Here is a 57,671-nt window from a genome sequence, read left to right as displayed (position 1 = left end):
TAGATGAACTTAACATTGAAGATATCAATCACATAAGTTTAGATAAGCTAATTAAAACTGTAAGGGAGAGGCTGTCAGATTACAAACCAGACCCAGTTAAAAGAGTTTACATTGAAAAGGATAATGGAAAACTTCGTCCACTAGGCATACCGACAATTTGGGATAGGTTAATACAACAATGTATTAAACAAATTATTGAACCAATATGCGAGAAAAAATTTGCTCATAATTCATATGGATTCAGACCAAAAAGGAATCAAGAGAATGCTTTAGCCGATGTAATGAAAAGCCTGAACTTAAGTAAACATCAATACATCGTAAATGTAGACATTAAAGGTTTCTTTGATAACGTGAACCATAAGATTTTAATTAATCAATTATGGAGCATTGGTATTAAAGATAAGAGTGTCCTACAGATTATTAAAAAGATGCTAAAAGCAAAAATTCTTGAATCAAACGGTAAACTAGTGACGCCTAGTAAAGGTACTCCTCAAGGAGGTATTTTAAGCCCATTACTATCAAATGTGGTTTTAAATGATTTAGACCACTGGGTAAACGACCAATGGACTGAATGTGGTATAGAAACACCATCCATTACAATCCAAATGAATAAAAACGGGTCTCAAGGTGGAGATAAGTATAGGCATCTTAGAAAGTTCTCCACCTTAAAAGAAGGCAGATTAGTACGTTATGCAGATGATTTTGTCATTACATGCAAAACGTATAATGAAGCTGTTAGATGGTCTCATGCGGTAGCAAATTATCTAAAAAGAAGATTGAAATTAGATGTTGAGGACAACAAAAGCAAAATAATAAACCTGCAGAAAAAGTACAGTGAATTCTTAGGCTTTAAATTTAAGCTAAAGAAGAAACGAAATAAATGGGTAGCAGAAAGTAGAATATCGGATAAGAAGAAAAAGAAAATTTTAGCTAGTTATCGCCAACAGATTAGAAACACTTGGTCTGGAGCAGATATATACAAACTGAATACCAAAACTTTTGGGTTATGGGAGTATTTTAAACATGCAACAGTAGTAAGTGTAGATATGAGCGAAATAGCTTGGCGACTAAACAAAATAATCTATAATCATTTCCAAATGAATGGTGAATTTAGATATCTAACAGAATCTGAATTAAAAAGCACAGGTGTTGGAATCAAAATGACCAAGCTCAAGAATCACTGTAAAGTTTGGGTCCAGCACGGTGTACCAGTAATGCCAATATCGATGGGTAAAACTCAATATCCACTTTGTAAAAGAAGACAGGAAAAACCTTATGATTTCACAAAAGAGAAGAAAGATTGGCAATCATACATCATTCTTGTAGAGAGTAACATCACTTCTTCCACCCAATTCCATATAAATAAGGTTTCGAGATATGCTCAACAAAAAGGTAAATGTGCGATATTGAAACAATTCACGGGGTTAGATTTTCATTGTCATCACATCTTGCCAAGATATCTTGGTGGTGATGACAGTTATGAAAATTTAATTGTGTTAGATAGAAGAGTTCACAATTTAATTCATACAAAGTATGATTGGAAAATCAAAGAAATGATTAAAGAGTTAAACCTGAATAAACAGCAGATAGCTAAAATAAACAAGCTCAGAAACCAATGTAAACTTAATGAAATTGAAATAGAGTAGCATTGTTGGAACGCCGTATGCGCTGAAAGGTGCACGTACGGTGTGGGGTGGGGGAAAACATGGAGATAACATCAAATTGTTACCTATCACCATTAATCATGATCACCATTCAATTGTTCCAGCGCGTTCCGGAAGTGTTGGAGTTTTATCAACGGAAATTCCAATACATTCACGTGGATGAGTATCAAGATAGTGCGACACGTTGCTAATTGAAAAGATTAGCCACTAGCCGATGGTTAGGAGAACTGATGATTTGAAGAGTCGAATGAAAGAGGTAACGCTCCGAAAGGCTCTCCCTAATCCTCCGAATAGCGTCAAGATAAGTAAGTGTCTTGGGGTTATAAGCTCGGTGAAGTCGGCTGAATGTTGCCGTAACAAGTCAAGTTGACGCAAGCTTTCCAGAGGTGGAAGGCGCAACAAATAAGCCGGGGGTCTATAAATCGCTTATGGTGAGAATGTTGGTGCGAAAAAGCCAACTGACGAAAATCCGAATGTACGGCTCTAGAGGTATAGATACTAGAAATGGTATTACCACGATGCGTGGTGCTAGTGAGGTGGAGTAAGAGTTGTCTTTATGAAACACCTTGTCGTGTTATAGGCACGTCTAAGCTAGCAGGGCTAGAGGATTCACCTAAAAGTGTATGTACAGATAAAATCATTGGAACGTGGGAAGCTGACAACGTGGAGGTCTTACCTGCCGTTGAAACGGTGATAAGGAAAGGCAAAAAGCGATAACTTATCTTTATGTCAGTGATAGTAGTGGCACAGTACCATTGAAGTGATGGAAACATCATGGAGGGATAGCCACTAGTCAATTTGTTAAAGCAACTACATTTATCGTCTATCAGGTTCGAGTATGACTAAGAGAAGCGAAAGCTAACCATTAATTGGGTGGTGATTAGTTGACTGATAACAACCAATAAAAGCCTTAGACAAAATCAACAAACTTCGCAAGTTGGTTGGAAACGATAAAATAGTAGCTTGATGATAACAAGTTGATGGAACGCCGTATGCGGGGAAACTCGCACGTACGGTGTGAATGGGGGGAAAAGCTGGAGATGACATCAAAGGCTTACCTATCCATATCGAACCGAGCCCAATATATGTTAGTGAAACTATTAGCGAGTCGCTTCCATAATTTATGCGTGGTTGGGGACTCAGATCAATCCATTTATCGCTGGCGTGGCGCAGATATTGCGAATATCTTGTCATTTGAAAAGGATTATCCGCAGTCGAGATCAATTTTTCTTGAGCAAAATTATCGCTCGACGCAATTGATTTTACAAGCGGCGAATGAAGTGATCAAAAACAATTCGAATCGTAAGCCGAAGAAGTTATGGACGGAGAATCAAGAGGGGCGTAAACTGTCTTATTATCGCGGAGATAATCAGCAAACAGAAGCGCAGTTTGTAGCTGGGGAAATTAAAGAAATGACTGATAGCGGCAAGCGAAAACGGTCAGATGTGGCGATTTTATATCGTACCAATGCCCAGTCTCGTGTGATCGAGGAAGTATTGATGAAGTCGAATATTGAGTATACAATTGTCGGCGGAATCAAGTTCTATGATCGTAAAGAGATTAAAGACTTGTTAGCTTATTTACGTTTAATTGCTAATCCGGATGATGATATTAGTTTGCAGCGGATTATTAATGTGCCAAAGCGTGGCCTTGGTTCCACGTCTCTCGATAAGATTTCTCGTTACGCCCAAGAAAACGATATAACGATGTATCAAGCATTGGCAGAAGCGGATTTTATCGGCTTGAGTGGGAAAGCGGCGAAAACAGCGATTGAGTTTCGTCGGTTAATTGAAACGTATACGCAGCAGCAAGAATATTTGTCTGTGTCTGAACTAGTAGAAGAAGTATTAGAGCGCACAGGTTATCGCGATATGTTAAAAGCGGAAAAAACGATTGAATCGCAAAGTAGACTTGAAAATATTGAAGAGTTTTTATCCGTAACGAACAGCTTTGAAGAGGCGAATGATGATAAAAGCTTAATCGCCTTTTTAACCGATTTGGCGCTTGTAGCGGATATCGATCAGCTCGGCAAAGAAGAGGAAGAACAAGATGCAGTCGTATTAATGACTTTGCACTCTGCTAAAGGCCTTGAGTTCCCAGTCGTCTTTTTAATGGGTATGGAAGAAGGGGTGTTCCCGCATAGTCGCTCATTAATGGAAGAGGAAGAAATGGAAGAAGAGAGACGTTTAGCTTATGGTATGAAACGTTTGCCAGAAATCGCTTAAGGCGAAGGGATTGGCAGGGTTAGCATAAATTTTGCTAACAACAACTGATATTACGACACCACGGCGGAGAACCCAAATAATCTCCGTGACTAGATGGAAGCTAATACTCCCACATGCAATTCTGGTAACAGGTTGTGTGAAGTTGGGTAAAGTCGCACTAAGTAGCCCTAACAGGACAAGCTGAGGAAAGGTTAAACACTACTGTGAATATGGTGCGGGCTGGGCAGCTGTATATGGTTAGAATTTAGATAACTAATGACGAACCACTGAATGTACGTCTCGTAGAGCGGGCAATAGAAATGTTGTCTAATTAACTATATTCCAAAGGATTTATCGTATGGGATTCTGATGGATAGAACTAATGGGTTGTTCTACTGAAAAGGTATAGTCGGGATAAAGGTGGAACCTAAGTACAGTTATATACCTAGTAATATCGGAACGTTTGAGACCCCTAACGTTTAGTAATCGCTTGGGGATTGCGAATCGCATGAAAGAGCATGAATAGGGGAGTCAGTAGGGGCATAGTACTGTTGAAGCTTTGTAATGGAAGTGGAGGGAAGGCCCCAAGTCTAACATCAATAGTAATCGCTATCCCATGTGGAAAGAAGGCGATACGGTTGAAGGTCAAAGAAAAAGATATTTGGCGATATGGTATTAACGATATCGAGCAAATATTATTTGATAAAGCATTAACCAAAACACGATTTAACCACTTATGGCAATACGTCATAGACGAAGTAAATATTATTTGTTCAATTAAAATTATAGGTAGCAATAAAGGTAAGAAAACAGCAGGTCCAGACGGTCTAACATTTAACAACATTATGAAGCTCGATATTGATGTCGTTATAAAGGAAGTTAAAAATCGGTTATTTGGTTCAAAACAAGGTAAAGCAAGACGTGTGATGATACCAAAAAGCAACGGGAAGATGCGACCATTGGGCATTACAAACTTATTCGATAGAATTGCACAGCAATGTGTGAGGAATATCTTAGAACCAATTCTTGAAGCACATTTCAATCCTGAAAGTTTTGGTTTTAGAAAGAATCGAAACGCTCAAGAATGTATGTCCTATATCGCAACTACTTTACAATACAATAACGAAGGTCATATCTATGATTGCGACTTAAAAGAATACTTTGATACCGTACAAATCGACAAAGTGTTAGATAAGTTAAAATCAAACCATAATATACATGATTTAGCATTTCTAAAATGTATAAAACGGTTAATGTGGATTGATTTGATACAACCAAAAGAAAAATATAACGGGATTGGATTAAGGCAGGGTACGATTTTAGGTCCAATACTCGCCAATGTGATGTTCCATGATTTTGAACTTCGACTTCATGAAATAAATGACTTTAAGCGAGACAATGGACGCCAAATTATCCAAAACCCTAATATTCATAAAAACCATGGTAAGAATTATAAACGTGGTCGGGAATTTTACTTCAATTGGTTGCAAGAACGTAGAGTAGTGAAAATTATTCGATACGCAGATGACTTTGTATTAATTAGCAAAGGTAAATATGATATATACGATGCAATAATGATGCTAGAAGATTGGTGTAAAGAAAACGGATTAGAAATAAATCGTGACAAAACAAAACTTATCCCAATCCATGGCGACACACAATTGGAGTTCTTAGGTTTTAAATACCGAAAAACAAACAGTACCAAACAGAACTCGTTTATCATTTCGGTTAAAGACCAAAAGAAACTTTGGAAAGAAACGAAACGAAAACTTGAATGGTGTCTATGGAAAGGCAATTTAGATTACTTCATCGTATATATAAGAGGAATATTTAATTACTACAATATCTGCACGAATTTAACGTGGCTTATAAGTAGAATACAGTTATTGCTTATTAAAAAGATGGTTAGACGCAGAGAGGTTAAAATTGATATAGTCAGAAATCCACATGTAAGCTTTATGGTAAACGGTCAACTATTAGACCTTTGGGAGATGAGGAAACATAGTGTAAAAAGTACAACTAATTATATGTATGAAGTACACAAATTGTGGGAACCAAATCAAACAGAATATAAAGCATTAGAGTGGCTGAACTATTTCTTTGAAAACCGAACGAAAACTGGGAAAAATAGTAGCAATATTATTTACATCCCAAGTCTACTGAACCAACACAAAAAAGAACCGATTTTAGATAAAGAATATTTAACAATGGACCCACAAGAAATTCATATACATCATAAAATCCCGAAAAATTTGGGTGGTACGGATAGTTACAATAATCTTGTAATGTTAAGTAATACATCACATAAATTCGTACATGATGTGAATTTAAAATTGAAGGATTTACCTGCCTATATAAACTTAAAACAATTGAACAAATATAGAAAACTCTGTGGTTATAATTCATTAAAATAATGCGAAACTGACTATTGATGATTAGATGGAACGCCGTGTGCGGGGAAACTTGCACGCACGGTGTGGGGTGGGGGAAAAGCTGGAGATAACTTCAAAGGTTTACCTATCACCATTTGGAATCACTAGAGCGGAAGAAGAGTTATATTTAACAAATGCTCAAATGCGCACCTTATATGGTCGAACAAATATGAATCCAGTGTCGCGCTTTATTGGTGAAATTCCAGCAGATTTGATTGATAATATGGCAGCTGCTGAAAGAGTCAACACACCATTTGGAGTGAAAACTCAATCGCAAGCACCACGCCGTCCGGTGGCACGTCCGCGAATCAATACAGCTAGTAGCGGTACTGACTGGAAAGTAGGCGATAAAGCGAGCCATAAGAAATGGGGAACGGGTACGGTCGTTAGCGTGAAAGGCAGTGGAGATGGCGTCGAATTAGATATTGCTTTTCCAAGTCCGACTGGCATTAAGCGACTGTTGGCTAAATTTGCACCGATTCAAAAAGCTTAAAGAGAAAGGGTGTCTTGATGGACAAAACTAAAGCAACAGAACGAGTACAGGAGCTTCATAATATATTGAACCAATACAATTATGAGTACTATGTACTGGATCAACCGTCTGTACCTGACGCTGAATATGATCGTTTAATGCAAGAATTAATCAAGATAGAAAATGAATTTCCAGATTTACAAACACCGGATTCCCCTACTCAGCGTGTAGGGGGCGAGGTGCTTGAAATGTTTAATAAAGTCCGTCATGATACAGCGATGTTAAGCCTAGGCAACGCTTTTAATGAAGGAGATTTACGCGATTTTGACCGTAAAGTGAAGCAGGCGATCGGTGAGGAAAGCTATTCTTACGTCTGTGAGTTGAAAATTGATGGACTGGCCGTTTCATTAAAATATGAACAAGGATTATTTGTTCAAGGAGCGACCCGTGGAGATGGAACGACGGGTGAAGATATTACCGCTAACTTAAAAACAATTCGCTCGATTCCATTACGGACTAATCAGCCTTTTACGTTAGAAGTGCGGGGCGAGGCATTTATGCCAAAACAGTCATTTATTGCATTAAATGCGATTAAAGATGAAAAGGGTGAGGAGCCCTTTGCCAATCCACGTAATGCAGCAGCAGGCTCCTTGCGTCAGCTGGACCCCCGGATTGCGGCTTCTCGTAATCTCGATATTTTCTTATATGGGGTAGCTAACCCAGGTGAAACAGGGGTAACTTCTCATAGCGCTGGTCTCGATCTGCTTGATGATTTAGGCTTTAAAACGAACAAACAACGAAAAGTATGCGATAATATCGATGAAGTGATTGACTATGTGGCAAGTTGGGTAGACAAGCGCCCTAGCTTACCTTACGAAATTGATGGAATTGTCATCAAAGTCGATTCACTTGAACAGCAACAGGAGCTTGGAGCAACAGCGAAAAGTCCACGATGGGCGATTGCATACAAATTTCCGGCTGAAGAAGTGGTGACGACGCTAATTGACATTACGTTAAGTGTCGGACGGACAGGCGTGGTGACCCCGACCGCGATTTTACAACCGGTACGTGTAGCGGGAACAACGGTACAACGCGCTTCTTTACACAATGAGGATTTAATTAGAGAAAAGGACATTAAGCTTGGGGACTATGTTGTCATCAAAAAAGCGGGAGATATCATCCCGGAAGTTGTCAATGTGATTGCAGAACGCCGAACAGGTGAGGAGGAAGAATTTCATATGCCGACGCACTGCCCAGAATGTGATGGGGAGCTCGTTCGGTTAGAAGGAGAAGTGGCTCTTCGTTGTATGAATCCGAAATGCCCTGCACAAATTCGGGAAGGGATGATTCACTTCGTTTCCCGTAATGCGATGAACATTGATGGTTGCGGTGAAAAAGTGGTGGCTCAGCTGTACCGCGAACAGCTGATTCAAGATGTATCCGATCTCTACAAGTTAACGAAAGAACAGTTGATCAACTTAGAACGCATGGGCGAAAAGTCAGCAGACAATTTACTTCAAGCAATTGAAGCATCAAAGGAAAATTCGCTAGAAAAATTATTGTTTGGCTTGGGTATTCGTCATGTTGGAGCGAAAGCAGCGAAAACATTGGCGCAACACTTTGAAACGATGGATGCATTGGCTGAAGCGGATTTTGAACAATTAACGGCCATTCATGAAATTGGTGATAAGATGGCTGAAGCAATTGTTGCTTATTTTCACCTGCCAGAAGTGGCAGAACTCATCGAACATCTCAAAGCGGCTGGTGTCAACATGGTGTATAAAGGTCCGAAGCTTGCGACAGTAGAACAGTCCGATTCTTTCTTCGCTGGGAAAACGGTCGTTTTAACAGGAAAACTACATCAGTTGACGCGCAATGAAGCGAAAGAGCGCATAGAAGCACTTGGTGGAAAAGTATCAGGCAGTGTGAGCAAAAAGACTGATCTCGTCATTGCTGGGGAAGAAGCAGGTTCTAAATTAGCAAAAGCGACGGAATTAGGCATTGACGTATGGGATGAACAAAAGCTATTGGACGAACTTAATTAATAAGAGGTGGCTCGCTTGAAGCAGAAAATATTTTTGGCAGCATTAACGGCTTCTTTACTAATTAGTGGTTGTGCGCCGAAATTAGAAAAGACCGAAGAAATCATTAAAGGTGATGGCAAAGGAGAGAAAGCGATCATTCCGAATTACCAAATCTCTGAAGATTTTTATCGAACGCTAACACCGTTTAAACCGGGAAAAGCAAGAGGAATGGTCGTTGCTAATTTAAATACTCGCTATGATATCGTTGAATTTGAAACAGGGTTAATGCGAATCGCCCAAGAGAACTTTTCTCCAGACAGATATTTGTTCCAAGAAGGGCAAATGCTTGATAAAGATACGGTCCGAGCTTGGTTAAATAGAAAATATACCGATGCGCAGCTAAAAGAGAAAGAGATGAAGCCGGAGGAGAACCTAGGATTAAACCCGGTCGATAACGGCAAAGGCTCGGTACAAGAGCGAAATGAGAAAAGCCCGATCTATTTAGCTCATATTATGGAGCATAATTATTTAACGAAAACGAAAGAGAATTCATTAGAATTGAGTGGAGCGGTCATTGGATTAGCATTAAACTCTGTTCACTATTATACAAAAGAAAAATATGGTGCTCAGTATGAACACAAGATTCCGGATGAAGTAATAGAACGAGAAGGAAAGAAAATTGCTGAAGAAGTAGCGAAGCGAGTGCGAACGACAAAAGGCTTAAAGGATGTGCCTGTGACAATCGCTTTATTTAAACAGCAAGCTCAAAACTCGGTCGTTCCGGGAAATTTCATCGCCTATACGCATCTAGATGAAGATGAGGACACGATTGGAAAATGGCAGCAAGTCAATGAGAAATATTATTTATTCCCGTCACCAGAAGCAGAAAAAGAGCGGAGAGATGATCTAGGCTATTTTTTAAACTTTAAGCAAGATGTGGAAAAATATTTTAAAAATTATAATGGTGTGGTTGGAAAGGCATTATATCATGGGGATGAGCTAGTGAGCTTAACCATTGAAATCCCGATTCAATTTTATGGAAAAGCGGAAGCGATTGGATTTACCCAATTTGTTACCGGATTAACGATGGATCATTTTCCTGCTTATATACCAGTCGAAGTAACGATCACATCAACGAGTGGACCAGAAGCATTAATTGTTAAAAAACCGAATGCAGATAAACCATCTGTTCATATTTATGAATAGAAGAGCGGTGAGCCCGCTCTTTTTTTTGTGGGAATTTGTCGAAGGAAAATTTAAAATTATTTGAAAAATCTGTTCACTTCTAATATTTTCTGTTATATAATACGAGTAACAGAATAAACAACTGTAATATAACAAAGAGGGGATGAAGTTCATGGCCACTCAAACAGCTGGCATTAATGTAACAGGGGCAATGCGACCGGGTTATGAAGAAATTCTAACACCTGATGCACTGCAGTTTATTGAACAGCTCGAACGGCGCTTTGGAGAGCGTAGACTCGAACTTCTGGAAAAGCGTCAAGAAAGACAAAAAGAGTTTGACCAAGGTAAACAACCAGACTTCCTAGAAGAAACAGCACATATCCGCAACAGCGAATGGTCCATTGCGCCACTACCAAAAGACCTCCAAGATCGCCGAGTAGAAATTACCGGCCCAGTAGACCGGAAAATGGTCATCAATGCACTGAACTCGGGCGCCAAATGTTATATGGCTTGCTTTGAGGATGCAACTTCACCAACATGGGACAACATCATCGAAGGACAAATCAATATGCGAGATGCGGTGAACCGCACAATTAGCTTTGAAAACCCTAACGGAAAGAAATATGAACTAAAAGAGGAAACAGCTGTGCTTATCGTTCGCCCACGAGGCTGGCATTTAGAAGAAAAGAACGTACAGCTCGATGGGAAACCAATCTCTGGAAGCCTTTTTGATTTCGGTTTATTCTTCTTCCACAATGCCTTGAAGCAAGTTGAAAATGGCACAGGGCCATACTTTTACTTGCCGAAGCTTGAAAGCCATTTAGAAGCGAGACTTTGGAATGATGTCTTCCTTTTTGCTCAAAAGTATATCGGCATTCCGAGAAGTACCATTAAAGCGACGGTACTAATTGAAACGATTGTGGCAGCATTTGAAATGGATGAAATTTTATACGAGTTACGTGATCATTCCGCTGGTTTGAACTGTGGACGCTGGGATTACATTTTCAGCTACATTAAAAAGTTCAGAAATCAAGAGAATGTGATTTTACCAGACCGGGCTCAAGTAACAATGACGGTTCCATTTATGAGTGCTTATTCACAACTGACGATTAAAACATGCCACCGCCGAAAAGCTCCGGCAATTGGAGGAATGGCGGCTCAAATTCCGGTTAAGGACGATGAGAAGAAAAACGAAGAAGCCTATGCAAAAGTACGGGCAGATAAAGAACGTGAAGCCGAAAATGGACATGACGGCACTTGGGTTGCCCATCCTGGCCTTGTTCCTGTTGCACTTGAGGCGTTCAACGCAGAAATGAAAAAGTCCAATCAGATTGAATCGAAAAAACGGGAGGACGTTCAAGTCTCTGCTGAAGAACTTCTTGCCGTACCAGATGGTGACATTACTGAACAAGGAGTCCGCGTCAATATTAGTGTAGGCATTCAATACATCGCCTCCTGGTTAAGCGGACGTGGAGCAGCACCGCTACATAATTTAATGGAAGATGCGGCGACTGCGGAAATCTCACGTGCTCAATTATGGCAGTGGATTAGACATTCAAAAGGTGTATTAACTGACGGCCGCGAAGTGACAATGGAATTATATAAACAATTGAAAGAAGAAGAAGTAGAAAAACTGAAGCAAGAAGTAGGAGAAGAAGTATTTGCCTCTAACCGATTTGAAGAAGCGGCTCAGCTATTTGATCAATTAATTATTCAAGATGAGTTTGAGGAGTTTTTAACTTTACCAGGTTATAAAATTCTTTAATATAAAAAAACATTGGGGAGGAATTATCATGACAAACGAACGCGTACAACAATTACAAGAAAGCTGGGAAAACGATGCAAGATGGCAAGGGGTCACTCGTCCATATTCTGCCGAGGAAGTCATCAAGCTTCGTGGATCAATTGACATTGAACATACACTCGCTCGTCGTGGTTCTGAAAAGCTATGGAACTATATGAAAACAGAAAACTTCATTAATGCACTTGGCGCACTAACGGGTAATCAAGCGGTTCAACAAGTGAAAGCTGGTTTAAAAGCGATCTACTTGAGCGGCTGGCAAGTAGCAGCGGATGCGAACCTTTCTGGACATATGTATCCCGACCAAAGCTTATATCCTGCCAACAGTGTACCAAGCGTTGTGAAGCGTATTAACCAAGCGCTTCAACGTGCTGACCAAATTGCTCATATGGAAGGCGACGACTCGATCGACTACTTCGCGCCAATCGTTGCCGATGCAGAAGCTGGTTTCGGTGGACAACTGAACGTATTCGAATTAATGAAAGGCATGATCGAATCAGGTGCGTCTGGTGTTCACTTTGAAGATCAACTTTCTTCAGAGAAGAAATGCGGTCACTTAGGCGGGAAAGTACTTCTTCCAACACAAACAGCAGTTCGTAACTTAATTTCAGCTCGTCTAGCAGCGGATGTTATGGGTACGCCAACTGTATTGATTGCACGTACGGATGCGAACGCAGCGGATTTAATTACAAGTGATGTCGATTCTTATGATGCACCATTCATCACAGGTGAGCGTACATCTGAAGGTTTCTATCGAGTAAAAGCTGGTTTGGATCAAGCGATTTCTCGCGGTCTTGCTTACGCTCCATATGCTGACTTAATCTGGTGTGAAACATCTGAACCGAACCTTGAGGAAGCGCGTCGTTTTGCTGAAGCGATTCATGAGAAATTCCCTGGTAAATTACTTGCTTACAACTGCTCTCCTTCATTTAACTGGAAAGCAAAACTTGATGACGAAACGATCGAGAAGTTCCAAGTTGAGCTTGGGAAAATGGGTTACAAATTCCAATTTGTTACATTAGCTGGGTTCCATGCGCTTAACCACAGCATGTTCCAATTGGCTCTTGGCTACAAAGATCGCGGCATGGGTGCTTACTCTGAACTTCAACAAGCAGAATTCGATGCTGAAAAAGATGGCTACACAGCAACACGCCACCAACGTGAAGTAGGAACAGGCTACTTCGACCAAGTATCAATGGTTGTTACTGGTGGAGAATCCTCTACAACAGCTCTTAAAGGTTCAACAGAAGAAGAGCAATTCCAAAAGCAGTAATCAAAGTGAGAAATAACCTCCGAGTGAATAAGCTCGGAGGTTATTTCTTTTAATAAGAAGCTACTAGAAAGAGTACGAGCGTGGTAAAATAAACTTTGTGCGAATTGCTATAAGCTCGGGAAATTTGATAAGATGAATAGTATTGTGACACGCTTTAATTTTTATGGAGGTGAAGGAAATTGACACGTATTACAGAAGAACAAGTGAGACATGTGGCGAATTTAGCGCGCCTTGCGGTGACTGATGAAGAGGTAGAGAAATTTACATCTCACCTTGATGCCATTATCTCTTTTGCTGAGCAATTAAATGAGTTAGATACAACGGATGTATTACCAACATCCCATGTTTTAGATATGAAAAACATTATGCGTAAAGATGAGGCGAAACCAGGCCTTCCGCAAGAGGAAGTATTGAAAAATGCCCCGGATCATCAAAATGGGCAAATTCGCGTGCCATCTATTATGGAGTAAGGAGGGAACAGGATGACATTATTTAATCATAAGCTGACTGAGCTTCACGATCTTTTACATAAAAAAGAAGTGTCCATCCCTGATTTAGTGGATGAATCTTATAAAAGAATTCAAGAAGTAGAGGACAAGGTTCAAGCTTTTATCACATTAAACGAAGAAAATGCTCGCAAACAAGCAGAAGCATTACAAGCAAAAATCGGAACAGATGAGGCAAAAGGCCTTTTATTTGGGATGCCGATTGGAATTAAAGATAATATCGTTACAAAAGGGTTGCGCACAACGAGCGGAAGCCAAATTTTAAATAACTTCGACCCGATCTACGATGCAACGGTAATGAACAAGCTTCATGAAGCAGAAACGATCACGATCGGTAAATTAAACATGGATGAATTTGCGATGGGGTCTTCAACAGAAAACTCTAGCTATCAAAAAACGCGTAATCCATGGGACTTAGATCGTGTACCAGGTGGATCTTCAGGTGGTTCAGCCGCAGCAGTAGCCGCAGGAGAAGTACCATTTTCTCTAGGTTCGGATACAGGTGGTTCGATTCGTCAACCAGCCGCTTTCTGTGGTGTCGTAGGATTGAAACCTACATACGGACGTGTATCTCGTTTCGGTTTGATCGCTTTCGCTTCTTCATTAGATCAAATTGGTCCAATTACACGTAATGTTGAGGACAATGCATACTTACTAGAAGCGATTTCTGGTGTCGATCCGCATGATTCTACATCGGCGAATATCCCAGTTGATTCTTATACACAAGCCTTAACTGGTGATGTGAAAGGTCTTCGTATTGCTGTGCCGAAAGAATACCTTGGTGAAGGTGTGTCAGAAGACGTACGCCAATCCGTTCTTGATGCATTGAAAGTGTTAGAAGGCATGGGCGCAACTTGGGACGAAGTATCGCTTCCACATTCTAAATATGGAGTGGCGACTTACTACTTATTAGCGTCATCAGAAGCTTCTTCTAACTTAGCTCGTTTTGACGGTATTCGCTACGGCTACCGCGCAGAAAATGCTGAAAACTTAATCGATCTTTACAAGAAAACGCGTGCGGAAGGCTTTGGCGATGAAGTAAAACGCCGCATTATGCTTGGAACATTTGCATTAAGCTCTGGTTACTATGATGCGTATTACAAAAAAGCGCAACAAGTACGTACATTAATTAAAAAAGACTTTGAAGATGTATTTGAAAACTATGATGTCATCATCGGTCCAACAACGCCAACACCAGCGTTTAAAATTGGTGAAATCATTAATGATCCATTAACGATGTATGCGAACGATCTTTTAACGATTCCTGTTAACTTAGCGGGCGTACCAGGTATTTCTGTTCCATGTGGCTTCTCAAATGGTATGCCACTTGGTCTACAAATCATTGGTAAGCATTTTGATGAGAAAACAGTATATCGTGTTGCTCACGCGTTTGAACAAGCAACAGACTTTCATAAACAAAAACCAACATTGTAAGGGGTGAACAAAATGAACTTTGAAACGGTCATTGGATTAGAAGTCCATGTAGAGTTAAAAACGAATTCAAAAATCTTTTCATCGGCGCCTGCTCACTTCGGGGCAGAGCCAAATACAAATACAACGGTCGTTGACTTAGGCTACCCAGGTGTACTTCCAGTTATCAACGAACGCGTCGTCGAATTTGCGATGAAAGCAGCAATGGCACTGAATTGTGAAGTGGCATCTGTTACTAAGTTTGACCGCAAAAACTATTTTTACCCGGATAATCCGAAAGCTTACCAAATTTCCCAATTCGATCAACCAATCGGTGAAAACGGCTGGATCGAAATCGAAGTAGACGGCAAAAAGAAAAAAATCGGGATCACTCGCATTCATATGGAAGAGGATGCTGGTAAATTAACTCACGCAGGTAACGTTTCTTTATGCGATTACAACCGCCAAGGAACGCCGCTTGTGGAGATCGTATCTGAGCCAGATATTCGCACACCAGAAGAAGCATATGCTTATTTAGAAAAATTAAAATCAATCATCGAATATACAGAAGTGTCTGACTGTAAAATGGAAGAGGGTTCTCTTCGTTGTGACGCTAACATTTCATTACGTCCATACGGTCAAGAAGAGTTTGGTACAAAAACCGAGTTGAAAAACTTAAACTCTTTTAACTTTGTTCGTAAAGGATTAGAATACGAAGAAAAACGCCAAGCAGATGTGTTATTATCTGGCGGTGTGATCGATCAAGAGACTCGTCGTTTTGACGAATCGACTGGTCGAACATTATTAATGCGTGTGAAAGAAGGCTCCGACGATTACCGTTACTTCCCTGAGCCAGATCTAGTTGACATCCACATCGATGACGAGTGGAAAGAGCGTGTACGTGCAACGATTCCTGAGCTTCCGGATCAGCGAAAAGAACGTTACATGAACGAGCTTGGCCTACCTTCACATGATGCTAACGTATTAACGATTACGAAGGAAATGGCTGACTTTTTCGAAGCAACGGTGGCAGCGGATGCTGATGCGAAACTTGCTTCTAACTGGTTAATGGGCGAAGTATCCGCTTATTTAAACGCAGAAGGCAAAGAGCTAGCTGAATGTGAATTGACACCAGAAGGTTTAGCTGGCATGATTCGTTTAATTGAAAAAGGCACAATTTCTTCAAAAATCGCCAAGAAAGTATTCAAAGAATTAATCGAAAACGGTGGCGATGCAGAGACGATCGTGAAAGAAAAAGGCCTTGTTCAAATTTCTGATGAAGGTGTGTTATTGAAATTCATCAATGATGCATTAGATGCGAATCCGCAATCCATCGAAGACTTCAAAAACGGAAAAAGCAAAGCAACAGGCTTCCTAGTAGGTCAAATCATGAAAGCTTCTAAAGGACAAGCAAACCCAGCTGTACTGAACAAATTATTATTAGAAGAAATCAAAAAACGATAATGAGTGGACCTCCCGAGCAGATGCTTGGGAGGTTTTTTTGTGTGGTGGGGAGTTCAGTAAAAAAGACAAACAAATCAGCAAATCTCCTAAGTTAAATCTGTTAAAACCTAATTTTTCTAAAAAAATTTTAATTGATCTTTATTTTAAACCAATAGCATGGTAATATTATGTAATATATTAGACAGACAGTCGGTCTATAAGAAGGAGCTGTAAAAATGAGAGTTATAAAGAAAGCTGAGGAGCGTAGGAACGAAATACTTGATGTAGCAGATGAACTTTTCGGTCAGAAAGGTTTTGATGGAACGAGTACAAACGATATTCTTGAAAAGGTTGGGATTGCACGAGGAACATTGTATCATCACTTCAAGTCAAAAGAGGATATTATGGATGCGCTGATTGAGCGCTATAGTATCCGTCTTTTAGAGACGGCGGAGGCAATTGCCATGGACAAGGACATACCTGTAGTCGACCGCATTATCCGCGTTGTCATGTCACTGAACATCAGTGGAGGAGGCAGTCAGGAAATAATGGAACACATTCACAGGCCGCAAAACGCGCTTATGCATCAGAAAATACAAAAGGTCATAATCAACGGCGTTCCACCAATACTGACGAAAATAATCTGTGAGGGCATTGAACAAGATCTATTCAATACGCCGTATCCATATGAATGTATGGAAATGATTGTGGTGTATGCGAATACAATTTTTGATGATGATATGGTGAATATGACGAATGAAGAGCAGGTTTCACGTATACAGGCGTTTGTTTTCAACGTAGAAAGGCTACTCGGTGTCGAAAGCGGAAGTCTTACGTACATGATGAAGATGTTTGACGGTGGAGATAGAAACAGCAATGAATAATTCAGGAAATGTCTTCTCGGGTAGTAGTAGAAGAATGGCTTACTTATTGAGTTTTTTATGTGTTACTTCAGCCATTTATACAATTTGAAAACAGAGGTGACTTATGTATTACAAAATAATCCGTAATGATATTTTAAAAAGCAAGTTGATAACGCTGACAACAACGATATTTGTCGCTGTTGCAGCTATGCTTGTTGCTCTCTCGGCAATACTTGTTGTAAATCTTTCGGGTGCGATAGATACACTCATGAAGCAAGCGAAAACTTCGCATTTTATGCAGATGCATTCAGGAGATATTGATATTGGACGGCTTGCGGATTTCGCAGAGCAGAATAGCAATGTCGATGAATTTCAAGTGGTTGAATTTCTCAATGTTGATGGTTCGCAAATTATAATTGATGGAAACTCGCTTGCAGATACTGTTCAAGATAACGGCTTCAGTACACAGAATGAAAAATTTGATTATCTCCTTGATCTTGACGGAAATATTATAAGTGTATCTGATGGAGAGGTTTATGTTCCAGTAGGTTATATGAAGGATGGCATTGCAAAAGTCGGTGACAAAGTTGTGATAGATCGAAAGAAATTTACTGTTGCAGGATTTTTTCGAGATTCACAGATGAATTCGTTACTTGCCTCGTCAAAGAGGTTTCTTGTGAGCGAAAATGATTATGCGGCAATAAAGGATTTCGGGAGCACGGAATATCTGATTGAGTTTAGGTTAAAGAACTTGTCTGAAATTGGCGCATTCGAAACGGCTTACACCTCCGCAGGACTTGAAGCAAACGGACCGACAATTACATATCCGCTCTTCAAAATGCTTAATGCCATTTCCGATGGGCTGATGATTGCGGTCATACTTCTTATAAGTGTGCTTGTCGTTGCTATTACATTTATGTGCATACGCTTTACGCTTCTTGCGAAAATCGAAGACGATTACCGTGAAATAGGTGTTATGAAAGCAATAGGGCTACGTGTTTCTGACATAAAAAAGATTTATTTTGCGAAATACGCGGTCATTGCAGCAACTGGTTGTACTCTCGGGTTTGGACTTTCCTTTGTGTTCAGAGGCATGCTTCTTGAAAATATACGGCTTTATATGGGCGAAAGTGAAAAGTCTTCTCTTGCTTTAATTGTTGGAATAATCGGGATATTGATTGTATTCCTTGCAATTATTTCTTATGTAAGCAAAGTGTTGAAACGTTTTCAAAAAATATCTGCGGTGGAAGCTATAAGATTTGGCACTTCACAGGAAAAATCTGCAGGAGCGAAACGTTTTTGTCTAAGTGGAAACAGGTTACTTAACACCAATGTTTTTCTGGGAGTAAAAGATATTTTTATGAGAAAAAGTATTTACATGACAATGCTTGTCGTGCTTGTGATTTCTACATTTATCATTATCGTTCCACAGAACCTGTACAACACTATTTCCTCAAAAAACTTCATCACATATATGGGGATAGGAAATAGTGATATGCGTATTGACATTCAGCAGACTGACAATATTTCTAAAAAAGCAGCGGAAATTGCAAAGACGCTAGAACGTGACAGATCTATCTCTAAATATGCTGTCCTTACGACGAAAACATTCAAAGTAAAAACGGATGATGGATCAGAGGAAGGAATAAAAATTGAGCTTGGCGACCATTCGATATTCCCAGTAGAATATTCGGAAGGCAGAGCTCCTGTCAAAGAAGACGAAATTGCACTTTCAGCTATTAACGCTGATGAGCTAGGTAAAAAAGTCGGTGATGTTATTACACTGATAATTGAGGGGAAGGAGAAAAATCTCACGGTATGCGGAATTTATTCCGACATTACTAATGGTGGTAAAACCGCAAAGGCTGTTTTCTCTGACGATTCGGCAGAAATGATGTGGTGCGTGATTTACACGGAGTTTTCGGATCAATCTCTCGTTGAAGGAAAGACTTCGGAATATGCAGATAGGTTCACATTTGCAAAGATTTCGAGTATTGATGAATATATTACACAGACATTCGGCTCGACAATACACTCCGTCGGAAAGGCATCCTATGCTGCAATTGCCGTTGCGCTGATTATAGCGGTATTAGTTACACTGTTGTTTATGAAAATGCTTATTGCAAAGGACAGATACTCTATTGCGGTCATGAAATCGTTAGGTTTTACAAACTCGGATATTACAATTCAGTATGTTTCGCGTTCGGTATTTGTTCTGATCGTAGGAACTGTTCTTGGGACGCTTCTAGCAAACACTTTTGGAGAGCTACTTGCGAGCACGGTGATCTCATCGTTCGGAGCGTCGTCGTTTGAGTTTGTTGTTAATCCACTTTCTGCGTATCTATTATGCCCATTGATGATGATATGCTCAGTACTTATTGCAACAATTATCGGTACATCGAGAGCGGGAAAAATAAAAATATCTGAAAATATGAAGGAGTAAATTATGAAGAAGATTATTATCGGTGAAAATATAGTAAAGTCTTTCGGAGTAGGTAATGAAAAACATAATGTTCTCGATGGAGTGTCCGTGGAAATAAATGATGGAGAATTCGTTTCGGTTATGGGGCCTTCGGGATCAGGAAAATCGACGCTGATGTATGCGATGAGTGGAATGGGGAGTATTGACGGCGGAAAGGTTTCTTTTGATGGCAGGGATCTATCAGCACTTAGTGAAAAGGAGCTTGCTGACATACGCAGAACAAAGATGGGTTTTGTTTTTCAGCAACCGACTTTACTTAGAAACCTGAACATTCTCGATAATATTATTCTTCCTTCCATGCGGGATAACAGAAAAAGCGCTGCGAAGATTATTGAAAAAGCAAGATTGCTTATGAAAAAGGTTGGTATTGCGGAACTGGAACAGCGTGATATTACCCAAGTTTCAGGAGGACAGCTTCAGCGTGCGGGAATATGCCGCGCACTTATTAGTAATCCTAAAATTATCTTCGGTGATGAGCCGACTGGCGCACTTAATTCAAAATCCGCACAGAAAATTATGGATACAATTTCTGAAATAAACACAGAAGGTACTGCAGTTATGCTTGTCACTCACGACGCAAAGGTTGCGGCTAGGACGGAGCGTATTCTGTTTATGTGTGACGGGAAAATCGTGAGCGAAATGCGGTTTGATAAATTCAATGGCATAGATATTGATGACAGGGTGGAGAAAGTTATGGGTGAAATGAGGGGACTAGGAATATAATTAGGTTCAATGAAACTATTAAGTTCGAGTCACACGAAAGGGACTGTTTGGCATATAAAAATTTAATTCACAGTTGACAAGTGGGATATAAAAACTTAAAATAAACCTATAAAAATAATCGGAATTAAAACAGGAGGGAACGAGTATGCAAGAACAGTATAAAGTCATACCAGGTGCAGAGGCATTTTATTTTGAAGGAAATGACATCGGGATTTTGCTTTCTCACGGTTTTATTGGAACGCCGCAAAGTGTCCGTTTTTTAGGAGAAAGCTTGGCAACCAAAGGGTTTACTGTTCTTGCTCCTCGCCTTAAAGGACATGGGACGCACTACTTGGATATGGAGAAATGTACGTATGAAGATTGGTATGAAAGCTTTAAGGAAGGTTATCACGCATTAAAAGCTCGCGGAAAACGTATATTTGTGATGGGGCAATCAATGGGTGGTACATTAACGCTTAAATTAGCATCGGAATATAAGGATATCGAAGGAATTATCACGATTAATGCCGCTCTCACCATTCCAGAGCTTGAATATTTGAAAAAAGCCCCAGCTCCGCGTTTTATCGAGGAGGGAGCCCCAGATATAAAGGCAAAAAATGTGGAAGAAATTACGTACGACAAAGCACCTGTCCGAGCGATTCGTGAATTGCAGAGTTTAATGGTAGAGATTCCAAGTAAACTATCAAACATCAAGGTGCCAGCGCTTTGCATTAAATCTTTCATCGATCATGTCGTTCCACCAGAAAATACGACGTTTATTTATAAATATATTTCATCAAAAAACAAACAGCTCCTTACTTTGCCAAACTCTTATCACGTAGCGTCTATGGATCATGATAAGGAAATGATTGTCGAGCAGGCTACGCGTTTTATTTGGAAGCATTCGAGAACACACTCGTATGTGTCTGCGAAGTAATAGGAAAAGGGTGTCGGAGATTGACACCCTTTTTCTGTTATTTTATTACATCTACTATGATTTCAACTGCTTTCTCCATCTCTTCTTCCGTCACCGTAAGCGGTGGAAGAAGGCGAAGAACGTTAGTGCCAGCTGTTAAAATAAGCAAGCCTTTTTCTCGGGCAGCGGTGACGAATGGAGCAGCTTCACGATCGAGTTCAATGCCAACCATTAAGCCTTTACCCTTGATTTTTTTCACTTGTGGAGCAGTAGAGAGAGAGGACTCTAGTATGCTTGCAAACTTTTCTCCTTTTTTAGCGACTTCAGCTAAAAAGCTTTCGTTAAAAATCGTTTGCAATGTCGCTTTAGCAGCTGCTAGTGCCACAGGGTTTCCCCCGAACGTTGACCCATGTGAGCCAGCTGAGAAGGCAGTCGCCAGCTCTTTTTTTCCGATGATCGCACCAAGTGGCAAACCGCTCGCGATTCCTTTCGCTGTGGATACAATATCGGGGTCAAGGCCGAGATGTTGAAAGGCGAACGCTTTTCCTGTCCGACCAATTCCTGTCTGCACTTCATCAATAATGACGAGCGCCCCTTTTTGATGAGCGAGCTCAACGGCTTTTTGTAAAAACTCTGCTTCTCCGGAATTGATCCCGCCTTCTCCTTGAATCACTTCAAACATAATCGCAGCCGTGTCTTCATCTAGCGCTTGTTCAAGTGCTTTCCAATCGTTCAAAGAAACATATTCAAACGTCGGTAGCATCGGGCCGAAGCCTGTTTTGATTTTCTCCTGTCCAGTAGCCGCCATTGTGGCAAAAGTGCGGCCGTGAAAGGAATCGAAAAACGTGATGACCTTGCTACGACCGGTCGCTTTACGGGCAAGCTTAATCGCTGCTTCATTCGCTTCGGCTCCGCTGTTAGCAAAAAAGACGAGGTCGAGCCCAGATGCTGCTGTTAATTGTTCGGCGACTTCTTCTTGTAGTTCAATTTGAAATAAATTCGATGTATGCCAAAATTTATTTAACTGTTCCTCGATGGCGTTTTTCACTTGATCGGGAACATGGCCGAGGTTGCAGACGCTGATTCCAGAAGTGAAATCTAAATAGACTTTTCCGCTTTTATCTGTTAGCCAAGCCCCTTTTGCAGCAACGGGTGTGACATCCCAGCGAGCGTAAGTAGGAAATAAGTGGCTCATAAAATCACCTTTTCTTTTACAAATTTTGTCCCGTGCCATTCACCATTTTGGTAAAAGGCTTTCTTTCCAGATACGATATGAACTTGTTTCACATGATCAGAAAACGTTTGGAGCGCTGATTGTACTTTCGGAATCATGCCGCCGCTAATAACTCCACTTTCAATGAGCTCATTCGTCTGTGCTTCGGATAGTTCAGAAAGCAACTCTCCATCTTTCATCACGCCATCAACATCCGTCACCATGAGAAAATGTTCGGCTTTTAAGGCGTTAGCGACCGCAGCTGCGGCAAGGTCAGCATTAATATTTAACACGCTACCATCTGGACCAGCGGCAATCGGTGTTAATACCGGAAGTAACTGCTGCTCACATAATAATTGAAGGAATGGACTATTCACTTTTGTTACTTCTCCAACAAAACCGAGCTGTTCTTGATCAATAAATTTTGCTTGAAGCAGACCGTTGTCGCTTGAGTTCAATCCAATGGCGGCTAAACCATGCTTTTCTAGCAGGCGAACGAGCTTGCGGTTAAGACTTCCAGAAAGAGCAAGTTCAGCTGTTTTTAACACTTGTTCACTCGTTACGCGCAAGCCATTTTTAAATTCACTTTTCACTTGTAACGTCTCAAGCATGTCATTGATTTCTGGTCCTCCACCGTGTACAAATACAATGGAATAGCCTTGTTCTGTCAGTTCTTTCATACTAATAAAAAATGCTTCGGATAATTCACTTAACACACTTCCGCCGCATTTAACAACAATTGTTTTCATGGGATACCTCCTTGAGAAAAAATAGGAAGGAGCCTGATGGGTGGGCTCCTTTGTTTTTAATAAGAGAATGTTAACCGGCGTCTTGCGCTTTTCTTGATTGTCTAGCTCCAAGCGCTAGCGGCTAGTGAACTTCCGCCTTCCTCCTTGCGATAAGTCAACATCGATTCACTGTCGTTCATCGTGTTGTCTAGCGCCGCCAACTAGCCGCTCGAGGTCAAAAGTCAATCCGCCCAAAAGGTTAAAGAGCAACCTTTCAGTCGGCTCGTCTTTTGCTTGTCACGGCTGAACGAGTTGGCTTTGCATTTCGTTTTCCTTTATCTCGTGCGGATGGCTCCAGTTCATACGCCGCTGACCAGCGCTTTCCGCTTTTCTTCATTGTCCAGCTCCAGACGCCAGCGACTAGTGGACTTCCACGATCCTCCTTGCGATAAGTCAACATCGATTCACTTCCGTTCATCGTGTTTCCTTTATCTCGTGCGGATCATTCCAGTCCATACGTCGCTAAGCGGCGTCTTGCGCTTTTCTTCAAGTCCGATAGCTTGCGTTGATTTTGATGTAGTCGTAGGAGAGGTCGCAGCCCCAGGCCATTCCGTGTCCTTCTCCTAAGTGGAGGTGGATGGAGATTTTGACGGTTTCTCCTTTAAAGTATTCGATGATTTGGTCCTCTGAATAAGCGACGACTTCGCTTTGTTCAAGGATTGTTTGGTCGCCGATTGCGATATCGATTGTTTCTGGGTTAACGGTGATGTCGGCGTATCCAACAGCGCTAATGATTCGTCCCCAGTTGGCGTCTGCACCAAATACGGCTGTTTTGACGAGGTTTGAGCCAACGACTTCTTTCGCTGCGATTTGTGCCTCTTTGTCATTTAGTGCACCAAATACTTCAACTTCTACAAGCTTTGTTGCTCCTTCGCCGTCTCTCGCAATCTTCTTGGCTAAAATTTCGCTTACTTCCTTTAGCATCGCCATAAATGTATCCCACTGTGGATGATCAGGGGAGAGCGGCTCATTGCCAGCTAATCCATTGGCCATCACGATAACGGTATCATTCGTTGAAGTATCGCCATCAACGGTGATTTGGTTAAATGTTTGGTCGGTGACTTGGCGAAGCACCGTTTGTAAGTGCTCGGCGGCAATCACCACATCTGTTGTAATAAAAGCAAGCATCGTCGCCATATTTGGATGGATCATGCCAGAGCCTTTTGCTGCGCCGCCCACTGTGACCGTTTGACCATCAATGACAGCTTCAAAGGCGCATTTTTTCGTCATTAAATCTGTTGTTAAAATCGCCGTTTCGAATTGCTCGGCACTTGCTTCATTAGAAGCTGGCTGTAGCTTTTGAATACCGCTTTCGATTTTATCCATTTGTAAATGTTCGCCGATGACACCTGTGGAAGCGACGGCTACGTAATGCTCGGGTAGTTGGAATTTCTCAGCAAGTGATTTTCGTGATTGGTACGCATCCTGCAATCCTTGTTTTCCTGTACAAGCATTGGCGCAGCCACTGTTGACGAGAATCGCTTGTAATTTCTGTTCAACGGAAAGGCTATCTTGCGTCACTTTAATCGGTGCTGCTTGGAAATGGCTCGTCGTATACACAGCGGCACTTTCTGCTGGGACTTCTGAGTAAATCATCCCTAAATCGTTTCTCGTTTCACGGACACCTGAATTCACGCCAACAGCGGCAAATCCTTTCGGGGAGATGAGCGAGCCTTGTTGTATTTCATGAATAGCTGACATGCTTATTTTCCTCCTATGGGTACATCGGGAAGCCCTTTAAACCGGCTGTTTCTTCCAATCCGAACATTAAATTGGCGTTTTGAATGGCTTGCCCTGCTGCCCCTTTCATTAAATTATCGATCACGGCCACAATAGTGACGCGATTTGTTCGTTCATCTATATCAATACCGATATCGCAGAAGTTAGATCCTGCTACTTCTTTCACGCCAGGAAATTCCCCAAGAGGGCGGACGCGGACAAAATGGTCATGTTGATACGTTTCTTCATATATTTGATGCAGCTGTTGTGCGGACATTGGTGTTTTTAACGGTGCATAAATAGTTGACATGATCCCACGTGAGACTGGCAACAAGTGAGTGGAGAACGTAATCGGTCCAGTGGTTTCATCCCATAGATTCAACTGTTGCTGAATTTCAGGAATGTGTTGATGCTCGTTCACTTTATAAATCTTAAAATTATCATTCATTTCAGCGAAGTGGACCATTTGTGACAAGCCACGACCAGCTCCTGATACGCCAGATTTGGCATCGATAATGATCCATGAAGGGTCGATCGCTTTTGCTTGCAGAGCTGGTGCTAGTGCTAATAAAGTCGCTGTTGGGTAGCAACCAGGATTAGAAAGCAAGGTTGCTTGTTGAATATTTTCGCGATTCCACTCCGTTAAGCCGTAGACTGCTTGTTCTAGCATATGGACAGTAGCGGGCTCTTTTTTGTACCACTTTTTATAATTTTCTGGATTTTTCAGACGCAAGTCTCCTGATAAATCAACGACTTTCGTATCGTTGGCTAGCAGTTGCGGGGCGAGTGTCGCGGCGGCTCCAGATGGGACAGCTAGAAAAACGACATCCGCTTCTTGGGTAATTTTTTCCGTATCAATTTTCATTAAAGGTAAGGGACAAATGTTGAGCAAATGAGGGTACTCCTCTGTTGCAGGTACCTTGTCTTTGCTTGAAGAATAAATGGCATCAAGGTGAAAATCCGGATGATTGGATAAAAGACGTATAAGTTCAATTCCACCATATCCGGTTGCACCAATAACAGCAGCTTTCATGGCAACCTCCCGATGTATTTTTATTTATATTATTACATAAATATTAATATTTTTTATAATTATAAGATTGTTATAAAATTAAATCAACCGTTTTTGCAAAAATATGTGATCATTGCAGGGTTTATTCAAAAAATATAGAATATAAAACAAGTGGTTCAATTTTTAGGAATGATATGGAGGCACACATCATGACTTTGAAGGATTGGTTTGAAAAAGGATTGAAGCCGGAGCAGTATATGGATCAAATGGAACAAAATAAAGAAAATGTTCAGCAGATCCAATCCGCATTCCAACTCGCGAAAATGGAAGCATCCTTTTTGTCTCGGTTGCAGGAAGAGAATTTAAAGGCCATTGTGATCACAGAGGATTGGTGCGGAGATGCGATGATGAATGTTCCGATCTTTCTTGAGCTTGCTCAGCATGCCCACATCGATGTCCGTATTCTATATAGAGATCAAAATTTAGAATTAATGGATCAATATTTAACGAATGGGACGTCGCGTGCGATTCCGATCATCATCTTTTTCAATGAAGAAGATGAGGAGAAAGTGGTATGGGGACCTCGTGCACAGGCGGTTCAAGAGTTAGTTTCGAGCAAGCGCTCTAGTTTGCCACCTCTTGATCATGAATTGTTTGAACAAAAGCAAAGAGAGATGTATCAAGAGCTAAATCATGCTTTTCTCACGGAAAAAGGCTTATGGCAAGAAGTGTATCGGAGCATGAAAACGGCTTTAACTGAGAAATTAATTTAATGATGGACAGGCTGCTGGAAATGTTCCTAGCCTGTTTTTTTATACAAATTATTGAGGGGGGAGAAGAATGGATGTCGTATCAGGTTATTTAAACCGACTGAAAATTAGTAGAGAGAAGCCAAGCTTAAATTATTTGCAGCGGCTGATACAGCATCATTTATCATTGATTCCGTATGAAACGTTTAGCAAGTTTTATTATTATAATCAAGGTAGTCAGCATGTTCCAGACTTTGAATTGTTCGTTCAACATTTAGAGGATAGGGGATGGGGTGGAACTTGCTACTCGTTGAATATTAATTTTGCTCGGCTGTTAGAAAAGCTCGGCTATACTTGTGCGTTCGTGCGAGTTCTTCCTGGTCATGTAGCGATTATGGTCACGATTGAAAATAGCCGATACTATGTAGATGTCGGTTATGGCTCGCCGATGACCCGACCGATTGAATTAGAAAGTCGCTATCGTCATGTGCTGCATGGCTTTGGAGAAGAAATTATTTTTACAAACATAGGAGAGAACAAATTTTTGCTTGAGCGGAGAGCGAATGGGAAGACGTTTGTGACGAAAGAAATTCATTGGGTGCCGCTAAAGGAAGAGGAAATTATCGAGGAAGCGGCTTCGTCTTTTCAAGATTGTGATAGCAATATAACGATGCGCAGAATATCGGCTGTTCGCTTTCAAGGAAATAACTGTTATTTTTTGCGGGATGAAACGTTAAAGGTGATGAATTATCGCGATATTCGTGCCCATCATTTTAAAGAGAAGGACATGTGGATGAAAGCAGTAGTAGAGGCGTTTCAAGTCGATGAACAAGGACTGGAAGAATCGATTGCTTTTTTGGAGAAAAGAGGAATTGAACTGTTCGAAAAATAGCTTTTTTAGTTGAAAAGTAGTAAGATATTAACACAAGAAGTATATTGGGAAAAATAAACATAATTTTACATGAAGACTAGGATGGAGACAAATGAAAAGAGCAAGAATTATTTATAATCCTACTTCAGGGCGAGAGCTTTTCAAAAAGAGTTTGCCAGAAGTGTTACAAAAGCTAGAGCAGGCGGGCTATGAAGCTTCTACCCACGCAACGGTTGGAGAAGGAGATGCGACACGTGCTGCTCGAATTGCGGTTGAGCGCAAGTATGATGTCGTCATTGCCGCTGGTGGAGATGGGACGTTAAATGAAGTAGTGAACGGCTTAGCTGAGCAGGAATATCGTCCGAAGTTTGGAGTTATTCCGATGGGGACGACGAATGACTTTGCCCGTGCTTTGCATATTCCACGAGATAATATTCAAGGAGCGGTGGACGTCATCGTCAATGGGGACACAATTCCGGTTGATATTGGTCGCATGAATGACCGCTATTTTATTAATATCGCTGGTGGCGGCCGTTTAACAGAGCTGACGTATGAAGTGCCGAGTAAATTAAAGACGATGCTTGGTCAAATGGCGTATTATTTAAAAGGAATGGAAATGTTACCATCGATTAAAGCATCGGAAGTGAAGATCGAATATGATGGCAAGCTCTTTGAAGGAGAAGTGATGCTGTTCTTGATCGCCTTAACGAATTCCGTTGGTGGCTTCGAGAAACTTGCGCCAGATTCTTCTGTCAACGATGGCTTGTTTTCCTTACTCATTTTGAAAAAGACAAACTTAGCTGAGTTTATCCGCATTGCAAGCCTTGCTTTACGAGGAGAGCACCTTCAAGATGACCATGTCATTTATACGAAGGCGAATCGAATTAAAGTCCATTCACCAGAAAAGGTATTAATTAATCTGGATGGGGAGTTAGGTGGAGCTTCACCAGCTGATTTTGAAAACTTGTATCGACATTTAGAAGTATTTGTTCCCGTCGACCAGTTGCGTCCACAGGATCGAATCTATTAATGAAGAAGCCTGACTCTTTATGAGTCGGCTTTTTTTATTGTGAATTATTTCGTACATCGAAAAATATGCTACAATTTAGAGGTGTATAATAGTTACCTAGGTAAATAAAAAGGAGTGGCTTTATGAATTCGCATTTTTTGTTTCATTCGCTTCATCAGCTTTCAAGACAATTGACGAAGCGGGTGAATACGGTATTGCAGCCGTATGGACTGTATAGTGCGCAGTGGTCGGTGTTATATGTATTGAAGGAAAAAGGAAACTTGACGCAAACAGAGCTATGCGATTATTTGGCAGTTGAGGCACCGCCAATGACACGAACGATTCAGCGGCTTGTCAAACAAGGATATGTGAAGCAAGTGCCAGGTCATGATAAGCGCGTCAAAATTATTACATTGACAGAACAAGCAGAGAAGGAGTATCCAATCTGGGAAAAAGAGATTTTAGCTGCTAATCAAGAGCTGTTAGCCAATTTTCCAGAAGAGCAACAGAAACACTTGTATCTACTTACTTCGGACTTGTTGCTCATCTTAACAAATCAACAGAGAGAAGGGGACGGGAATGAGTAAGCCGGCTTTATGGACGAAGGATTTTATTAGTGTGTCTGTCAGTAATTTTTTTCTATTTATCGTTTTTTATATGCTGTTAGTGACGATGCCGGTGTATGCGCTTCAGGAGATGGGAAGTTCGCCAAGTGAGGCGGGTTTAGTAACAACGCTGTTTTTATTATCAGCGATTATTGTGCGACCGTTCACGGGACAGTGGATTGAACAGTTTGGCAAAAAGAAGGTATTGCTTGCTTCGCAGTTGATCTTTCTTTTAGCGTCTTTGCTTTACTTTGTTCCAGATTCACTGTCGATGATGCTAGCGCTACGTTTTTTTCATGGGATTGGTTTTGGAATGGCGACAACTGCAACCGGGGCAATGGTGGCTGATATTATTCCGGATTCTCGGCGTGGAGAAGGGATGGGATATTATGTGATGTCCACCAATTTAGCGATGGTCGTTGGACCGTTTCTTGGGTTGACCGCGATGCAACAATGGGGCGGTTTTACGATGATTGTTCTCTGCGTGGTAATTGCTGGTTTTGCTCTAGTTGCCGGTGGGCTGATTCATAGTCGTGACGAGCTGTCTACTGAACGTGCGATGTCCATTTTTCACGTACAATTACGCGCTCGTGATTTATTTGAATTCTCAGCGTTACCGATCGCAATCGTTGGCATGTTTTTCTCAGCGGTGTACGCTTCGATTTTATCATTCGTATCAGTCTATGCAGAAGAGCTTCAATTAGTAGAGGTAGCTAGTTATTTCTTTGTTGTTTACGCAGTGGTGCTACTATTATCGCGCCCGTTCACAGGAAAATGGTTTGATCAATACGGAGCGCATGTGATCGTGTATCCGGCGATCTTATTGTTTGCAGTCGGAATGCTTTTGTTAAGCCAAGTGTCCACAGCATGGACGTTTCTTACGGCAGCTGGATTGATTGGACTAGGGTGGGGGACATTATTTCCGAGCTTTCAAACGATTGCCATTCAAAAAGCCCCACCAGCGAAAAAAGCGCTCGCCACGGCGACATTTTTATCGCTGTTTGATCTCGGAATTGGAGTTGGTTCGTTTTTTATTGGTTTAATCGTGACAAAGATGAGCTTTAGCCAACTTTACGTGTATTGTAGCTTCTATATTTTACTAGGCGTGGTCATCTATTTCGTGTTAGTTCAACGTCATCAAACGAGCCGCCTAAAGTTTGAAAAAAGTGAACAAGTGGACTATACTGGGAAAAAATATAATTGAGAATTTTTTTCAAATAGAAGGGTGGAGCTGCCTTGCGATCAGTATTTTCTTATTTAAAGCCTTATAAATATTTAATGGGGCTGGCGTGGCTACTGATGTTAGTGGAATTGGCTGTCGAACTCACACATCCTTTGTTTATGGCGAAAATTATTGATGAGGGGATTGTGAAAGGAGATCTTACCGCTGTGTATAAATGGGGAGCGGTTATGATCGCAACGACGCTTCTTGCCTTTATTTCAGGTATTATTAATTCCTTTGTCGCCGCTCATGTCGGGCAGAATTTCGGTTTCGATTTAAGGGGAAAGATGATTGAGAAAGTGCAATCCTTCTCGTTCGCTAGCTACAATCGTTTCGCTTCCTCCTCGTTGATTACTCGCATGACAACCGATGTGACTCTTTTGCAAAACTCGGTATTTATGAGCTTGCGGATTATGCTACGTGCTCCGCTGATGATCCTTTTCGGTACGGTGCTGGCATTGCTCGTTCATGTGAAGCTCACACTTATCTTGCTCGTGACCGTTCCGGTGATGGTCGCTTTTTTATTAAGAAGGATGAAACAAAGCTCGACTTTATTTCGTTCCGTTCAACAACGACTTGATCAAGTGAATAACGTGATGCAAGAAAACTTAGCAGGCATTCGGTTAATTAAAGCGTTTCTTCGTTGGAGACATGAAAGCATGCGCTTTAAAGAAGCGAGTGAACAACTGATGGAACAAACGATTCGCGTTGTACGAATGGTGGAAACGACGATGCCCGTTTTGTTATTTGTGATGAATGGTAGCTTGCTCTTTATATTATGGTTTGGCTTTGCTGAATTTCAGGCAGGAACGGCAACTGCTGGAGAAATTGTTGCGGTCATTAATTACGCAACAAGAATTATTGCTTCCTTATCTATTTTTACGTTTATCATTATGATTTTCTCTAGAGGAAAAGCTTCAGCCGAGCGAATTGGTGAGCTGCTTGAGGAGCCGGAAGAGCAAGCGGACCAACGTTTGAAAGGGACACCTTTTCAAGCAACAGGTGGAAAAATTGAATTCGATCATGTATCGTTTTCTTTCCCAGGGAGCGAGGAGCCGGTGTTAAAGGATCTTTCTTTTACTGTTCAGCCTGGAAAAACGACCGCTATTTTAGGAGCGACAGGATCAGGAAAATCGACGTTGTTTTATTTAATTCCAAAGTTGTATGAGTCTGATCACGGAACGATTCGAATCGATGATCAAGATATTCAAGAGGTGCAGTCGGCGTCCTTGCGAGAGCAAATCGGCTTTGTCCCGCAGGAAGCCCATCTATTCACCGGAACGATTCGTGAAAATATTGCTTGGGGGAAAGAAGATGCTACCATCGATGAAATGATCGATGCGGCGAAAAAAGCACAAATTTATGAAACGATTGCCGACTTACCAAATGGATTTGACACCGTTATCGGCCAAAAAGGCGTGAATTTATCTGGCGGTCAAAAGCAAAGATTATCGGTCGCACGGGCACTTATTCGCAAGCCGCTCATTTTATTGCTTGATGATAGTACGAGTGCGCTCGATCTAAAGACAGAAGCGAACATGCTGGCGGCGTTAAAGCAAGAAACGTGTACGACGCTCATCATTACGCAAAAGATCAGCACCGCACAACAAGCGAATCAAATTATTTTGCTAGAAGATGGTCGCGTATTAGCAATTGGGACACATGAAGAGTTAATGAAGATGAACGGTTTGTATCAACAGCTAATAGCTTCCCAATCTGGAGAGGAGGAGCGCGCTTATGTCAAGGCACCACAACGTTAGGGTCGGACCAAAACCACAAATTAAAGACGCCACACAAACGCTCAAAAGATTGGCAAACTATTTGGCGAAGCGCAAAGGCTTACTCTTTCTTGTTATCATCATGGTCGCCGCAAGCTCAGGACTAGGCTTGCTCGGACCTTATCTTGTCGGGATGGCGATTGATGAATTTATCGTCACTGGTGATAAAAAAGGGCTGCTTTCCTTACTCTTTCAGCTAGGAGTTGTGTACTTTTTCTATTCTTTGACGATCTTTTTGCAAAATTATTGGATGGCTGGAGTGGCTCAAAAAACAGTATTTGAAATGAGAACAGGGCTGTTTGATCATCTCCATCAACTGCCTTTATCCTTTTTTGATCAACGTCAGCACGGCGAGCTTATGAGCCGCGTGACAAATGACATTGAAAATGTGAGTAGTACGCTCAATAGCTCAGTTATTCAAATCGTTTCAAGTGTATTGACGTTAACAGGAGCAGTCATCGTCATGATTTGGCTTAGTCCACTGCTGACGGCTGTGACGCTGTTAATTGTTCCGCTGATGTATCTTGGAATGAAGTGGATTACGAGCCGAACACGTAAGCAATTTAAAGAGCAGCAACGTCATTTAGGTGAACTGAATGGCTATATTGAAGAAGCGGTATCCAGTAAGCATATTGTCAAAATGTTTTCGCAAGAGGAGAAGATTGCGGCAGAGTTTGCTCGGAGGAATGGGGAATTAAAGCAGGCAGGCTATTGGGCACAAACATACTCGGGCTTTATTCCGAAGCTGATGAATGTGCTTAACAATTTAAGCTTTGCGTTAATTGCTGGAGTGGGCGGTTGGCTCGCATTAAAAGGATTTGTATCTGTCGGTGTGATTGTCATTTTTGTGGAGTATTCGCGCCAGTTTACTCGTCCACTCAATGATTTAGCCAATCAATTCAACACGCTATTGTCCGCAATTGCTGGAGCGGAGCGGGTATTTGATATTCTCGATACGGAGCGGGAAGAACAGGACGCGGATAAATTAGAAAAAGTGGAGACGATCCGCGGCGAAATTGAATTTCGTGATGTATCATTCGCTTATGTGAAGGGACAGGAGACGATTCAAGGGATTAACTTTTCTGTGCGCCCCGGGGAGATGTTAGCATTAATTGGGCCGACGGGTTCAGGAAAAACAACGATTATTAACTTGCTGGCTCGCTTTTACGACCCGGATGCTGGACAAATTTTAATTGATGGTAAAGAGAGTAAGAAAATTTCGCGCCAAAATTTACGAAAGCATATGGGGTTTGTGCTTCAAGACACGTTTTTATTTGAAGGGACGATCCGCGAAAATATTCGCTACGGCAGGCTAGAGGCTACGGACGAAGAGGTAGAAGAAGCGGCGCAGGAAGCCAATGCGCATTCGTTTATAATGAAGCTACCTGATGGATACGACACGAAGTTGAAGCATGAAGGGAGCGGCATTAGCCAAGGACAAAAACAGTTGCTTGCGATTGCTCGAGCGATTTTAGCGAACCCAACGATTTTAATTTTGGACGAAGCAACGAGCAGTATCGACACGATTACCGAAATTCACATTCAACAAGCACTAGAACGTCTTATGCAAGGACGAACGACTATCACGATTGCTCATCGTCTTAATACGATCGCAAGGGCTGATCATATTCTTAATTTAGGAGTAGTTTCTCGGCCTGCTAGTGTTCAGTAGGATGACAAGAAAAGTAATGATATAGGAGACCCACATAGATATTCTGAATCTGTGTGGGTTTTTTGTAGTGATATGTAAAATGGAAACATTACTAAATACCCATATTAGAAACTTGCTTATAAAAGAGGTTAAAAATGTAATATTTAACAATAAGTAGTCTTTTAGTTTTGGAACCGCCAATATAGTATGATTATTTTTTATGTCATTTTAACTAGTTTTAAACTTTGTCTGCTAAATTAGGAATAGATATTATACTCTGACTGCAGTCGCACAACGGCGCTGTTTTTTCATGCATAATTTATAACATTACAAGGACACAAGCTTATTAGAATATAACAAGGGGTGGATTCAATATGGTCCTTAGCCAAGCGTATATTTTAGTAAAGAGTGAAAAAATTATTGAATTTTCAAACGTAGGTAATTTATCATAGGTATATATTCTTTTATTTTTTTTTGTAAATGTTAAGAATTTGTAGAGTTAGGTATTTTATCATAGTGTCGTACATGATTAACAAAGAAAAGAGGGAGATTGAACATGGAAAAAGTGATTGAAACCCGTCGAGAACGTCGAGAAAAGTTAAAGAAAGTGAAAAGACATAAGCGGAATTCTAAATTAATTGGGACGACTTTAGCGATCTCACTTTCAACGGTCTCTATGTTAGGTCAGCCAGAAAAAACGAAGGCTTGTGATTGTGCCGCTCCTTATAAGGTACAAGCAGGAGATACTTTATATTCTTTAGCTAAAAAATACAAAGTATCAGTAGAACAATTAAAAAGTAAAAATGGCCTCGCTTCTGACCAGTTACGTGTAGGACAGGAGATTACCGTTCCCTATATAGCAGAGGAAGGAGAACCGCTCCATTTAGAACTAGAGGATAAAGAAGAACAGCCTACACAAGCTACAGAAGGCGCTTCAATAGAGAAAACTGAGCAAGAAAACAATGTAGCATCCGATGAGTTCGTACCACAGCCAAAGTTAACGATCACCACAGGAACGAACGGTTCTCTTTCAGCATCCTCCGCCCAAAAGCCAACAGACAAGTATAAAAATCCCATTTCTAACACGCAAAAAACTATTTACACAGTTAAATCAGGAGATAGCCTATGGACGATCGCTAAAAAACACGGCATGACAGTTGATCAGCTTCGCAAGGACAATCAATTAACCTCTGACAGGTTATCGATTGGGCAAAAATTAATGATTACATCGGGAAAGAACACATCGGTTCCCTCTACTCCTGATCAAAAACCTGTAGAAAAGCCTGTAGAAAAGCCTGTAGAAAAGCCAACGACGAAGCCAATTGCCTATATTGTGAAATCAGGAGATAGCCTATGGACGATCGCTAAAAAACACGGCATGACAGTCAATCAGCTTCGCAAGGACAATCAATTAACCTCTGACAGGTTATCGATTGGGCAAAAATTAATGATTACATCAGGAAAGGGCACATCAGTTCCCGCTATTCCTGATCAAAAGCCTGTAGAAAAGCCAACGACGAAGCCAATTGCCTATATTGTGAAATCAGGAGATAGCCTATGGACGATCGCTAAAAAACACGGCATGACAGTCAATCAGCTTCGCAAGGACAATCAATTAACCTCTGACAGGTTATCGATTGGGCAAAAATTAATGATTACATCAGGAAAGGGCACATCAGTTCCCGCTATTCCTGATCAAAAGCCTGTAGAAAAGCCAACGACGAAGCCAATTGCCTATATTGTGAAATCAGGAGATAGCCTATGGACGATTGCTAAAAAACATAGCGTGACGGTCGATCAGCTTCGCAAGGACAATCAATTAACCTCTGACAGGTTATCGATCGGTCAAAAGCTCATCATTTATTCGAAGGGCAATAATGGGAAGGGGGATACGGGGACGGCTCTCGTAAAGTCACCCCATGTATATCAAGTACAAGCAGGAGACACTCTTTTTTCGCTAGCACAACGATTTAATATAAAAGTAGAGACACTGATGAGCTTGAACGAGCTGAAATATCCAGTAGCGATCATTGGAGAGAAACTACAAATCCCTTCCGAGCATGTAAAGCGTAGTTTAGGCACCATCGTTGGAGCGATTGACAATACTTCTATTGAAGTACTGATCGATGGAACGTCTCAAGCATTAGAGGTTTCTTATGGGTCTTTGCAAAACTATCAATATAAACAGAATGCGCAAGTGTTTCTGACCTATACGAAAGGTAGCGCTGATCAACGTCCAGCGTTAATCAGTGTAACGGAAATATAATAAAGAAGCGGCAGACATGAGTCCTGCCGCTTCTTTATTATCGTTCGGATTTACTGCATGGATGAAATTAATCGCTTTTGCCTAAATCTTCATCAATCTAGGCTCTGGTTGAAATTTACTTAATCACCCTTTATACCTACTGAAATACTTTATATATCTTGTTTTATATTGATTTTATTGCGTAACGGATGTGTTCATTCATTAGAAACATAGACTCATTATGAACCACTATTGTAGGATTTTAGATATATGTTTTACGCTCATATGGCTATTTTCACGAATTTGTCGTTTTTTCTATTTAGATGTAATATTTCCTTTTGTGGGGGAATATTGAGATGAAGTTCAATTTTTCAATGTTCTCTTTTTGAAAAATAACAAATGGAGAGAAGAGCATGGAAAACAATCGAATGGAAACTCGCCAAGAAAGAATTGCTAAATTAAAGAAAATGAAAGCTTATCAGCGAAATTCTAAATGGATGGGTGCGACTTTAGCTGTTTCACTCACCGCTGTCTCGATGTTTGGGCAGCCGGAACAAGCCAATGCTTGCGACTGTGCGACCTCCTACACGGTGAAAAAAGGGGATACCATTTACTCCTTAGCGAAAAAATATCAAGTCTCCGTTGAACAGCTAAAAAGCAAAAATGGTTTCACCTCGGACACGTTGCACATTGGACAGCAAATCACAGTTCCAACCCTCGACGAAAAGGGGCAGCCGCTTCATTTGAAAGCGATGGAAGAAGACAATGCCAACGGTGACAACAATATGGCGAACGTGAAGGCTAATCAAACAGTTGAACAATCAGTCAAATTGGCAGAAAATGAAGCGCATTCTGTCTCGTCGAAAGTAACAATAGCGAACTCGCCAGTAGCTGCTACAGAGAAAAATGGTTCAGTCATTCATATCGTAAAATCGGGAGATAGCCTGTGGAAGATCGCCAACAAGTACGGAACGACGATCGTACAAATAAAGAAGGACAACAAGTTAACATCTGATGCGTTAACGATTGGTCAAAAACTAATCATTAACCAAAAAAGCACGCCATCTAAGCCGAGTCCTGGTCAAAAGCCAGTGGAGAAGCCGAAGCCGCCAACAACGGGTTCTGGTGTGACATATATCGTGAAATCGGGAGATAGCCTGTGGAAGATTGCCAACAAGTACGGTACGACGATCGCGCAAATAAAGAAAGATAACAAGTTAACAACTGATGCGTTAACAATCGGTCAAAAACTAATCATTAACCAAAAAGGAACACCGTCTAAACCAGGCCCTGGTCAAAAGCCAGTAGAGAAGCCGAAGCCGCCGACAACTGGTTCGAGCGTGACATATATCGTGAAATCGGGAGATAGTCTGTGGAAGATTGCCAACAAGTACGGAACGACGATCACGCAAATAAAGAAAGATAACAAATTAACAACTGATGCGTTAACGATCGGTCAAAAACTAATCATTAACCAAAAAGGAACACCGTCTAAACCAGGCCCTGGTCAAAAGCCAGTGGAAAAGCCAAAGCCGCCGACAACTGGTTCGAGCGTGACATATATCGTGAAACCGGGAGATAGTCTGTGGAAGATTGCCAACAAGTACGGAACAACGATTGAACAAATCAAAAAAGATAACAAGTTAACAACTGATGCGTTAACGATCGGTCAAAAACTAATCATTAACCAAAAAGGAACACCGTCTAAACCAGGCCCTGGTCAAAAGCCAGTAGAGAAGCCGAAGCCGCCGACAACTGGTTCGAGCGTGACATATATCGTGAAACCGGGAGATAGTCTGTGGAAGATTGCCAACAAGTACGGAACAACGATTGAACAAATCAAAAAAGATAACAAGTTAACAACTGATGCGTTAACGATTGGTCAAAAATTAATCATCTATACAAATAAAAAAGAGCCAGGCAAAATACCCGGCCAAAAGGTAAACAAAAAGCCAAAAAAGGCTTCCTCTAATACTATTATCGGCAAAAATGGAGAATCTTTATCACTTTTAGCCAAAAAATCTAATATTTTAGTAGAAAAAGTGTCTTCAGCTCAATCATCCACTGTGATGTATCAAATAAAAGCGGGAGATACACTGTATTCTCTTGCGGAACGATTCGATACAGAAGTAAGTGAGTTAATGACGTTAAATCAGTTGGAATATCCAATAGCTATCATTGGAGCAAACTTGCAGATCCCTTCAGATCATATAAAGAGAAGCCAAGGGATCATCGTTGGGGCGATTGATAATACGTCCATCGAAGTGCTGATCGATGGTACCCATCAAGCGTTAGAAGTTTCTTACGGGTCGTCTCACAGCTATCAGTACGAAGATGGGCAACAGGTCGTTCTTACTTATACAACAGGCAGCGACAATCACCGTCCCGCGTTAATTAGTGTAGCGCAAATTTAAATAAAAGCGGCGAGAATAGCTCTCGCCGCTTGTTAACTATTATTCTGGTTTTACTAAAATTTTCACTTGATTCTTTTCTTTCATGAGGGCATCGAAGCCTTCTGTCACGATGTCATCTAATTGAATGCGCTTTGTAACAAGTTGCTCTGCTTGGAAGTAGCCTTGTTTCATAAGCTCCATTACAGCAGGGAAGATGTCACGGTAAGCGATGATCCCTTTCACTGTTTTTTCTTTTAGGACAATATTATTTGGTTGGATCTCTGCGCCACTTTCCCAGATGCTGACGATAATTGTTTCACCTTCGAAGTTTGTGCAATCAATCGCTTGTTGAAGAACAACTGGTACACCAGTGACTTCAAATGCTACGTCAACGCCACCGTCAGATAGCTCTTTCAATTTCGCCACTGCATCCACTTCCGCAGGATTCACAACGATTGCTCCAAGCTCTTCTGCTTTAGCGATACGCTCTGGAGAAAGCTCAACCGCATAAATTTCAGAAGCACCGGCTGCTTTTAACGCTTCAATCACTAATAAACCGATTGGGCCTGTACCGAATACAACAGCTGTATCTCCCGCTTTTAACTTGCTCAAACGAACGGAATGAAGTGCCACTGCTGCTGGTTCTACAAGAGCACCTTGTTCAAAAGATAATCCTTCTGGCATTTTATGCACCATGTGCTCATCGACCATTGTATATTCAGCGAAACCGCCGCCTCCGCCTGATAAACCGTGGAAGCCTAAGCCATCACAAAGATTGTATTTCCCTTTTTTACAAGGACCACATTCTCCACATGAAAGAATTGGTTCTACAACGACTGGATCGCCAACGTTTACTTTCGTTACACCGTCACCAACTTCAACGACTGTACCAGAAAATTCATGCCCCATAATAATCGGTGCGATATCTTTACTGATAGGATGAGGAGCGTCTACTGGAATGAAAATCGGACCAGCCGCATATTCGTGTAAATCGCTTCCACAAATACCTGCCCACTCTACTTTAATTTTTACTTTTCCTGTTGTAATTTGAGGTTCTTCCACGTTCTCCACACGAATATCTTTTGCTTTATACCAACGTGCACTTTTCATAAAAAACCCTCCAGCTATGTAATTTGTCCTACTTCTTTATCTTACCATCATTTGGTTTGTGAAAAGGGGAGATTTTGTTACAGTTCTGTAAAAATTTTGTGTATTTATTTGTGTGGGAAAATAGCTGATTTTGTCGAGGGGATAGTCGTGTTATAATGGTGAGATGTGAACATTCGAATGGGGGGCTAAGCGTGTGGAAAGAAACTATTAAGCTAGAAAATGTGTACGATTTCGACCAAGCTCTTGATCGTCTCGCTATCGATCCGCTTCATTTGATTAATGTAGAAAAACGCTCTGTTCGCTTGCCTATTTATGAAACGAATGAAGTAGTAGTGGTTAAAGGGATCGGTACAAGTAACGAGCCTGCGTTTGAAGTCAGCGGCAGTCAGGAAGAAACAAAAGAGATTGTTCTAGCCGAAGTTGCACGGATTTTTCAATGGCATGCCCCACTTACTGCTATTCACGAACATTTTCAAGCAACCGACTTAAGAGAGATTTTTAACGAGCGAAAAGGCACACCTAGAGTATTAGATTTTTCCCCGTATGCCTGCCTCGTTAAATGCATTGTTCATCAACAACTTAATTTGAAATTTGCTCATACATTAACCGAGCGCTTTGTGCATGCATATGGTTATGAACATGATGGCGTTTGGTTTTATCCAAGCCCCGAAACAGTAGCCCAAATTTCTATTGAAGAATTGCGCTCTCTCCAGTTCAGCCAGCGAAAAGCAGAGTATTTAGTCGGTCTTTCACAATTGATCGTAGAAAACGAATTGAAGCTGCATGAATTAGAAACATTGAGCGATGAAGAGGTCGTTCGTACGCTTGTGAAAATTAGAGGCGTCGGACCATGGACAGCACAAAACTTCTTAATGTTCGCACTCGGTCGAGATAATCTGTTTCCAAAAGCAGATATCGGCCTACAAAAAGCGGTCCAAAAGCTTTATCAACTAGACAAAAAACCAACTTTAGACGAAATGGATAAATACAGTCAAAATTGGGAACCATACTTAAGCTATGCTTCATTATATTTATGGAGAAGCATTGAATAAATAAAAGGGAGATTTAGAATCGTGGCAAAAATTCAAGCCCCTGTGCAAAAAAACGAAATCATTGATGTTGTATTCGAAGACTTAACCCATGACGGGCAAGCCGTCGCAAAAATTGAAGGTTATCCATTATTTGTGGCAGGTGCACTGCCTGGCGAAAAAGGAAGCATTCAAGCAACGAAATTAAACAAAGGCTACGGCTTTGGCCGCTTAATCGAATTAAAAGAAACAAGCCCATTTAGACAAGAACCGGACTGCCCGATCTATTCGCAATGCGGCGGCTGTCAGTTGCAACATTTATCTTACGAAGGTCAGCTACAGGCAAAGGAAAAACAAGTGCGTGACGTAATAGAGCGAATCGGCAAACTAGAAGATGTAACGATTCACCCCGTACTCGGCGCAAATGACCCATGGCGCTACCGCAACAAAGCCCAAGTGCCAGTCGGTGAAGAAAACGGCGGCTTAGTCGCGGGATTTTACCAAAAACGAAGCCATTCCATCATCAACATGGAACAATGCCTCATCCAGCATGAAAAAAGTGATGAAGTCATCCAAAAAGTAAAAGCTATTTGTGACCGCTACGGCATCAAAGCCTATGACGAAACGAAGCATAAAGGCACGCTCCGTCACATCATGGCCCGCTACGGCAAAATCACCGGAGAAGTCATGGTTGTGTTAGTCACACGTACAGAAGACTTCCCAAATAAAAGTGCGATCATCGAAGAAATCACCGAACAAATCGACGGTGTCACCTCGATCATCCAAAGCATCAACTCGAAAAAAACAAACGTCATCCTTGGCGACACAACAAAAGTTCTGTGGGGCAACGAAGTCATTTACGACTACATCGGTGACATTAAATTCGCCATCTCAGCAAGATCTTTTTACCAAGTCAACCCAGAACAAACGAAAGTACTTTACGACAAAGCGCTAGAATACGCCAACTTAACTGGAGAAGAACAAGTCATCGACGCCTACTGCGGCATCGGAACAATTTCCTTATTCCTAGCCCAAAAAGCAAAAAAAGTATACGGCGTAGAAATCGTCCCTGAAGCCATCGAAGACGCCAACCGTAACGCCGAACTAAACGGCATCACCAACGTCGAATTCGCCGTCGGAGAAGCCGAAACCGTCATCCCCGATTGGTACAAACAAGGTATTACCGCCGATGTCCTCGTTGTTGATCCGCCGAGAAAAGGCTGTGATGAAGCCCTACTACAAACCATCATCGATATGAAACCGAAGAAAGTCGTTTACGTTTCATGTAATCCTGCGACATTGGCACGGGATTTAAGGATTTTAGAAGATGGTGGGTATAAGACGGTGGAAGTGCAGCCAGTGGATATGTTTCCGATGACTACTCATGTGGAGTCGGTGGCGAAATTAGAATTGAATTAATTTTAGGCAGATACTTTTATTGGGTATCTGCTTTTTTATTTTGGAATAAAACTATTAGTTCCTGTGTGGAAAATATAGTAATATTAAAAATGTAATGGTAAAAAAGTTTCATTAATGGAAGAGGAGGATCATATGCAAGTAAGGAAAGTGGATTTTCAATATGGGGCCTTATTATCTGTTCTAGTCAATTCAGGTAATCCACCTATTCTGGTTGGAGAAAGTGAAAAGAGAAATATTTATCAGATCGATACAAATCGTGGAAGTTATTACATTTACGCCAAGTATCGATTAAAGAACGTGAACAATTTAGATCGCATTAATTGGAATTTTACTTTTACAGAGGCTGAAATTCAAGAAATAAGAAGTTTATTGGAAGAAGGAAAGGATGTACGCTTTGCTTTCATCTGTTCAGCGATGAAAGGAACAACGGATCGCTATGAAGTAGTACTAGCTGATGCTGACCAAGTTGGAAAGTGCATTAATATTCAAGTTGATTCTAATGGGGCAAAAAGATTGAATGTACTGTACATCAAAAACCATAAATACTTGCAGCTTTACGGAAGTGATCGAGCCGATAAAATTGAGGATATTTCTAATACCATTCGTGTTGATCGTGATTGGATGAGTAGATTATAAAGTTTCGATTGGAAACTTTATTAGAAAGAGCTCGTAATACTACTACATGAAGATTTTGCCGACTTATGGTTAGTTAAATTAAGTGGTAATGTGCTTGAATCGATGATTTTTAACGGCATAATAAGCTTTGTATCGTATGTTTTGGCATAGATTTGTGAGACTAAATCAAGAAATAGCCTTTGAAATAGATCTGGGTTCATCCCATTTAAGCGCCGTGACAGCTGTGAAATATTAATTGAATCAAGGTCGATTGCTTGTTGGAGTTGGTCATCAAAAAGACAACAATCTGCACAAAATAACTTTATATAACATTTTTAATATTTTTAATAGTTTAATTAATCAAACACTAGTGTTAAGAATCTCTTAAAAAAATTTGGATATGAAATAGATTAATTGTATTAGGGGGAAGAACTATGTCATTTCAAACACCACTCACCATAGGTGAAGTAATAAACGATATCCATTCAAAAAAGTATTTGTTACCATCAATCCAGCGGGAGTTTGTCTGGAGTTCCGAACAGATTACGATGCTTTTTGATAGCTTAATGAGGGATTACCCAATTAGTTCGTTTCTTTTTTGGAAAATCCCTAAAGAAAAAGCTTCCGAATTTAAATTTTATGAATTTCTTCGAGATTATCATCAAAGAGACAATCGTCATAATCCGAAGGCAGATATAAATGGTAGCGATGATGTGATGGCTGTTCTTGATGGACAGCAGCGATTGACATCTTTGTACATAGCGCTTAAAGGTACGTATGCTAATAAACTAGCTTATAAAAAGTGGGATAATCCGCTAGCATATCCAAAGAAAAAATTATATCTCAACTTATTAGGTGCACCAGAGGATATTTCATATGAATATGAATTTGAATTTTTGACAGATGCAGAAGCCACAAAAAATGATGCAGATCATCATTGGTTTCCGGTTGGTAAAATGTTGGACTTAAAGGAACAATATGATGTTATGAATTATATGATTGAAGCTGGGCTATCTTCCAATCCTGATAAAGAAAAGGCGAAATATGCAAACAAAGTACTTTATAAGCTACACTCAGTCATTCATGTAAATAAGATTATTAGTTACTATCTTGAACAAAGTACAGAACTTGATAAAGTCTTAAATATTTTTATTCGCGTAAACAGTGGTGGGACGACACTTAGCTACTCCGATTTACTTCTTTCATTTGCAACAGCTCAGTGGGAAACGAGAGATGCACGTGAAGAAATCAATGAATTTGTCGATGAAATTAACCAAATCGGGCGAGGTTTTAAAATTAGTAAGGACATTGTGTTGAAAGCGTGTTTAGTCCTTTGTGATATGTCGGATATTTCATTTAAGGTAGATAATTTCAATCGAACGAATATGCTGTTGATTGAAAAAGAGTGGGATACCATTAAAAAAGCAATTCGTGACGCACTTGTCTTAATAAGCAGTTTTGGGTTTAGTAGAGAAAATATGACTTCTAATAACTTGATGATCCCAGTAGCTTACTATTTGAAGACGATTGGATTGCCTAATAACTTTGAAACGTCCACGTCAAAAATTGAAGATAGAAAGAATATTAAATTATGGTTTATCTCGGCACTATTAAAAAGAGTGTTCAGTTTTGCGCCAGATGGAGCGTTGAAACCAATGAGGGAAGTTATTAAAAGGCAATCATCAAATGGTTTCCCGATCGATGCAATTTTTGCACAGTTCAAAGGGACAAATCGTGCTCTACAGTTTACAGATGATGACATCGAAAATCTACTTTACTCCAAGTATAATCATGGAGAAACATTGGTCATTCTTTCGATTTTATATCCTTGGGCAGATTTAAAACATAACTTCCATGTGGATCATATGTTTCCGAAAAGTAAATTTACGGACAAAAGATTAAAGTCTTACGGTGTTCCAGATGAAAAGATTAGTGATTTTAAAGCGAATTGCAATTATCTCGGCAACTTACAATTGCTTGAGGAAATACCTAATATTGAGAAAAAAGCGATGGATTTCAGTAAATGGTTAAATGAAAAAATTCCTGCTGGAGAATTAGTGGATTATAAGCAAAAACATTATGTGCCCAATGTGAGCTTTGATTTTAAAAACTTTGATGTATTCCTGGAGGAACGTGAAAAATTATTGATTCAGAAATTGAAATCAGAACTTAGAAAGTAGATGCTACGTCTGATAAATTCTATAATTGTATTGATATAATAAATACATCACTAATGAATCGGAGGCGCATGTGAATGAAATGGTCTGAAGTACGCCAGCATTTCCCGGAACGTTGTGTCTTAGTGGAAGCAATAAAATCAGAAACAAGAGGAAGAGAAAGAATCATTGAGGAAATGTCAGTGATTGATGACTTTGAGAATGGTAATTTAGCATGGAAAGTGTATAAGAAACTACATGCAGAAAATCAACATCGCGAACTATATATCTTTCATACAAATAATGAAGAAATAAAGGTAATTGAGCAACCGTATATAGGGGTACGAAGAAACTTATGAGATTTTCAATGGATGAACACTTGCCTCTTGTTTCAGTTGAGATTCAATACAATGGAATGCAAAAGGCATTTAATAGCGTACTGCTTGATACAGGCTGCTCTTCAACTATTTTAGATACAGATTTGTGTGAAGATATCGGGCTGATGCTCGATTTAGAGAATGCCATTACACGAAAAATGTATGGAATTGGAGGGACCGAAATCTGTATTGAACAAAAAGTTAGCGGCATAATGATCGGTAAAGTTCAACTAAATGATTTTACTATACAGCTTGGCGATGTTAGAGAAATGCATGGATTTGACGGGATCATCGGCAGTGATTTTTTTCTTGCAAATAAATTAATCATCGACTTTGAAAGTATGGAAGTGCGAAAAAACTAGGTTAAGGTAAACACTACTACATCTTTTCAGTATGTCTGCCATCACCCCCCAGCTATGTGGAGACTATTGTGTTGATACAACGAGCTGATACGTAGAAACCCTTTGTTTTAGGCATTTTTTTAAACATATTGTCTTCACTGGAGAAGGGGATAAAATCAGAGATAAGGTAATTAAAAACTATATTAATGTTTCTGTGGTGGTTGATATAGAGTGTGAGGATACAAGAAAATAAAGAGTGAGAATCAAAGGGGTGCTGTGAAAATGGTACTCCTTTTTTCTTATCATAGCGTATTATTTATAGATAGATTCGGCTGTCCGTATATAATTATAATGAAATGCAATAGCAAGGACAGTGAATATATGGAATGCATTTCAGCCCCAAAAGCCGCAAGAAAGTGGGGTATTTCAGAACGACGCGTACAAAAACTTTGCGAAGAAAACCGCATACTAGCCGTATGTGGCTAATTCCAAAAGAGGCGGAAAAATCTAAAGATGGACGATATAAAGATAATTAGTCAAGGGAGGAAACCGCAAATGAAACGAATATTGATTATTGAAGATGATTTGTCCTTAGCGAACGGTATTGTGCTCGCCTTAAAAGACAGTGAATTTACCTTTGTACAGGCGCAGGATCTGCATTCTGCATGGCAAGAGACCGAAAAATCGGTCTTTGACCTTATCATTTTGGATATCAATCTACCAGATGGGAATGGACTGGATTTCTTGAAAGAGTTACGCAGGCACTCGGCTGTTCCGGTGATCATTCTTACCGCCAATGATTTGGAAACAGATGTGGTCACTGGTCTTGAACTAGGAGCGGATGATTATATCACGAAGCCATTCAGTTTGATGATTTTGCGGGCCAGGGTGGCCGCCAGACTCCGAAGCGCTGCGCCTATCCCTGTCGATCCAATATTGATTGATGACTTTTCGTTCTCCTTCGCAAAAATGGAGTTTTGTAAAAATAACATTCCCATTGAATTGAGCAAAACTGAGCAAAAGCTGCTTCGTATTTTGATTGAAAACAGAGGACATTCCTTGACGAGATCGCAGTTGGTGGATGCCATCTGGACAGATGGTGCCGAGTATGTAGATGAAAACGCCCTCTCGGTTACTGTGAAGCGTTTGCGCGATAAGCTGGAGGACACACCTTCCTCACCTGTATATATTAAAACCATATACGGTATTGGCTACACTTGGTCGGTGAGATAATGGATAAGTGGATTTTAATAATCGGAATTGTTGCGGTCACTGTGGTGGTTATCGTCATTCCGATCATTTTATTGTACCGTAGAAAAATGAAGCAAATCATGAATTCCCTGATTCATATGCTGGACAGCGCCATAGATGGTAGTTTCACTGCTAATACTTTTGACGAATCTGCTCTGTCGGCGGTGGAAGCAAAAATGTCTCGTTTTTTATCATCCTGTGCGGTGTCCTCCAAAAATCTGACTATGGAAAAAGAAAATATTAAGTGCTTGATTTCTGACATCTCCCATCAAACGAAGACACCTGTTGCCAATATGCTACTTTATTCACAGATTCTTATGGAACATGACTTACCCGAGGACAGTGCTGTATGTGCAAAAGCGCTGGCTACCCAGGCCGAAAAACTTGATTTTCTAATGCTATCTTTAGTGAAGGTCTCTCGTCTGGAAAGCGGGATTATTACCGTCAATCCTCAAAAGGGCACCATGCAGGCGCTGCTTAATGCCGTTATTGCCCAAATTCGGCCCAAAGCAGAAGAAAAAGAGATGACCATTGAAATTGAATTGATAAATGGCACGGTCTATTATGACTCCAAATGGACCGTTGAAGCAATTTGTAATGTCCTCGACAACGCAGTAAAATATTCTCCTCGTCAAAGTACTGTCACAATCCGTTCCATACCATATAATTTGTTTTTTCGGATCGATGTCATCGATCAGGGCATCGGAATTGCAGAGAATGAGCAGGAGAAAATATTCTCTCGCTTTTATCGTTCATCTAATGTCAGTGGTCAGGAAGGTGTGGGACTTGGCTTATTTCTGACGCGAGAGATTCTCTCGGACGGCGGTGGGTATATCAAAGTCTCTGGAGCACTAGAACGAGGTTCTATCTTTTCCATTTTCCTTCCGACTGAGAAAAGGTGAATCTTTCAAAACTGTTAGAATCCTGAAAGAATGTAGAAAGATTGTTTTGTTATTCTGTCTGTATCACGTAAAAATGTGATACAGATTTTTCTTATGGAGGAAGCTATCATGACTATATTAGAAGCAAAGCAATTAAAAAAAATTTATGGAAGTGGTCCAACGGCCGTTCATGCGCTCGACAACGTGAGCCTGACAGTGGATAGAGGAGAATTTGTTGCTGTAGTCGGTACATCGGGCAGTGGGAAATCTACTCTTCTTCACATGCTTGGCGGTCTTGACCGTCCAACTAGTGGCAGCGTGACGATAGATGACAAGGAACTTTTTGCACTGAAAGAAGAAGAATTGACCATTTTCCGCCGTCGTAAAATCGGTTTTATATTCCAAGGTTTGAACCTTATGCCTATGCTGAATGTCTATGAAAACATTGTTCTGCCCATCCAGTTAGATGGTAATAAACCGGATAAAAACTATATAGAGCAGATCATCCAGACGCTTGGACTTGAAAGCAAGCTGACAAACCTGCCAAACCAGCTTTCTGGCGGACAGCAACAACGAGTTGCCATTGCGAGAGCATTAGCCACAAAGCCCGCTATTGTACTGGCTGATGAGCCGACAGGTAGTCTAGATAGCAAGACTAGTCAAGATGTGATCGGACTTCTAAAGGTGACTGGGGAAAGGTTCAATCAGACTATTGTCATGATTACTCATAATGAAGAACTCGCCCAGCTTGCAGACAGTATTATCCGCATTGAGGATGGGAAAATTTTAGGTGGTGATGCGATATGATTCGAGTAGGAAATAGAAAAATAATCCGAAAATTGGCGGTCAAAAGCTTTCATGCTGCCAGAACGCGTAACATCATCGCTATAATTGCAATTGCCCTAACTGCGTTTTTATTCACCAGCCTGTTGACCATGGGGTCCGGTATGGTGAATAGTATGCAGCGTGCCGATATGATTCTGTCCGGCGGTGAAGGACACGCACGTATTAATTATATGACCGAATCAGAATATCGCACGATAAGCAGTCATCCTTTGATAACTGAAATCGCTTATTCTCGTAAACTTGCCGACAGCGTGGATAATGACTCCCTTATCAAGCGGCATACAGAATTTTGGTATTACGATGATCTTGGGTTGAAATATGCGTTTGTTGAGCCGACGAGTGGGCATAAGCCGCAAGCAGAAAACGAGATAATCACGGATACGACGACATTAGAGATGCTTGGTGTTCCACAAAAACTGGGCGCTCATATCAAATTAGACTTCACTGTTCACAATAAAAAAGTTACACGTGATTTCGTGCTTGCCGGTTGGTGGAAGAGTTATCCTGGTGTGCAGACTGGTACGATTCTTGCCTCCCAGGCTTATGTGAAAGCTCATTTGGATGAATTGAAAAGCACCTACCGTCAGGACCGGGCAGAAACCGGAACCATCTCTGGAATTATAAAGTTTGCAGGCACGCAAAACATTGAAAAAGACTTGGAGAAGGTAGTGGTAGACAGCGGATTTTCGATGGATACGAACGAACCCAACTATATAAATGCAGGAATTAACCCTCTGTATTTGTCGAAGCAGACAACAACAGGAGCTGGAACGATCGTCGCACTTTCTTGTGCCTTGCTGTTATTTATATTCACAGGCTATCTGATTATCTATAATATTTTTCAGATTTCCGTTTTGCGCGATATGCACTTTTATGGACTGCTGAAAACGATCGGCACTACGGGACGGCAACTTTACGCGATCATTTGCCGACAGGCGTGGATACTTTCGTTGATTGGTATTCCATTAGGGCTTTGTGGCGGCTTTTTTGTGGGGAAGGCACTGCTACCGACGCTGCTGGCGCAATCCAGTTTCGAAGGGAACGCGGTAATTGTATCACCTAACCCTCTTATTTTTGTAGTGGCTGCCGCATTCACACTAATTACTGTGTTTATTAGCACCCGAAAGCCAGCAAAAATGGCGGCAAAAGTATCCCCAATCGAAGCTGTTCGTTATACGGATGCCGATTTAAGCAGTGGTAAGAAAAAGAAGAAAAAGACAAAGGATGGAACCCCTCAAAAAAGGATGGCATGGGCCAATCTTTGGAGAAATAAAAAACGTACTGTTCTAGTGATTCTAAGTCTTTCGCTTAGCATTGTACTAACCAATACGGTTTTCAATTTCTCGCAGAGCGTGGATGCAGAGAATGCTCTTAAAAATGCCAGTGTTTCTGATTTTAGTATCGGTCAGGCCAATTTATTTTTCCAATACCAAATCAATGCAGAAAGTGCGCTTAGCGAAAGTTTTATCAGCGCTGTAGAAAAACAGGATGGATTTAAAACAGGTGATCGCCAATACGGCAGTAAAGCGACATACATAAGCGAAACTACGAAGCAGACAATCAATCAACAGCAGGACGGTTCATTTTCCACACATATATATGGTATGGATGAATTTCCGTTTTCGCGTCTCAAATTAGTGGATGGTGAAATAGATAAAGAGAAACTTGCAACAGGGAAGTACATTCTAGAAGGTGTCTGGGTAGATTCCCGCGGTCATATGGATATGGGCAGTATGAATCATAGTATTGGGGATAAAGTCGAATTGAATTATAACGGTAATATTCATGAAGTAACTGTACTTGGCCATGTCATCGCAAACGAGGCAAATACTTATGACTGGGTCGATTCCTGCTTCTTTCTTCCGGGTGATGTTTATAAAGAATTGACCGGCAATACTTATGCCATGAGCTATGTATTTGATGTTACGCAAGATAAAGAAACTGATATGGAGCAGTTTCTAAAACAGTATACGAACAGTGTTGAGCCAGCAATGAGTTATAAATCCAAACTCACTACTTTAGCCGGTGTTACGGATATTAAGAATACCATTGTATTGGTTGGCGGCACGATTGCATTCATTATTGGAATCATCGGTATTTTGAATTTTATCAATACCATGTTAACCAGTATCTTGATTCGTCGCAGAGAACTGGCCATACTGCAAAGCATCGGCATGACTAGAAAGCAGCTTGTCGCAATGCTATGCCTAGAGGGATGCTATTATGCCACATTTACTGCGGTAATTTCCGTCTTGTTAAGCGTTGGAAGTTCACTATTGATCGTGCGTCCATTATGTGATCAGATTTGGTTTTTAAACTTCAAATTTACTTTCTGGCCACTGGTAATCATCTTCCCGCTATTATTTATGCTAGGTTCTTTAGTTCCATATGCTGCCTATCGCTTTACAGGTAGACAAAGTGTTGTAGAACGTCTAAGGACTGATTGGTTATAAAATTTTATGAGTGTAGTATGATGGGCAAGCCTTTGATACTTGAAACCTTGGTCTTGGCAAGTAAGGAGAGTGAAACTATGAAAAACTTAGAAAGTTCTCTCAGTATAAAAAAGATTACTATATGGATGCTTATCGCTTCTCTATTGATGGGCAGCTATTTGGGGGTAAAAGGATTTTTTCCGGCATTTCATCAGGTGGCTGGATTAGAGAATGGGTGGAACTTAATATTGGTAAATCGAGATATTTACATCCCTGATGATTACAATATAGAATTAACTGTTTTATCAAATGGTGAGCGCGTTGATTCCCGAATATATCCCGATCTACAAGATATGTTTGATAATGCCAGAAAAGATGGCGTATATCCAGTAGTAGGAGCTGGATTCAGGACACATGAGAAGCAGCAAACACTTTTTGCTCAAAAGATAGAAGCATATCGAGCGGAGGGATATTCAAAAGCAGAATCCCGTAAGTTGGCGAAAGAAGCAGTTGCGTTACCGGATACAAGCGAGCATCAATTAGGACTTGCTGTGGATATAAACGCTGATCAATCTAAATCAACGAACGACGAAGTTTATGATTGGCTTGCCCAAAACGCATACCACTATGGTTTTATTTTACGCTATCCGCCTGATAAAACAGATATTACAGGCACGGTTTATGAGCCATGGCATTACCGATATGTCGGGAAAGATGCTGCAAGAGAGATGTATACGCAAAAGGTTTGTCTTGAGGAATATATAGATGGATTGGATTGAAATTCCCCACTATTCTGTTCGAAGTGCAAACAGGAAACGTTAATGAATATATGACAGTTATTGGCTCTTCTTTTTTGTAAAAGTTCATCTCATCTTCTCTATATTTTTGGAGTATGATCTAACCCTCCATTATAACACCAGACTTTTAATGGATGTTACGATGATAGTATAGAGGTGATGCCAGAGGGACTTCAAAGAATAGCTGATATTTTGCCACTGACACAAGGCATTAAGCTGATAAAAGCAGCCTCTCTTGGAATGGAAATAGATAGTGTTTTACTTCCAATTATAATAATGGGTATTGTCGCAGTAATTTGTATAGGATTGTCTATCAAATTTTTCAAGTGGGAATAATTCATCTGAGAATAACATAGCAATTCAAAGCCGCCAGCGAGTGACGAGGTAACTTCTGTGTATCCACAGACTTGTTAAATATACAAGGGAAGTGCGTTAAATAATAAGGAAAATATCCCAAGCGGCTGTTTCAGTTGCTTGAGGTATTTCATTTGTGTAATCATCAAACTATCCTACAATTGAAAATTAAATATAAAAAATGTCGATTGATCAGAAATTAATAAACAAATATCAATAAAAATTTACTATTAATTTTACGGATAATTGCGATAAATAGCGACAAAATAAGGCGTCAATCCTTACAGGAAGCAGGGCAGAGCGCTTTGTTTAGCGTATGGGGGGTAGAGTCGCTCTTTCCATCAGTTGTTAAATAACTTATAATGGTGATGTTTTAATGTATCAACAATAATGCTATACTATAAGTAATAATGCTATACTATAATTAATTAATGATATACTACAATTAAGTTACAATTGATGCGGAAAAGGTGTTTGACTAGAGGGCGCCCTGACTTGCTGTGACGTTTAAATAGGAGCGCCTATATCCTTTCTGCAAATCTGAGGGGATAAGGATGGGTAAGATGAGCAACAGAGAAGAAAAGTCAGATGTTATCTTAATAGGTGCTGGAATCATGAGTGCCACGTTGGGAACGCTTCTGAAAGAATTAGTGCCAGATTGGAAAATTACAGCGTTTGAGAAGCTCGAAAAAGCAGGGGAAGAAAGCTCTAATGAATGGAATAATGCAGGAACGGGGCATGCTGCACTGTGCGAGCTGAACTATACTTCTGAAAAGCCAGACGGATCTATCGATATTAAGAAAGCGATTAAAGTAAATGAGCAGTTCCAAGTTTCAATGCAGTTTTGGTCTCATCTTGTGAATAACAAGTTGATCAATAATCCACAAGACTTTATTATGCCGCTACCTCATATCAGTATGGTACAAGGGGAAGACAATGTAAAGTTTTTAAAGAAACGTTTTGAAGCAATGGCGAACAATCCTTTATTCAAAGGGATGGAATTCTCTGACGAACCGGAAACATTGAAGAAATGGATTCCGCTTATTATGCAAGATCGTTTAGAAAGTGATCGCATTGCAGCAACGAAAATCGACTCAGGAACGGATGTTAACTTCGGTGCTTTAACACGTATGTTATTTGAGCAGCTACAAACTCAAAATGTCGATGTCGAATATAAACATAGTGTTGAAAGCATTAAACGCAATAGCGACGGCTCATGGTCATTAAAGGTGCATGATCTTGTTGGTTGTAAAATGACATACCATAGGGCGAAATTTGTCTTCCTTGGAGCTGGTGGAGGAAGCTTGCAGTTGCTACAGCAAACGGGTATTCCTGAAGGGAAACATATTGGTGGATTCCCGATCAGCGGATTATTCTTAGTATGTAAAAATCAAGAAGTGGTTGAGCAACATCATGCAAAAGTATACGGAAAAGCTGCAGTTGGTGCACCGCCAATGTCTGTTCCGCATCTTGATACACGCTATATCGACAACAAAAAATCATTGCTATTTGGGCCGTTCGCTGGCTTCTCACCTAAGTTTTTAAAAACAGGTTCAAACATGGATTTAATCTCTTCTGTCAAACCGCATAATATTACGACGTTATTGGCGGCAGGAGTAAAAGAGATGGCGTTGACAAAATACTTGATCCAACAGCTGATGTTATCGAAAGAACAGCGTATGGAAGAGTTGCGTGAATTTATCCCGAACGCTGAGAGTGAAGATTGGGATATTGTCGTAGCGGGCCAACGTGTACAAGTGATTAAAGATACGGAAGCGGGCGGTAAAGGAACGCTTCAATTTGGTACGGAAGTAGTTAGCTCGGCTGACGGCTCGATTGCAGCCTTGCTCGGAGCTTCACCTGGTGCTTCTACCGCTGTTTCCGTCATGCTTGAGGTCATCAAAAAATGCTTCCCTGATCGCATGAAAGAGTGGGAGCCGAAAATTAAAGAGATGATCCCTTCTTATGGCGTATCACTACTAGAAAACCCAGAACTGATTGACAAAATTCATACTTCAACAGAGCAGGCGCTCGGTTTAAGTCAACACTCGCCGTCACAAACAGAAGGCGAAGGCGTATTATCATAACTGAAATAAAAGAGGACTTCCCATTTTTTGTGGGAAGTCCTTTTCTATTTCAGTGGGACGAGGGAGCCGTCTCCTATTTAATAATCTCCTTTAATCGTCCCGCCAGTGGTAAAACGATGATCCCAGCAATGACGACTTGCATGACGTTTCCTGGGATGGAGCCGAATGGCTGAATCCAGTTGCCGTAAAGGATCACTTCAGCGAAGTAGTAGCCGACGACTTTGATCATCAGTGCAGCGACGATGGCAAGTGTGTAAACGATGGCTCTTTTGCCAGGCATTTAGAAGATGATTTGATATAAGTTATTAAGCATGATATAAGTGTAAAAGAAGTGGAACATTTGGTTTTATATTTTTTGACTGAGAGTTTGAAGTTGTATCCATAGTGAGAGGATTTGAATTTGAAATGATAGATAATTTTTGGCGTGATTTACCACGACCATTTTTTGTACTTGCACCGATGGAAGATGTGACAGATGTTGTTTTTCGTCACGTAGTAAGTGAAGCCGGTCGACCGGATGTATTTTTCACAGAGTTTACAAACTCGGATAGTTATTGTCATCCAGATGGGATCAAAAGTGTGCGTGGCCGTTTGACCTTTACAGAAGATGAACAGCCAATGGTGGCACATATTTGGGGGGATAATCCTGAATATTTCCGTCAAATGAGTATTGGCATGGCAGAGCTAGGGTTTAAAGGCATCGATATTAATATGGGCTGCCCTGTCCCGAATGTGGCATCGAGAGGGAAAGGTAGTGGCCTTATTCTACGTCCAGACGTTGCGGCAGAACTTATTCAAGCAGCAAAAGCGGGTGAACTGCCTGTCAGTGTGAAAACACGACTTGGCTATAAGGAGTTAAATGAGTGGGAGGGGTGGCTAACGCATATTTTAAAACAAGATATTGCGAACCTTTCTATTCATTTACGTACAAGAGAGGAAATGAGCCAAGTAGATGCGCATTGGGAGCTAATTCCGGAAATAAAAAAATTACGTGACCGTATCGCACCAAATACGCTACTAACAATCAATGGAGACATTCCTGACCGTCAAGTTGGACTACAGCTTGCTGAACAATATGGTATTGATGGCGTTATGATCGGGCGAGGTATTTTTAAAAATCCTTTTGCTTTTGAGAAAGAGCCAAAAGAGCATAGCAGTAAAGAATACCTTGATCTTTTAAGACTGCAGCTTGATCTTCAAGATCAATATGCGGAAGAACTGCCACGTTCCATCACAGGGCTTCATCGCTTTTTCAAAATTTATGTCAAAGGATTCCCTGGAGCGGCTGAATTAAGAAATCAATTGATGAACACGAAATCAACTGATGAAGTGCGTGCGTTGCTTGATAACTTTGGGGAAGAATGTTAATGGGACAGGGAAATGATGTAACTTTCAAAAAGTTATTAAGCATGTTAAAGGATACGCTTTTACTGCTGGATAAACAACCAACATTTTAGGAGGACAAATAATGGCTATAAGCAATAATGATATATTAGTTAGAGTAAGATATGCTCTAGATATAAAAGATATAGATATGGTGGAGATATTTAAACTTGGTGGCGTTGAAGTAACAAAAGAAGAAGTACGAAAGATGCTGACAAAATTAAAAAATAGTTACTATGATGAATTTGACGATGATCGTGATGCAGTTGAAAATGATTACGAAATAAAATGCAATAATGTGATGTTAGAGTCATTTTTGAATGGTTTTATTACTTTTAAAAGAGGAAAACAAGATCCAAAACCAGGGCAATCGGATAGACAAGCAATATCTTTAAAGAGTAATGGAAGTGTTAATAATCTCGTTCTAAAAAAATTGAAGATAGCACTATCATTAACAAGTGAAGATATGCTTGATATATTAGAAGACGTAGGAGTCATCGTAACAAAAGGAGAATTAAGCGCTCTATTAAGAAAAGAAGGCCATAAAAATTATAAAGAGTGCGGTGATAGATACGCAAGAAATTTCTTAAAGGGACTAGCTGTAAAGTATAGAGGATAAGGAATCGTTTGTGAAGATAAAGAGCCAATAACGAATAGGGTGACCCTAAAAATCGTTTTTTAACGATTTTGGGGGTCACCCTATTCTAGTTAAGCCAATTGCGTTTTAAACTAGCTTAATTGTATGTTCATGTTCTGTTAACAAAAAATAAACCATTAACAACATGAAAATAATAATCATTATCACTATAAGTGATATATAATAGTTTATTAGAAAAAACTTAGTATAGAGAAGTTTGCAAACTATTATTGAAATGAGGTATACAATGTGAAATTCAACGTGAATCAGTTGGCGGAGCATTTTGCACACATTCCTTTTCAAGTGAAAGGAATATATCGATATGCTAAAGATCCAGGTGTGCCTAGCGCTGACTATACAGATTCTTTTCCTGGATTTGTGTTTCCGCTTACAGGTAAGACGCAATTTTCATTTAATGGCAAGCCGTATATCCTTTCGCCAGGAAAAGTGGTGCATGGTGGTGCAAAAATGAAACTAGCTCAAAAAACGTTTGGTAAAACTAACTGGGAATACATTCTTGTTTTATATCGTATATGTCACTCCGAACTAGAAGAGTCGAGCTTTTCTCATCAGCATTTTGAATTATCAACAGGACAATCTCCTCGTCTTATTGAATTAATTTTGCGTCTTTGGCATGTGTATAATCAGCCAGGTGGTATTTCGAAGTTTCAAACCGAAATGCTGTTTCGAGATGTACTGAATGAAGTCTTTTTATGTGTTAATAGGCAAAATAGCTGTGAATCACATACTTTATTTGAACGGGTATCTAATTATATTCATGAATACTATTATGAAAGTCATACAATAGCAGCGCTTGCAGAACAAAATCACGTGAATCGAAATCGACTTTCTTACGTATTTAGAAGACATGCAGGTATGGGACCAGCAGAATATTTATTAAAATATCGTTTAACATAATCCGAGAGAAGTCCTCTTCCTCACGGAGCGTGAAGGGCACAGTCCAGCGAGTAGGGAGGGGATGAATCTCGGTTCGGCACAGCCGAAAAGCGTTTCGTTGAGGACCGGCCGAACTTTGTCGAAAGAAAAAAGGATGAAAATTTCCATTTACCATTTATGGGAACATACATTCGTTTTATAATGATGACAAAGGAGGGGATCTCATGTATCTAACGTTGAAAACGGGCTTTTCAGCGCCACAGTCCACGTTTCAACAGTTATTTCACATACGTCGGCTCTGCGGAACGATTTGGAATGACTGTGTGCAGCTAGCTCGGTATTATTACCGGATTCACGGCAAGTGGATTAACAAAAGCAACCTTCAAGCTGAACTCAAAGGCTTGTATCCTCTTCACAGTCAGACGATC

42 protein-coding genes and 8 pseudogenes (1 of these 50 only partly in view) are annotated in these 57,671 nt (G+C 40.6%); 42 read left to right on the top strand and 8 right to left on the bottom strand.

Going from position 1 to position 57,671, the window contains the following annotated elements; all coding sequences use genetic code 11:
• The 16 genes and pseudogenes from ltrA to CEF22_RS15925 all read left to right on the top strand — a co-directional run.
• Positions 1-1,646 carry the 3' portion of a group II intron reverse transcriptase/maturase gene (ltrA, locus tag CEF22_RS16000; RefSeq protein WP_100403654.1) on the top strand. 175 nt of this gene lie to the left of the window's left edge, so the window shows 1,646 of its 1,821 coding nt (coding positions 176-1,821); its start codon lies off the left edge, out of view; the stop codon is at positions 1,644-1,646.
• Between the two features lie 59 nt (positions 1,647-1,705).
• Positions 1,706-1,840, top strand: a pseudogene (locus CEF22_RS15995) (UvrD-helicase domain-containing protein); the annotation flags it as partial.
• 891 nt (positions 1,841-2,731) lie between these two features.
• Positions 2,732-3,880 (top strand): annotated as a pseudogene (locus CEF22_RS15990) (3'-5' exonuclease); the annotation flags it as partial.
• 626 nt (positions 3,881-4,506) lie between these two features.
• Positions 4,507-6,282, top strand: coding sequence for a reverse transcriptase domain-containing protein (locus tag CEF22_RS15985; RefSeq protein WP_198508083.1), 1,776 nt, complete (start codon positions 4,507-4,509; stop codon positions 6,280-6,282).
• A gap of 73 nt (positions 6,283-6,355) precedes the next feature.
• Positions 6,356-6,793 (top strand): annotated as a pseudogene (locus CEF22_RS15980) (ATP-dependent DNA helicase PcrA); the annotation flags it as partial.
• 17 nt (positions 6,794-6,810) lie between these two features.
• The gene (ligA, locus tag CEF22_RS15975; RefSeq protein ID WP_100403651.1) at positions 6,811-8,817 is read left to right on the top strand and encodes an NAD-dependent DNA ligase LigA; all 2,007 of its coding nucleotides are present in this window, start codon (positions 6,811-6,813) and stop codon (positions 8,815-8,817) included.
• A gap of 15 nt (positions 8,818-8,832) precedes the next feature.
• Positions 8,833-10,002 (top strand): CamS family sex pheromone protein, encoded by a 1,170-nt coding sequence (locus CEF22_RS15970; protein WP_100403650.1) that lies wholly within the window; start codon positions 8,833-8,835, stop codon positions 10,000-10,002.
• Positions 10,003-10,153: 151 nt separating this feature from the next.
• Positions 10,154-11,746: a malate synthase A gene (gene aceB, locus CEF22_RS15965; RefSeq protein WP_100403649.1), complete on the top strand. Its 1,593-nt coding sequence runs from the start codon at positions 10,154-10,156 to the stop codon at positions 11,744-11,746.
• 28 nt (positions 11,747-11,774) lie between these two features.
• A complete protein-coding gene (gene aceA, locus CEF22_RS15960) occupies positions 11,775-13,055 on the top strand; it encodes an isocitrate lyase (protein WP_100403648.1) in 1,281 nt (426 codons plus the stop codon).
• Between the two features lie 179 nt (positions 13,056-13,234).
• Positions 13,235-13,525, top strand: coding sequence for an Asp-tRNA(Asn)/Glu-tRNA(Gln) amidotransferase subunit GatC (gatC, locus tag CEF22_RS15955; protein WP_100403647.1), 291 nt, complete (start codon positions 13,235-13,237; stop codon positions 13,523-13,525).
• Between the two features lie 12 nt (positions 13,526-13,537).
• On the top strand, positions 13,538-14,995 hold the full coding sequence (gene gatA, locus CEF22_RS15950; protein WP_100403646.1) for an Asp-tRNA(Asn)/Glu-tRNA(Gln) amidotransferase subunit GatA: 1,458 nt from the start codon (positions 13,538-13,540) through the stop codon (positions 14,993-14,995).
• 12 nt (positions 14,996-15,007) lie between these two features.
• A complete protein-coding gene (gene gatB, locus CEF22_RS15945; RefSeq protein ID WP_100403645.1) occupies positions 15,008-16,435 on the top strand; it encodes an Asp-tRNA(Asn)/Glu-tRNA(Gln) amidotransferase subunit GatB in 1,428 nt (475 codons plus the stop codon).
• A 215-nt stretch (positions 16,436-16,650) separates the two neighbouring features.
• Positions 16,651-17,298, top strand: coding sequence for a TetR/AcrR family transcriptional regulator (locus CEF22_RS15940; RefSeq protein WP_100403644.1), 648 nt, complete (start codon positions 16,651-16,653; stop codon positions 17,296-17,298).
• Positions 17,299-17,401: 103 nt separating this feature from the next.
• Positions 17,402-19,720 carry an ABC transporter permease gene (locus tag CEF22_RS15935; RefSeq protein WP_100403643.1) on the top strand — a complete coding sequence of 773 codons (2,319 nt, stop codon included), beginning with the start codon at positions 17,402-17,404 and terminating at the stop codon, positions 19,718-19,720.
• Between the two features lie 3 nt (positions 19,721-19,723).
• Positions 19,724-20,482 carry an ABC transporter ATP-binding protein gene (locus tag CEF22_RS15930; RefSeq protein WP_100403642.1) on the top strand — a complete coding sequence of 253 codons (759 nt, stop codon included), beginning with the start codon at positions 19,724-19,726 and terminating at the stop codon, positions 20,480-20,482.
• Positions 20,483-20,627: 145 nt separating this feature from the next.
• The gene (locus tag CEF22_RS15925; RefSeq protein ID WP_100403641.1) at positions 20,628-21,398 is read left to right on the top strand and encodes an alpha/beta hydrolase; all 771 of its coding nucleotides are present in this window, start codon (positions 20,628-20,630) and stop codon (positions 21,396-21,398) included.
• A gap of 37 nt (positions 21,399-21,435) precedes the next feature.
• Here the strand turns inward: CEF22_RS15925 and CEF22_RS15920 are convergent, their stop codons facing one another.
• From CEF22_RS15920 to argC, 5 genes are all read right to left on the bottom strand, one after another.
• Positions 21,436-22,572 carry an acetylornithine transaminase gene (locus tag CEF22_RS15920; RefSeq protein WP_100403640.1) on the bottom strand — a complete coding sequence of 379 codons (1,137 nt, stop codon included), beginning with the start codon at positions 22,570-22,572 and terminating at the stop codon, positions 21,436-21,438.
• Positions 22,569-23,339, bottom strand: a complete 771-nt coding sequence (gene argB / locus CEF22_RS15915) for an acetylglutamate kinase (RefSeq protein ID WP_100403639.1) — start codon at positions 23,337-23,339, stop codon at positions 22,569-22,571. Before argB ends, CEF22_RS15920 begins: the two co-directional genes overlap by 4 nt.
• Positions 23,340-23,592: 253 nt before the next feature.
• Positions 23,593-23,796, bottom strand: coding sequence for a hypothetical protein (locus CEF22_RS15910; RefSeq protein WP_100403638.1), 204 nt, complete (start codon positions 23,794-23,796; stop codon positions 23,593-23,595).
• 68 nt (positions 23,797-23,864) lie between these two features.
• On the bottom strand, positions 23,865-25,079 hold the full coding sequence (gene argJ / locus CEF22_RS15905; RefSeq protein ID WP_100403637.1) for a bifunctional ornithine acetyltransferase/N-acetylglutamate synthase: 1,215 nt from the start codon (positions 25,077-25,079) through the stop codon (positions 23,865-23,867).
• A gap of 13 nt (positions 25,080-25,092) precedes the next feature.
• Positions 25,093-26,130 carry an N-acetyl-gamma-glutamyl-phosphate reductase gene (gene argC, locus CEF22_RS15900; RefSeq protein WP_100403636.1) on the bottom strand — a complete coding sequence of 346 codons (1,038 nt, stop codon included), beginning with the start codon at positions 26,128-26,130 and terminating at the stop codon, positions 25,093-25,095.
• A gap of 188 nt (positions 26,131-26,318) precedes the next feature.
• Here argC and CEF22_RS15895 point away from each other — a divergent pair, with 188 nt between their 5' ends.
• From CEF22_RS15895 to CEF22_RS15855, 9 genes are all read left to right on the top strand, one after another.
• Positions 26,319-26,882, top strand: coding sequence for a thioredoxin family protein (locus tag CEF22_RS15895; protein ID WP_100403635.1), 564 nt, complete (start codon positions 26,319-26,321; stop codon positions 26,880-26,882).
• Between the two features lie 67 nt (positions 26,883-26,949).
• Entirely contained in the window at positions 26,950-27,750 is an 801-nt protein-coding gene (locus CEF22_RS15890; protein WP_100403634.1) for an arylamine N-acetyltransferase, read from the top strand.
• A 91-nt stretch (positions 27,751-27,841) separates the two neighbouring features.
• Positions 27,842-28,759, top strand: a complete 918-nt coding sequence (locus CEF22_RS15885) for a diacylglycerol kinase (RefSeq protein WP_095477369.1) — start codon at positions 27,842-27,844, stop codon at positions 28,757-28,759.
• A 122-nt stretch (positions 28,760-28,881) separates the two neighbouring features.
• The gene (locus tag CEF22_RS15880; RefSeq protein ID WP_100403633.1) at positions 28,882-29,325 is read left to right on the top strand and encodes a MarR family winged helix-turn-helix transcriptional regulator; all 444 of its coding nucleotides are present in this window, start codon (positions 28,882-28,884) and stop codon (positions 29,323-29,325) included.
• Entirely contained in the window at positions 29,318-30,547 is a 1,230-nt protein-coding gene (locus tag CEF22_RS15875) for an MFS transporter (RefSeq protein ID WP_100403632.1), read from the top strand. The genes CEF22_RS15880 and CEF22_RS15875 overlap by 8 nt, the downstream gene beginning before the upstream one ends.
• 32 nt (positions 30,548-30,579) lie before the next feature.
• A complete protein-coding gene (locus CEF22_RS15870) occupies positions 30,580-32,325 on the top strand; it encodes an ABC transporter ATP-binding protein (RefSeq protein ID WP_100403631.1) in 1,746 nt (581 codons plus the stop codon).
• Positions 32,303-34,015 carry an ABC transporter ATP-binding protein gene (locus tag CEF22_RS15865; protein WP_100403630.1) on the top strand — a complete coding sequence of 571 codons (1,713 nt, stop codon included), beginning with the start codon at positions 32,303-32,305 and terminating at the stop codon, positions 34,013-34,015. The genes CEF22_RS15870 and CEF22_RS15865 overlap by 23 nt, the downstream gene beginning before the upstream one ends.
• Before the next feature lie 535 nt (positions 34,016-34,550).
• Positions 34,551-36,260 carry a LysM peptidoglycan-binding domain-containing protein gene (locus CEF22_RS15860; RefSeq protein ID WP_100403629.1) on the top strand — a complete coding sequence of 570 codons (1,710 nt, stop codon included), beginning with the start codon at positions 34,551-34,553 and terminating at the stop codon, positions 36,258-36,260.
• Between the two features lie 392 nt (positions 36,261-36,652).
• Positions 36,653-38,653 carry a LysM peptidoglycan-binding domain-containing protein gene (locus CEF22_RS15855; RefSeq protein WP_100403628.1) on the top strand — a complete coding sequence of 667 codons (2,001 nt, stop codon included), beginning with the start codon at positions 36,653-36,655 and terminating at the stop codon, positions 38,651-38,653.
• Between the two features lie 39 nt (positions 38,654-38,692).
• On the opposite strand, the gene CEF22_RS15850 is transcribed toward CEF22_RS15855, so the two are convergent.
• On the bottom strand, positions 38,693-39,742 hold the full coding sequence (locus CEF22_RS15850; RefSeq protein ID WP_100403627.1) for a 2,3-butanediol dehydrogenase: 1,050 nt from the start codon (positions 39,740-39,742) through the stop codon (positions 38,693-38,695).
• 191 nt (positions 39,743-39,933) lie between these two features.
• Between CEF22_RS15850 and CEF22_RS15845 the strand changes: the two genes are divergently transcribed.
• The 3 genes from CEF22_RS15845 (at position 39,934) to CEF22_RS15835 (ending at position 42,825) form a co-directional block, all read left to right on the top strand.
• Positions 39,934-40,794, top strand: a complete 861-nt coding sequence (locus tag CEF22_RS15845) for a DNA-3-methyladenine glycosylase family protein (RefSeq protein ID WP_100403626.1) — start codon at positions 39,934-39,936, stop codon at positions 40,792-40,794.
• A 21-nt stretch (positions 40,795-40,815) separates the two neighbouring features.
• Entirely contained in the window at positions 40,816-42,189 is a 1,374-nt protein-coding gene (gene rlmD, locus CEF22_RS15840) for a 23S rRNA (uracil(1939)-C(5))-methyltransferase RlmD (protein ID WP_100403625.1), read from the top strand.
• Between the two features lie 132 nt (positions 42,190-42,321).
• Complete coding sequence (locus tag CEF22_RS15835) at positions 42,322-42,825, top strand: hypothetical protein (RefSeq protein WP_100403624.1); 504 nt, start codon at positions 42,322-42,324, stop codon at positions 42,823-42,825.
• A gap of 53 nt (positions 42,826-42,878) precedes the next feature.
• On the opposite strand, the pseudogene CEF22_RS15830 reads toward CEF22_RS15835, so the two are convergent.
• Positions 42,879-43,106 (bottom strand): annotated as a pseudogene (locus CEF22_RS15830) (IS4 family transposase); the annotation flags it as partial.
• A 132-nt stretch (positions 43,107-43,238) separates the two neighbouring features.
• On the opposite strand from CEF22_RS15830, the gene CEF22_RS15825 reads away from it, so the two are divergent.
• The 10 genes and pseudogenes from CEF22_RS15825 (at position 43,239) to CEF22_RS15775 (ending at position 54,326) form a co-directional block, all read left to right on the top strand.
• Positions 43,239-44,984: a DUF262 domain-containing protein gene (locus CEF22_RS15825; RefSeq protein WP_100403623.1), complete on the top strand. Its 1,746-nt coding sequence runs from the start codon at positions 43,239-43,241 to the stop codon at positions 44,982-44,984.
• A gap of 74 nt (positions 44,985-45,058) precedes the next feature.
• Complete coding sequence (locus CEF22_RS15820; RefSeq protein WP_100403622.1) at positions 45,059-45,319, top strand: hypothetical protein; 261 nt, start codon at positions 45,059-45,061, stop codon at positions 45,317-45,319.
• The gene (locus CEF22_RS15815) at positions 45,316-45,699 is read left to right on the top strand and encodes an aspartyl protease family protein (protein ID WP_100403621.1); all 384 of its coding nucleotides are present in this window, start codon (positions 45,316-45,318) and stop codon (positions 45,697-45,699) included. Before CEF22_RS15820 ends, CEF22_RS15815 begins: the two co-directional genes overlap by 4 nt.
• 534 nt (positions 45,700-46,233) lie before the next feature.
• Positions 46,234-46,911, top strand: a complete 678-nt coding sequence (locus CEF22_RS15805) for a response regulator transcription factor (RefSeq protein ID WP_100404046.1) — start codon at positions 46,234-46,236, stop codon at positions 46,909-46,911.
• The gene (locus CEF22_RS15800) at positions 46,911-47,831 is read left to right on the top strand and encodes a sensor histidine kinase (protein WP_100403620.1); all 921 of its coding nucleotides are present in this window, start codon (positions 46,911-46,913) and stop codon (positions 47,829-47,831) included. Before CEF22_RS15805 ends, CEF22_RS15800 begins: the two co-directional genes overlap by 1 nt.
• A gap of 108 nt (positions 47,832-47,939) precedes the next feature.
• Positions 47,940-48,617 carry an ABC transporter ATP-binding protein gene (locus CEF22_RS15795; protein ID WP_100403619.1) on the top strand — a complete coding sequence of 226 codons (678 nt, stop codon included), beginning with the start codon at positions 47,940-47,942 and terminating at the stop codon, positions 48,615-48,617.
• A complete protein-coding gene (locus CEF22_RS15790; RefSeq protein WP_100403618.1) occupies positions 48,614-51,109 on the top strand; it encodes an ABC transporter permease in 2,496 nt (831 codons plus the stop codon). Before CEF22_RS15795 ends, CEF22_RS15790 begins: the two co-directional genes overlap by 4 nt.
• Positions 51,110-51,255: 146 nt before the next feature.
• Positions 51,256-51,867 carry a M15 family metallopeptidase gene (locus CEF22_RS15785; protein ID WP_442857415.1) on the top strand — a complete coding sequence of 204 codons (612 nt, stop codon included), beginning with the start codon at positions 51,256-51,258 and terminating at the stop codon, positions 51,865-51,867.
• Positions 51,868-51,921, top strand: a pseudogene (locus tag CEF22_RS19180) (cysteine-rich KTR domain-containing protein); the annotation flags it as partial.
• An 881-nt stretch (positions 51,922-52,802) separates the two neighbouring features.
• Positions 52,803-54,326 (top strand): malate:quinone oxidoreductase, encoded by a 1,524-nt coding sequence (locus CEF22_RS15775; protein WP_100404045.1) that lies wholly within the window; start codon positions 52,803-52,805, stop codon positions 54,324-54,326.
• A gap of 73 nt (positions 54,327-54,399) precedes the next feature.
• On the opposite strand, the pseudogene CEF22_RS15770 reads toward CEF22_RS15775, so the two are convergent.
• A pseudogene (locus CEF22_RS15770) lies at positions 54,400-54,606 on the bottom strand (ECF transporter S component); the annotation flags it as partial.
• Between the two features lie 125 nt (positions 54,607-54,731).
• Here CEF22_RS15770 and CEF22_RS15765 point away from each other — a divergent pair.
• The 4 genes and pseudogenes from CEF22_RS15765 to CEF22_RS18760 all read left to right on the top strand — a co-directional run.
• Positions 54,732-55,694, top strand: a complete 963-nt coding sequence (locus tag CEF22_RS15765) for a tRNA dihydrouridine synthase (RefSeq protein WP_198508081.1) — start codon at positions 54,732-54,734, stop codon at positions 55,692-55,694.
• A 100-nt stretch (positions 55,695-55,794) separates the two neighbouring features.
• Complete coding sequence (locus CEF22_RS15760) at positions 55,795-56,328, top strand: YehS family protein (protein ID WP_100403614.1); 534 nt, start codon at positions 55,795-55,797, stop codon at positions 56,326-56,328.
• A 267-nt stretch (positions 56,329-56,595) separates the two neighbouring features.
• Positions 56,596-57,258, top strand: a pseudogene (locus CEF22_RS15755) (AraC family transcriptional regulator); the annotation flags it as partial.
• A 209-nt stretch (positions 57,259-57,467) separates the two neighbouring features.
• Positions 57,468-57,671, top strand: a pseudogene (locus CEF22_RS18760) (RNA-guided endonuclease InsQ/TnpB family protein); the annotation flags it as partial.

Source organism: Bacillus sp. FJAT-42315, from assembly GCF_002797375.1.
Classification (GTDB): Bacteria; Bacillota; Bacilli; order Bacillales; family Domibacillaceae; genus Bacillus_CE.
This window is presented reverse-complemented; position numbering and strand designations above follow the sequence as displayed.

Bases quoted from the DNA above. Each gene is read 5' to 3' on its own strand.
- CEF22_RS15885 (WP_095477369.1), top strand. From the start codon at position 27,842: ATGAAAAGAGCAAGAATTATTTATAATCCTACTTCAGGGCGAGAGCTT.
- CEF22_RS15880 (WP_100403633.1), top strand. From the start codon at position 28,882: ATGAATTCGCATTTTTTGTTTCATTCGCTTCATCAGCTTTCAAGACAA.
- aceB (WP_100403649.1), top strand. From the start codon at position 10,154: ATGGCCACTCAAACAGCTGGCATTAATGTAACAGGGGCAATGCGACCG.
- gatA (WP_100403646.1), top strand. From the start codon at position 13,538: ATGACATTATTTAATCATAAGCTGACTGAGCTTCACGATCTTTTACAT.
- aceA (WP_100403648.1), top strand. From the start codon at position 11,775: ATGACAAACGAACGCGTACAACAATTACAAGAAAGCTGGGAAAACGAT.
- argC (WP_100403636.1), bottom strand. From the start codon at position 26,130: ATGAAAGCTGCTGTTATTGGTGCAACCGGATATGGTGGAATTGAACTT.
- CEF22_RS15835 (WP_100403624.1), top strand. From the start codon at position 42,322: ATGCAAGTAAGGAAAGTGGATTTTCAATATGGGGCCTTATTATCTGTT.
- CEF22_RS15790 (WP_100403618.1), top strand. From the start codon at position 48,614: ATGATTCGAGTAGGAAATAGAAAAATAATCCGAAAATTGGCGGTCAAA.
- ligA (WP_100403651.1), top strand. From the start codon at position 6,811: ATGGACAAAACTAAAGCAACAGAACGAGTACAGGAGCTTCATAATATA.
- CEF22_RS15765 (WP_198508081.1), top strand. From the start codon at position 54,732: ATGATAGATAATTTTTGGCGTGATTTACCACGACCATTTTTTGTACTT.
- CEF22_RS15820 (WP_100403622.1), top strand. From the start codon at position 45,059: ATGAAATGGTCTGAAGTACGCCAGCATTTCCCGGAACGTTGTGTCTTA.
- CEF22_RS15855 (WP_100403628.1), top strand. From the start codon at position 36,653: ATGGAAAACAATCGAATGGAAACTCGCCAAGAAAGAATTGCTAAATTA.
- CEF22_RS15865 (WP_100403630.1), top strand. From the start codon at position 32,303: ATGTCAAGGCACCACAACGTTAGGGTCGGACCAAAACCACAAATTAAA.
- CEF22_RS15815 (WP_100403621.1), top strand. From the start codon at position 45,316: ATGAGATTTTCAATGGATGAACACTTGCCTCTTGTTTCAGTTGAGATT.
- CEF22_RS15875 (WP_100403632.1), top strand. From the start codon at position 29,318: ATGAGTAAGCCGGCTTTATGGACGAAGGATTTTATTAGTGTGTCTGTC.
- CEF22_RS15760 (WP_100403614.1), top strand. From the start codon at position 55,795: ATGGCTATAAGCAATAATGATATATTAGTTAGAGTAAGATATGCTCTA.
- CEF22_RS15795 (WP_100403619.1), top strand. From the start codon at position 47,940: ATGACTATATTAGAAGCAAAGCAATTAAAAAAAATTTATGGAAGTGGT.
- CEF22_RS15940 (WP_100403644.1), top strand. From the start codon at position 16,651: ATGAGAGTTATAAAGAAAGCTGAGGAGCGTAGGAACGAAATACTTGAT.
- CEF22_RS15805 (WP_100404046.1), top strand. From the start codon at position 46,234: ATGAAACGAATATTGATTATTGAAGATGATTTGTCCTTAGCGAACGGT.
- CEF22_RS15910 (WP_100403638.1), bottom strand. From the start codon at position 23,796: ATGAACGGAAGTGAATCGATGTTGACTTATCGCAAGGAGGATCGTGGA.
- argJ (WP_100403637.1), bottom strand. From the start codon at position 25,079: ATGTCAGCTATTCATGAAATACAACAAGGCTCGCTCATCTCCCCGAAA.
- gatB (WP_100403645.1), top strand. From the start codon at position 15,008: ATGAACTTTGAAACGGTCATTGGATTAGAAGTCCATGTAGAGTTAAAA.
- CEF22_RS15775 (WP_100404045.1), top strand. From the start codon at position 52,803: ATGAGCAACAGAGAAGAAAAGTCAGATGTTATCTTAATAGGTGCTGGA.
- CEF22_RS15930 (WP_100403642.1), top strand. From the start codon at position 19,724: ATGAAGAAGATTATTATCGGTGAAAATATAGTAAAGTCTTTCGGAGTA.
- CEF22_RS15935 (WP_100403643.1), top strand. From the start codon at position 17,402: ATGTATTACAAAATAATCCGTAATGATATTTTAAAAAGCAAGTTGATA.
- CEF22_RS15895 (WP_100403635.1), top strand. From the start codon at position 26,319: ATGACTTTGAAGGATTGGTTTGAAAAAGGATTGAAGCCGGAGCAGTAT.
- CEF22_RS15925 (WP_100403641.1), top strand. From the start codon at position 20,628: ATGCAAGAACAGTATAAAGTCATACCAGGTGCAGAGGCATTTTATTTT.
- CEF22_RS15800 (WP_100403620.1), top strand. From the start codon at position 46,911: ATGGATAAGTGGATTTTAATAATCGGAATTGTTGCGGTCACTGTGGTG.
- CEF22_RS15890 (WP_100403634.1), top strand. From the start codon at position 26,950: ATGGATGTCGTATCAGGTTATTTAAACCGACTGAAAATTAGTAGAGAG.
- CEF22_RS15785 (WP_442857415.1), top strand. From the start codon at position 51,256: ATGGGCAGCTATTTGGGGGTAAAAGGATTTTTTCCGGCATTTCATCAG.
- argB (WP_100403639.1), bottom strand. From the start codon at position 23,339: ATGAAAACAATTGTTGTTAAATGCGGCGGAAGTGTGTTAAGTGAATTA.
- CEF22_RS15860 (WP_100403629.1), top strand. From the start codon at position 34,551: ATGGAAAAAGTGATTGAAACCCGTCGAGAACGTCGAGAAAAGTTAAAG.
- CEF22_RS15850 (WP_100403627.1), bottom strand. From the start codon at position 39,742: ATGAAAAGTGCACGTTGGTATAAAGCAAAAGATATTCGTGTGGAGAAC.
- CEF22_RS15920 (WP_100403640.1), bottom strand. From the start codon at position 22,572: ATGAGCCACTTATTTCCTACTTACGCTCGCTGGGATGTCACACCCGTT.
- CEF22_RS15825 (WP_100403623.1), top strand. From the start codon at position 43,239: ATGTCATTTCAAACACCACTCACCATAGGTGAAGTAATAAACGATATC.